A 57,186-nucleotide genomic window follows, 5' to 3' on the forward strand; every position below is an offset into this window, starting at 1 on the left:
AGCGTGTCGCTGAGGTCGAGCGACAGGCCGGTCAACGCGGTACTGCCGGTGCGGAACGAGAATTCGGAACGCAGCGGATCCTTCTTCAGCGCCTTGCTGTACGTCCCCTCAACCTGCAGTTCGGCGGTGCCGAAGTGGAAGTTGCCGCCAAGCTCGCCGGTAAAGGTGGAGTCATCTTCGTTGCGCAGACGCAGGAAGCGCGTGCCGCGCGCGCTGAAGGTGCCGCCATTGGCGATGTTGGCGTTGGCGTTCGTGGCGTTGGTCAAAGCGGTGTTATAGGCTGCGATCTGCGCCGGGGTGGCGGTCGCCGAAGGCGGTGTCGGCGGTGCAACGACGGGAATTTCGATGCGCGACTGGTCGCGGGTTTCATGGTCCTTGAAGGTCGAATAGAGCGTGCGCAGGTACAGGCTGACATCCGAGTTTGGCCGCCAGTCGAAATTGCCGACCAGGCCATAGCGCTCGCGCGTCAGGTTATAGTCGCGTAGGCGGAAGTCGTCGGGCAAGGCCTTGCTTGAACCCGGATAATCGCTGCGCCAGTTGGACGAGCCTTGCAGATTTTCGGATTCGATCGGGCGCTTCGAATAATTGCCCGACAATACCACGCCGAAGGTCTTGTCCGCGCCGAAACGCGAGCCGACGGTCAGATCGCCTTCATAAGGGCTGCGACCGTTGAGGTTGCTATAGCCATTGGCGATGCGCGCATTGGCGAAGGCCCCCTTGCGATCGAAAGCGGTAAGCGTGTCGATGTCGACCTGACCGGCAATGGCGTTGGCATCGCGATCGGCAGTGAGCGATTTCACCACCGTGACCGAGCCGATCAACGAGGAGGGAATATCGTCGAGCTTGACCTGGCGGCCCTCCGGTTCTGGGGCGGGTGCGGTCTGGCCGTTGATGGTGACGTTGGCGAGGTTGGGGTTGGCACCCCGGATGATGACATAGCGGCCTTCGCCCTGGTCGTTGGCGACCGAAATGCCGGGTAGGCGGCGCACCGCTTCGGCGACATTCTGGTCGGGCAGCTTGCCGACGTCGTTGGCGTTGAGCGTATCCTGGATGAAGTTGGACGTCCGCTTCGCCTGGAGCGCACGGCGTTCGGCCGCGCGCTGGCCGGTCACGACGATGTCCCCACCGCTTTCATTGCCTGGCGGAACATCGAGCTTGAAGTCGACGATCTGCGGGGTATCGCTCGACGTCGCGCTGCGGGTCGTGGTGGGATAGCCGACATAGGTGAAGGTCAGCTGGACGGGGCCGGCGGGAAGATCATGGATCACGAACATGCCGTCATTGTCCGATACGGCGGTGCGGCCGCCGACCGAGACCGAAGCGCCCGGCAGCGACGCGCCGGTTGCCGGGTCAACGACGCGACCCGCGACATCCGCGGCAAAGGCGGGCATGGCGGTGGAGCCGAGCAATGCGGCACACAAGCCTGCCTTGGACGCAACAGAGCGCGCCCGGACACGTCCGAACATGATGATTTCCCCCATCGAAAGGCACGTTGGGGTTCCCCAACTTTGCCGTTTGCGCGGCGCTACGCCGCTTTCATGACGAGTTCGTGACGAGCGGAGCGATATGAACAAATTGAGTATGTCCCGTTGTGTCGTTTCCATGCGGGAACAAAAATGCTCGCACGGGCGTCGTGCCGCTAAGGCAACAACTAAGGAAAACGTCGAACATGCGTCGGACACATGCTCTCAGCGGATTGGGCTCGATCGCTCTTATGCTTGCGCCCGTCGCGGCGCAGGCAGCCGGACCGCAGGATGACAGCGTCGGCAAGGCGGTTACCCAGCCGCTGCGCGACGTGCGGATTGCGGACAAGAAGATCCCGCCGATCCTGCAATTGGCGGCATCGGCCCCCTATTCCTCGCAGAATACGCGCTCCTGCGCCGCGATTGCGGGCGAGGTGCGGCGGCTCAATGCCGCCTTGGGGACCGATGTGGATGTGCCGGGCCAACCCAAGGGCGAAGGGTCCGCGCTCGCTGCGGTCGCCGCGCGAACTGCGGTTAATACGCTGATTCCGGGCCTGGGCATCGTGCGTGTCATCACCGGGGCGGACAAGCAGCAGCGTCGCGTCGAGGCGGCCGTCTATGCCGGATCGACACGCCGTGCCTATCTCAAGGGCATCGGGCTGGCGCGCGGGTGCAAGGTTCCTGCGGCACCGACCGCCGCAGCCGTGGCGGACCGGCCGGAACTGCCCTGATTTGTCTGCGGACTGACTGAGCCGCGCAAAAAAAGGGCCGGGGTGCGAACCCCGGCCCTTTTCTCTTGGTCCAGCCTGGGCCGGGAGGTTTGGATCGGCCCCGGCAAAGCCATGGCCTTTCGTCGGGCGGGTTCGACGGCATTGCCGCCGACCCTCCGCCCGTCCTCGGGGCGAGACCGTGGCCAGCATGGCCACGGCCCGCCCTTCGGATCAGAAATCCATGCCGCCCATGCCGCCCATGCCGCCGCCGCCGCCCATCGGCATGGCGGGCTTGTCTTCCGGCAGTTCGCTGATCGCCGCTTCGGTGGTGATCAACAGGCCAGCAACCGACGCCGCGTCCTGAAGTGCCGTGCGAACGACCTTGGTCGGGTCGATCACGCCGCTCTCGACGAGGTTTTCATACTTGTCGGTCTGCGCGTTGAAGCCCTGGGTCGGATCGTTGCCCTCGAGCAGCTTGCCCGAGATCACCGCACCGTCATGGCCCGCATTCGCCGCAATCTGGCGAACCGGCGCGTAGAGCGCCTTGCGGACGATATCGATGCCGCGGGTCTGGTCGTCGTTGAAGCCCTTCATGCCCTCAAGTGCCTTGGTGGCATAGAGGAGCGCCGTGCCGCCGCCGGGGACGATGCCCTCTTCGACAGCTGCGCGGGTTGCGTGGAGAGCGTCGTCGACGCGGTCCTTGCGCTCCTTGACCTCGACTTCGGTCGAACCGCCGACCTTGATGACCGCAACGCCACCAGCCAGCTTGGCCAGACGCTCCTGCAGCTTTTCCTTGTCGTAATCCGACGTCGTGTGCTCGATCTGCTGACGGATCGCATCGGTGCGGCCCTTGATCGCGTCATGGTCGCCAGCACCATCGACGATGGTGGTGTTGTCCTTGTCGATCGTGACGCGCTTGGCGGTGCCGAGCATACCGATCGTGACGCTCTCGAGCTTGATGCCGAGGTCTTCCGAAATCATCTCGCCCTTGGTCAGGATCGCGATGTCTTCGAGCATCGCCTTGCGACGATCCCCGAAGCCCGGTGCCTTGACCGCTGCGACCTTCAGGCCGCCGCGCAGCTTGTTGACGACGAGCGTGGCCAGAGCCTCGCCCTCAATGTCCTCGGCGATGATGAGGAGCGGACGGCCCGACTGAACAACCGCTTCCAGGATCGGGAGCAGCGCCTGCAGGTTCGACAGCTTCTTCTCGTGGATCAGGATGTAGGGATCCGCGAGCTCGACGTTCATCTTTTCCGGGTTGGTGATGAAGTAAGGCGAGAGATAGCCACGGTCGAACTGCATACCTTCGACGACGTCGAGCTCGAATTCGAGACCCTTGGCTTCCTCGACGGTGATGACGCCTTCCTTGCCGACCTTTTCCATCGCTTCGGCGATCTTCTCGCCGACGACGGTGTCGCCGTTTGCCGAGATGATGCCGACCTGGGCGATTTCCTTGGTGCCGGCGACGGGCTTGGAGCGCGCCTGCAGGTCCTTGACGACTTCGATGACGGCGAGGTCGATGCCGCGCTTCAGGTCCATCGGGTTCATGCCGGCCGCAACCGACTTCATGCCTTCACGCACGATCGCCTGCGCCAGAACGGTCGCGGTGGTCGTGCCGTCGCCGGCGATGTCGTTGGTCTTCGAGGCCACTTCGCGCAGCATCTGCGCACCCATGTTCTCGAACTTGTCCTTGAGTTCGATTTCCTTGGCGACGGTGACGCCGTCCTTGGTGATGCGCGGCGCGCCATAGCTCTTGTCGATCACGACGTTGCGGCCCTTCGGCCCCAGCGTAACCTTCACCGCGTCGGCGAGGATGTCCACGCCGCGCAGAATGCGCTCGCGTGCGTCACGCGAAAATTTTACGTCCTTGGCTGCCATGATGGCTAATCCTTTGCTTGATTGCGTTCCTGCGGGAGCAGGAACCCAGAATTATGGAGGGCAGAGCGTTGGGCTCGGGGCTCCTGCCTGCGCAGGAGCTCAAGAGCTTCAGCCGACGATCCCGAGGATGTCGCTTTCCTTCATGATCAACAGGTCTTCGCCGTTGATCTTGACTTCGGTGCCCGACCACTTGCCGAACAGAATCTTGTCGCCAGCCTTGACTTCGAGCGGGTGGATTTCACCGGCTTCGTTGCGCGCGCCGGTGCCGACCGAGACGACTTCGCCTTCCTGCGGCTTTTCCTTGGCGGTTTCCGGAATGATGATCCCGCCTGCGGTCTTCTCTTCTGCCTCTACGCGGCGGACGAGGACGCGGTCATGCAATGGACGAAAGGTCATGCGTGAAGTCCCTTTATATTGAACGTCTGTTAGCACTCGCATGGAGTGAGTGCCAGCACGGCGCATATGATGTCGCGACCGAGCATCGTCAACCGGTCGCGACCGCGCTCCCGCCACAAAAATAATGCGTGTTGGTCGTGCAACACGCATTTACTCGACGGACGCCTTGCCCTAGCCAAGGGCGGTATTTCCGCCAATCAAGGAGCGGCCAAGTGAAACTCGTACGGGGCGCGTGGAAGATTCTCGTCGGCATCAAGGACGGTCTTGTGCTGATCGCGATGCTGCTGTTCTTTGGCTTGCTCTTCGGCGCGCTGGCCGCGCGGCCGGGCAAGGCGGCAATCGGAAACGGGGCCTTATTGCTCAAACTCGACGGCGCAATCGTCGAGCAGCCCGCCGAGGTCGATCCGTTTGCCAGCCTCGGTGGTGGCGGCACGCCGCATCAATTCCGCCTGCGCGATGTCGTGCGCAGCCTCGATGCGGCGGGCAAGGACAGCCGCGTCAAGGCGGTCGTGCTCGATCTCGACGCGTTCGGCGGGGGCTATCCCGCAGCGCTGAACGAAGTCGCCGATGCGATCCGGCGCGTGCGCGACGGCGGCAAGCCGGTGCTGGCTTATGCGACTGCCTATACCGACAGCGGCTACCGCCTCGCCGCCAATGCCAGCGAAGTGTGGATGAGCCCGATGGGCGGCACGCTGTTCATGGGGCCGGGCGGCAGCCAGCTTTATTATAAGGGCCTGATCGACAAGCTCGGCATCAACGCGCACGTCTACCGCGTCGGTAAATACAAGTCGTTCGTCGAGCCTTATACCCGTACCGACGCCTCGCCCGAGGCCAAGGAAGAAGTGGAGAAGCTCTATCAGGTGCTGTTCGCCAATTGGCAGGCGGCCGTGGCCAAGGCGCGCCCCAAGGCCAAGGTCACGCCGTTTCTGACGACGCCGGGCGCGGTCATCACCGCCGCCAAGGGCAACATCGCGCAGGCCAATCTCGAAGCGGGCATCGTCGACAAGCTCGGCAGCCATCTCGATTTCGGAAAGCGCGTTGCCGAGCTGGCGGGCGCGGATTCGGGCAAGGCACCGGGCACCTTCAAGACCATCAAATATGACGCCTATGTCGCAGCCAACCCGCTGCCGACGAACGGTGCCAAGATCGGCGTGTTGACGATTGCGGGTGACATTATCGATGGCAAATCGAAGAGCGGCAGCGTGGGCTCCGATACGGTGTCCAAGGCGTTGCTCGATGCCCTGGCCAAGAAGGATCTGAAGGCGCTGGTCGTGCGGGTCGATTCACCGGGCGGTTCGGCGCTTGCGTCCGAAGACATGCGGCGCGCGATCCTGGAAGCCAAGGCGCAGAAGCTGCCGGTCGTCATCTCGATGGGCTCGCTGGCGGCGTCGGGCGGCTATTGGGTGTCGACGGCGGGCGACGTGATCTTCGCCGAGCCGACCACCATCACCGGCTCGATCGGCATCTTCGGCATCATCCCGACTTTCGAGAACACGCTCAAAAAGATCGGCCTCACCACCGATGGCGTGCGCACCACGCCGCTGTCCGGGCAGCCGGACATTTACGGCGGCACCAATGCCGAGACCGACACGATCTTCCAGGCGGGGATCGAGAATGGCTATCAGGAGTTCATCACGCGCGTCGCCACTGCGCGCAAGCTGACCCCGGCGCGCGTCGACGAGATCGGGCAGGGCCGCGTCTGGGATGGCGGCACGGCGCATCAGATCGGGCTGGTCGATCGTTTCGGTGGCTTGCAGGACGCGATCGACGAAGCCGCCAAGCGCGCCGGGTTGAAGGCGACCGACGTTCATGCCGAATATCTGGAGAAAAAGCCGAGCGCTTTCATGCAATTGATCGCGCAAATCCTGGATTCGAACAAGGATGACGATGCGAGCGCGGGCGATGCCTTCACGCGGATGGCGACGGAGCGGCGCGCGGTGTTCGCGCGCGCGCTGGGCGATGTGAAGCGGATCGGCACGGGGGCGGCGATCCAGGCGCGCTGCCTCGAATGCGACGGGCTGGGCGGAACGCAGCCGCAGCCTGGCGATGCTACGCTGCTCACCCTCGTGCTTGCGCGGTTCGGCCTGTGAGCGTCGATCCCGCACCGCGCCCGATCGCGGTTCGCCCGGCGACGCCTGAAGATGCTGGCGTGATCGCCGAAATCTATCGGCCTTATGTGGAAGGCGGTACCGTCTCGTTCGAGTTGACCGCGCCTAATGCCGAGACGATGCGGCAGCGCATGGCGGCCTCGGGCGGGTTGTATCCGTGGCTGGTGGTGACCGAAGGCGAGGGCGGCCCTGTACGCGGCTACGCTTATGCCTCGGCCTTCCGCGACCGCCCGGCCTATCGCTACACGATCGAGACCTCGGTCTATCTGGAGACGGGGACGCAGGGGCGCGGCAATGGGCGGCATTTGTACGATGCGTTGATCGATACGCTGCGCGCGCAGGGATTTACCCAGGCGATCAGCGTGATTTCCTTGCCAAACGAGCATTCGATCCGGCTGCATGAATCGGTCGGCTTCCGCCGCGCCGGGGTGCTGCGCGAGGTCGGGTATAAGGAAGGCCGCTGGATCGATGTCGGCCTGTGGCAATGCGAACTCAACGACGCCACTTTGCCACCGATGGAACCCAAGCCGTTCAGCGCGACCGGCATGGTGTGGAATTGGTGACGGGGTAGCTTTCCCCGTCATGCCGGGCTTGTCCCGGCATCCACCGTGCCGCGCTTTCTACAGATGGTTGGGAAGGATCGACGGTGGACCCCGGCACGAGGCCGGGGTGACGGGAGGAGGCCTTTGCAGGGGGCTTTCGACGGGGGCCGCTTCACGCTAAGGCCGCATCAAATGACCGACGCTTCAGACACCACGCCCGCCCGCGACGCCCAACGAGATTGGCGCGACACCGTCTTCCTGCCGAAGACCGACTTTCCGATGAAAGCCGGCCTGCCCGCCAAGGAGCCGGGGATTCTCGCGCGGTGGCAGGCGATGAACCTCTACGAGAAAACGCGGGAAGCGCGTCGGGGCCGTGAGAAGTTCATCCTGCACGACGGCCCGCCTTATGCGAATGGCGACATGCATATCGGCCATGCGCTCAACCACATCCTGAAGGACACGGTGTGCCGCACGCAGACCCTGCTCGGCAAGGATGCGCCCTATGTGCCCGGCTGGGACTGCCACGGCCTGCCGATCGAGTGGAAGGTCGAGGAGCAGTATCGCGCCAAGAAGCGCAACAAGGACGAAGTTCCGGCAAAGGAATTCCGCGCCGAGTGCCGCGCTTATGCGCAGCATTGGGTCGACGTGCAGCGCGAGCAGTTGAAGCGGCTCGGCATCAATGGCGATTGGGACCATCCCTATCTGACGATGGATTTCCAGGCCGAGGCGACGATCGTCTCGGAGCTGCTCAAGTTCGCGGAAAGCGGCCAGCTCTATCGCGGTGCCAAGCCGGTGATGTGGTCGCCCGTTGAAAAGACCGCGCTCGCCGAGGCCGAGGTCGAATATGAGGACGTCGTGTCGACGCAGATCGACGTGGCGTTCGAGATTGTCGACGCGCCGAACGCGCCGGAACTGGTCGGTGCCCATGCGGTGATCTGGACCACGACGCCATGGACGATCCCGGTGAACCAGGCGCTGAGCTATGGGCCGGAGATCGAGTATCGATTGTTCCGCATTGGCGGATGGAAGCTCCTTGTTGCGGATGGTCTAGTCGAGACCTTCTACTCACGCCTTTCCAACCCACCAATCTATGACGACCACGGTCCCGAAGGCCGTCTGGGTACGATCATCAAAGGTTCGCAACTCGAAGGCGCCACCGCGCGGCATCCGATGCACGCGCTCGGCGGGTTCTTCGCCAAGCCCCGCCCGTTCCTGCCGGGCGAGTTCGTCACCACCGATGCCGGCACCGGGCTCGTCCATATGGCGCCGGACCACGGCGAGGATGATTTCCTGCTGTGCAAGCAGTACGGCATCGATCCGGTGTTCGCGGTCGATGGCGCGGGCATGTATCGCGCCGACTGGGCGTGGCTCGGCGGGCAGGGATCGGTGATCAACAAGAAGTTCGTCTCGGCCGAGGGGCCGATCTGTTCGGATCTGCGCGCCGTCGGCGCGTTGCTCGCGGCGAGCGATGATTTTGCGCATAGCTATCCGCATTCGTGGCGGTCGAAGGCGAAGGTCATTTTCCGCGCGACGCCGCAATGGTTCATTCCGATGGATCAGGAACTCCCCTCCCGCTTGCGGGAGGGGCTGGGGGAGGGCGGTGCCGCGAACGCTGCGCTCGCTGCTGAGTTCCCTCCCCCAACCCCTCCCGCAGGCGGGAGGGGAGCAGAAGGGGAGACTTTGCGCTCCACCGCGCTGCGCGCCATCGAAGCGACCACCTGGTATCCGCCCAAGGGCCAGAACCGCATCACCGCGATGGTCGCCGGGCGTCCGGATTGGGTGATCAGCCGTCAGCGCGCCTGGGGCGTGCCGATCACGCTGTTCGTCAACCGCACGACCGGCCAGTATCTGGTCGACCCGGAGGTCAACCGCCGCATCGTCGCAGCTGTGCGCGAACAGGGCGTCGATGCGTGGAGCGAAGAGGCGGCGCAGGATCTGCTCGGGGCCGACTACACGCTCGCCGATTATGAGCGCGTCACCGACATTCTCGACGTGTGGTTCGACAGCGGCTGCACCCATGCCTTTGTGCTGGAAAGCGGGCGCTGGCCCGATCTGCAATGGCCGGCCGATCTCTATCTCGAAGGCTCCGACCAGCATCGCGGCTGGTTCCAGTCCTCGCTGATGGAAGCGTGCGGCACGCGCGGGCGCGCGCCCTATGATGCGGTGCTGACGCACGGCTTCACCATGGATGCGAAGGGCATGAAAATGTCCAAGTCGCTCGGCAACACGATCAACCCGCTCGACCTGATGAAGGAATCGGGCGCGGATATCTTGCGGTTGTGGGCGCTGTCGGTCGATTTCACCGAGGACCACCGCATCGGCAAGGAAATCCTGAACGGGGTCTCCGACCAATATCGCAAGTTGCGCAACACCTTCCGCTATTTGCTGGGGGCGCTGGAAGGGTTTGACGAGGCCGAGCGCCTGCCGGTCGCGGACATGCCCGAGCTGGAGCGCTACATGCTCCATCTGCTCGCCGAGCTGGATGCCAAGCTGCGCGCGGCGGTCGAAGTGTATGACTTCAACAGCTATGTCCGGCTGCTGACCGAATTCGCGCAGGAAGATTTGTCGGCCTTCTACTTCGATATCCGCAAGGATTCGCTCTATTGCGACGGCGTCGATGATCCCAAGCGGCGCGGCTGCCGCACGGTGTTCGACACGCTGTTCCACGCGCTGGTGCGCTATGCCGCACCCGTGCTGTGCTTCACCGCCGAGGAAGTGTGGCAGGATCGCTTCCCGAGCGAGGACGGCTCGGTGCATTTGCTCGAATGGCCGGAGGTGCCTGCAGTGGCGGACGTCGACGCGGCGCATTGGGTTGCGGTCCGCGCTTTGCGCACGCAGGTGACCGAAGCGATCGAGCCGCTGCGGCGCGAGAAGATCGTGCGCTCCAGTCTGGAGGCCGAGGTAGTAGTGCCCGAGGCAATGCTGTCGCCCGCAGCACTGGCCGAGTTGTTCATCGTCGCGAAGGTGACGACGGGTGAGGCGATCACCGTTTCCCGCACCGATTTCCACAAATGCGGCCGCTGCTGGCGGCATTTGCCCGAGGTCGCGGTGGACCGCGATCTGTGTGACCGTTGCACGGGAGTCGTCGCATGAAGCTGCCTATCGCTGGTTTTGCCACCGCCGCCGCTCTGTTCGTGGTCGATCAGGCCGCGAAATATGGCATTACCGATGTGCTGAAGCTCAACTTTTTGAGCGATGCCTATTACGTCACCTCGTTCTTCAACCTGCGCTTCGTCGCCAATCAAGGCGTGTCGCTCGGGCTGTTGCACGCCGACACCGCTACGATGCGGTGGCTGCTGGTGGCGATGACCGGGGCGATTGCGCTCGGCGTGCTGGTGTGGTTGCTGCGGGAGAAGAACCGTGCCGACCAGATGGCGCTGGGCCTGGTGCTGGGGGGCGCTGCGGGCAATATCGTTGACCGCATCCGCTTGGGCTATGTCGTCGATTGGGCGGATTTCCATATTGGGGCGTGGCAGCCGTTTTTGGTCTTCAATGTCGCCGATGCCGCGATTACGATCGGCGTCGTGATCTTGCTCGCGCGCGCGCTTCTGGTACGGGATAAGCCGACCGGGGATTCGGGCAAAAATTCTGGGGCGGAACATGGCCCAACGGAGAACATCCATGCGTAAGTCGATTCTTCTCTCCGCGGCCAGCCTGGCGATCGTGGCGCTCGCCTCGGGCTGTGCCCATGGCCGTGGCGGCCGCGGCGGCCCTGATGAGTTCGCCGTGGCGCGTCAGGCACCGCTCGTGATTCCGCCCGATTTCTCGCTGACCCCGCCCAAGCCGGGTGCGGCGCGCGCCAACGATGTCAGCGCCAATGCGCAGGCGCTCGACGCGCTGTTCGGCGGCACGGCACAGCGTAGCCCGGGCGAGGCGGCCACCGTGGTCGCCGCCGGTGCCGATAGCGACGATCCCGGCATCCGTTCGTCGGTCGGCGATCCCGGCACGACCGTGGTCGACAAGGGCGCAACGACGCGCGACGTCGTGGCCGCCCCCGAAGGGGACGGGCAATCCGCCAAGGCCGCCACGCCGAAATAAGCGCCTGAACGGTACCAAAAAGGCCGCGTACCGGATGCCCGGTACGCGGCCTTTTTGTTGGTGCGCTGGAGCGTTTAGAAGCTTGCGGTCAGCGTGGCGACCACGCCGCTCTTGCTGACGTTCTTGGTCGCCGAGAGGAACTTGGCGTCGGTATCGACATAGGACACGCCGAGCGTCAGCACCTTGTAGGTTGCCGTGGCTCCCAATGCCCAGTCGGTATAGCCCTTCTTGCTGTTGGAATCGGTGGCGAGCCAGCTCGGACCGAAGCTATGGCCGACATGCGCGGTCAGGCCGAGCGGTGTCTTGGGGATCGCGACGGTGAAATCGTCGGCGAGATAGACGTTGTCGCGCGACTGGAGTTTGCCGCTCGCACCCTGATCGAGCGCCAGCGCCTTTTGCTTCGGGGCATAGTTGACCGTGGTCTTGGCGGTCACCGGCCCAAGCGTCGTCGAAATGTCGAAATACGGCTCGACAAAGTCGGAGCTGCTCTTGTCGCCCGCGAGCTTGGTCTTGGGATAGAAATAGTACAGGATCCCGCCATCCAGCTTGATGCCGCCGATCGTGTGGCTGTAGCCCGCGATCAGATCGATTTCCTGATGGCCGGTGCCGGCGACCGTTACATAATCGTCGATCGAGGAACCCCATACGGACGCATAGAAGCCCGATTTGTGGGTGATCGTGATCGATCCCTGAATCGCCGCATTGTTATCGGTCTGCGAAATACCGCGGAACCGATAATCGGTCACGACGGCTGCCGTCGCATTGATCGTGATCGGCGGCGGTGGGGCGGTTTCCTGCGCGAGCGCAGGGGTGGCGGAAGCGGCGAGCAAGAGCGCGCCGAGCGTGGTTGTGGAGAAGCGCATCGTTTCCCTTTCGAAAATGCGACTGTCCCCGCCTGCTTCTACCGGTGCGTGCGTCTGTCAGGAGCAGGAAATGCCCCCCGCGCCGCTAACCGGTAACCGGTAACGCAGAATAATTGACCGTTCATGCGGCACTGCACAACTCAATTTTGAGGTTTTACGACCGGTTCGGCACCGGTTGTTGTAACTCAGCAACAGTCGAGCAACGCTTCAGCAACAGGAGATGCTTCAGCGAGACGCTGAAAATCGCTCCAGGCCCGCTGCCAGATCGGCAATCAAGTCGACCGGATCCTCCAGTCCGATCTGCAGGCGAACGATCGGGCCAGCATAAGCGCGCTTGGTTACGCTGCGATACCGTTGCGGATCGACGGGCAGGGCCAAGCTTTCGAAACCGCCCCAACTATAGCCGATCCCGAAATGCTCCAGCCCGTCGATCAGCGCCGCGCGGGCGGCTTCATTGCCGCCGTTCAGCACGAACGAAAACAGCCCGGACGAGCCTTTAAAGTCGCGCAGGAAGGTTTCGTGGCCGGGGCAATCGGGGAGCGCCGGATGCAGCACGGCAGCGACCTCGGGCCGCTGCTTCAGCCAATGCGCGATTTCCAGCGCGCTCGCCTGATGCTGTTTCAGCCGCACCGCCATGGTGCGCAGGCCGCGCGACGCAAGCCACGAATCGTCGGGGCTGGCGATTTGGCCAAGTTGGAAGCTGGTGTCGCGTAACCGCCCGAAATGCCCCGGTGCCGCCGTGACCGAGCCGAGCATCACGTCGCTATGGCCGACGACGTATTTGGTGCAGGCAAGGATGGAGAGATCGATGCCGTGGGCGATTGCAGGAAAGAACAACGGCGTCGCCCAGGTATTGTCGAGCAAGGTCGTTACGCCCCGCGCCTTGGCTGCGGCGACGATTGTCGGCACGTCCTGCACCTCGAAGGTGAGGCTGCCTGGGCTTTCGAGCAGAATCGCGCGCGTATTCTCGGCGATCAAGTCGGCAATCCCACCACCGATCAGCGGATCGTAGAAGCGCGTTGAAATTCCCATCCGCTTGAGCAGGCCGGTGCCCATCGATCGGGTCGGGTCGTAGGCCGAATCGGGCAGCAGCAGCTCGTCCCCGGGCGAGAGCACCGACAACAAGGCCGCTGCGATCGCGGCGACCCCTGAGGGGTATAGGAACGTGCCCTCCGCGCCGGGTTCCAGTTCGTTCAGCGCGTCGGCGAGGCTCCACTGCGTCGGCGTGCCCTTGCGCCCGTAGAACAGCCGGTGGTGCGTATTGCTGGTGCCGGCGGCGCGGAGATCGGCAACGCTATCGTAGAGGATCGTCGAGGCGCGCCACACCGGCGTGTTGACGATCCCCTGCGTCCATTCCTTGCGCCGCCCCGCTGCTACGACACGGGTGGCATCGCCCTTCGGGCAGTCGCGATCGTCGTTCACGCCGCGCCGGTCGCCTTGGGTGTGGTGCGGTCTGCGCCCCATTCGGACCAGCTGCCGTCATAGACTGCAGCTTCGTTGCCGAGCAGATGCGCGCCGAACGCCAGCGCCGAGGCGGTGATGCCCGAGCCGCACGTGGTAACGAGCGGCTTGTCGAGATCAATCCCGGCCCCTTCGAACGCGGCCTTCAGTGCGTCGCCCGTCTTCCACGTGCCGTCTTCGTTGAAGATCTGGCCGACCGGCAGATTCTTCGAGCCCGGAATATGGCCGGGATGCGTCGCCGGGCGCGGATCGGCCTCTTCGCCGGTGAAACGTGCCGCCGAGCGCGCATCGAGCACTTGCTCCGCGCCGCTTTCCACATTGGCTTTCATCTGGTCGAGCGTGCGCACGCCCTTGTCATCGGCCCAGACGGTGAAGTGACGGTGGCGCAGCTGCTCCTTGCCCGACGCGGTTTCGCGACCTTCGGCCTGCCATTTGGCCAGACCGCCATCGAGGATGGCGACATCGTGCGCGCCGAAGGTCCGCAGCATGAACCAGGCGCGTGCTGCGGTGTGGTAAGGCGAGTTGTCGTAGAGGACGATGCGGCTGCCATCGCCGAGACCCAGCGACTGCATCCGGCTGGCGAATTTTTCGGCGCTCGGCAGCATAGAGGGCAGGTCGCTGGAGGTATCGGCGATTTCGGCCAGATCCATGAACACCGCGCCCGGAATGTGCGCCGCTTCATATTCGGCAGCGGCATCGCGATCACCGAAGCCGGCGAAATAGGTCGCATCGACAATGCGCAGATCGTTCGCGCCCAGCTCGTTTGCGAGCCATTCCGTCGTCACCAGCGAGTCCATGTATCGTCTCCTTGTTTTGTCCGTCCCTAGCCCGCTGCAGGCACGCCGTCGAGCCACCGGGATGACGCACGCGCCTTCTATCCCTATATCGGCCTCATGACTCCGAAACATCTTGGCCGGACCAGCGCGCTCCCGGCTTCTCCTGACGAAGCCGTGCTGGATTATGTTCCCAACCCGCGGCCGGGGCGCACGTATCTGGTGCGCTTTGCGGTGCCTGAATTCACGTCGCTTTGCCCGGTTACGGCCCAGCCCGATTTCGCGCACCTCGTCATCGATTATGCGCCTGCCGACACCATCGTCGAATCGAAATCGCTCAAGCTCTTCCTGGGCTCGTTTCGCAACCACCAGGCATTTCACGAGGATTGCACCGTCGGTATCGGCGAGCGCCTGTTCGGGGAAATGCGGCCGCTATGGCTGCGAATCGGTGGATATTGGTATCCGCGCGGCGGCATTCCCATCGATGTGTTTTGGCAATCGGGCGCGCCTCCTGAGGGTTTGTGGCTGCCGCCGCAGGAGGTTCAGGGGTATCGTGGGCGCGGCTGAGCGAGCGATTCGTTCATCTCACCGCAAGGTTGATTTCGATCAGCGCAATTCCCCGCGTTGCAATGCAACATCTGTGCAACCATATTGAAACTTGGCCGTTCGTTGGAGGTATTCAAAGGGCAAGCGCCCTGATTTTTTGAGGATTGCGAGCATGATGCAACAGGCGGATGGCGTGACCCCAATCGATCACCTGGCTTTGGTGGGCAATTTCCTGCCGCGGAAATGCGGCCTTGCGACTTATACTACGGATACCTTTACGGCGCTGAAGGGCCGCTTCCCCGATCTGCAGATCGATGTCTATGCGATGGACGACCATCCTGGGCGATACGACTATCCCCCCGAAGTAACCCGCAGCATCCCCGATCAGGACCGTATGGCCTATCTCGATGCCGCACGCGCGATCGAGGCGAGCGGGGCGCAGGCGCTGTGGTTGCAGCATGAATATGGGATCTTTGGCGGCCCGGCGGGCGAACATATCCTCGCGCTGCTCGATCGTGTGTCGATCCCGGTAATCGTCACGCTCCATACCATTCTCGAAAAGCCCGATGCCGACCAGCGTCGGGTCATGGAAGGCCTGCTACGCCGCGCAGCACGTGTGATCGTGATGGCCGAGCGCGGGCGCGAAATTCTCGAGCGGGTATACGGCGCCAGCGGGCGCAACGTGGTGATGATTCCCCATGGCGTCCCGGATCGTGACTTCGTCGATCCCGAATCGTTGAAGGGGCGCTTTGGCTGGGCGGGGCGAGAGGTGGTACTGACCTTTGGCCTGTTGGCACCGGGCAAGGGCATCGAAGTCATGATCGAGGCATTGCCTGCGATCGCCGAGCAGCATCCCAATGTGCTCTATGCGGTACTGGGGGCGACGCATCCCAATTTGGTCGCGCACGAAGGTGAAAAATATCGCGACGGGCTCAAGGCTTTGGCGGCGAAATTGGGCGTCGGCCGCAATATCGAGTTCATCGACGCCTTTCTCGAACATGACGAGCTGATCGATTACCTGCAGGCGGCAGATATTTACGCGACGCCGTATCTCAACCCGGCGCAGATCACCTCCGGCACGCTGAGCTATGCAGTCGGCGTCGGCAAGGCGGTGGTTTCGACGCCTTATGTCCATGCCACCGAAATTCTCGGCGATGGTCACGGTGTGCTGGTCGATTTTGGCGACTCTGCGGCCTTTGCACGCGAGATCAACGCCCTGCTTGGCAGCGACCGCAATCGCCTGAAGCTGTCGGAGCGTGCGTATGCGCGGGGCCGGACGATGATCTGGCCGCGTCTCGCCGAGGTCGCCATGCGCGAGATCGTGCAGATGGTGGCAGCCAAGCCGCAACGGTTGCAGAGCGTTGCATTGTCGCTCAGCCCGTTGGCCCCCGATTTTTCGGCGGTTGAGCGCATGAGCGATTCGACGGGCATGCTGCAGCACTCGATCTACTCCGTGCCCGATCGCCGCCATGGCTATTGCATTGACGACAACGCCCGCGCGCTCATGCTGGTCAGCCAAATGCCGACAATGGATGAAGGCGAGCGGGACAAATGGATGACGATTTACGCGTCGTTCCTGCAATATGCCTGGAATCCGGAGGCTCGACGTTTTCGGAATTTCATGAATTTCGACCGGACCTGGTGCGAGGATTTCGGGTCGGAAGATTCGAACGGTCGCACGCTGTGGGCGCTGGGCGTGACCGCGCGCGATGCGCAGCTGGCCAAGCATCGCCATTGGGCCGTGTCGATGTTCGACATGACGGCGTCGCTGTCGCTCGAACTTGGCTCGCCGCGCTCGCATGCCTTTGCCATGCTGGGCGCTGCGGCCATCCTCGATGCTTTCCCGGGCCATGCGCTGGCGCGCACCATCTTGGCGCGTTTTGGCGAGGAACTGTGCGGGCTGCTTGAAGAGGCGCGGCGTCCCGAATGGGAATGGTTCGAAATCGTGTTGGCGTATGACAACGCCCGCTTGCCCGAGGCATTGATCAGGGCAGGGCACTCGCTCGACCGCGAAGACATGGTCAAATGCGGTTTGAGTACGCTCGATTGGATCGTCGGCAAACAGACATCGCCAGAGGGGCGCTTCCGTGCGGTGGGCAGTGAGAGTTTCGGGCGGGTCTATGCCGAGCCGTTGCAGTTCGACCAGCAGCCGCTGGAGGCGCAAGCCACTATCGACGCTTGCAGTGCCGCTTTTGACGCGTCGGGGGACCATCGCTGGGTGGCCGAGGCACAACGGGCCTATCTTTGGTATCTCGGCCAGAACGATCTCGACCTGCCGCTTGCCACCGTGCAGGACGGCGGTTGCTTCGATGGCCTCATGCCGACCGGTTTGAACCGAAATCAGGGCGCGGAGTCGATTTTGGCGCTGCAATTGTCCGGTTGCACCATTTCTGGGCTGGCAAAGCGGGCGGAAAGCGTGGCAGGACCGCGGAGCGCCGTCGCGTAGCCTCGCTCGTGACGCCGCGAAGGCGTTACGCGAGGCTTTTATACCGTGATCGATTTGTTCCAACATGCCCTGCGGCTTCATGCCGACCCGTCGCGAGTCGTGGTGCGGCCGTTCCATCTCGCGTGGGGCGGGAATGGCGGCAACCGGACGGAGCGTATCGTCAGCGCGGTGATGGCGCTCGACTCTGCCGAGACGCGCGCGCAGCTCGAACTGGTGCTCAAGGATTTCGAGGCGCGCCACTGGCAGACGCGCCGCGTGTTCATGACGCGCTATGACGAGATCGAGGATATGCTCGGCATCGACGGCAGCGAGATTGGCGATGAGAAGCGCCAGTTGATCGGTGCCTATTTCTGCCACGAATATAGCTATGCTGCCGCCGCGTTGATGAACCCGAGCGCGGTGCCACATTTCGACCAGTCGGGCATGCCGGCCGGATCGCAGCGCATCCTGATGAGCCTGCGCGCGGTGGGGGAGGGGCACATCTCCTCGGTCGCCTTCCGCGAAGGTATCATCACCGACGACAATCAATTGAAGCTCGCGCCCGAGCCGCCCTTCGCCACCGCGACCGATGCGGTCGGGCTGGATGAGGAAACGCTGCCCGAGGGGCCGATCACGGTCTATCGCCACCGCGATTCGACGCTGTCGGGCACCGTCATCTTCCCGATTACCGCCGCGCAATCGAAGGGGCTCGAGGATTTGCGCCTCGTCCAGTTCCATCATGACAATGGCGATGTCGAATGGCTCGGCACCTACACCGCCTATAATGGCTCGACGATCCAGTCCGAATTGCTGCGCACGCGCGATTTCCGTGCGTTCGATCTGGTGCCGATGACGGGACCTGCCGCGCGCAACAAGGGCATGGCGTTGTTCCCGCGCAAGGTCGGCGGGCAATATATGATGATCGGGCGGCAGGACGGCGAGAATCTGTTCCTGCTCAAATCCGATACGCTGACGCATTGGGACGAGGGGCAGAAGCTGCTCGTGCCGGTGTTCCCGTGGGAACTGGTGCAGATCGGCAATTGCGGCCCGCCGATCGAGCTCGACGAAGGTTGGTTACTGCTGACCCACGGCGTCGGCGCGATGCGCAAATATGCGATCGGCGCGGTGCTGCTCGACAAACGCGATCCGTCCAAGGTCCTGGGGCGCACGCCTGAGCCGATCCTGGCGGCGGCGGACCAGGACCGCGAGGGCTATGTGCCCAACGTCGTCTACACCTGCGGCGCGATCCGGCACGGCGACACGCTGTTCGTGCCGTATGGCGTGGCGGACAGCTCGGTCGCGTTCGCGTTCATCAAGATCAGCACGCTGCTCGCGGCGATGTGAGCCGCTTTTCCCTCTCCCAATGGGAGAGGGAAGGGGCCCGCGCCAAAGGCGTGGGAAGGGTGAGGGCGAGGCGATACGGGAGCGATCACCCTCACCCTTCCGTCGCTTCGCTCCTCCCTCCCTCTCCCGTTGGGAGAGGGAAATTACCGCGAAACGGTGATGGTCCGACGGTACAGCACCGCCGCAATCCCCAGGAACAGCACGGTGCCGCCGATCAACGCCGCCGCCTCATGGCCTTTGCCGATCAGCGCGAGCGGCGCATCGCTGCCGCTGGCCCATACGATCAGCGCGAACAGCACGCCCCACAGGCTTTCGCCGACGATCAGGCCGGTTGCGGTCAGCGTGCCCATGCGCTCGGCCACTTCGGGGTTGGCGGTGGTGCGCGCCCAGCGGTCGTAGAACCAGCCGATCACCGAGCCCAGCACCGTCGGCAGGATCACCGACATCGGCAGATAGATGCCGAGCGCCACGCCGAGCGGGGGCAGGCGCAACAGCTTCAACCGCCCGAGCGCTTCGTCCAGCGCGATCAGCACGACGCCTGCCGCCACGCCATAGCCCAGCATCCGCCAATTGGCGTCACCCGACAGCACGCCCTTGGCCAGTGCCGAGATCAGCCCGGCTTGCGGCGCGGCGAGCGCATTCGGCCCGGCACCGGGCACGCCGACAAAGCCCATCCCGCTGTTGAGCACGTTCAGCACCGGCGGGATGATGAGCGAGCCGAACCCTACGCCGATCACCAAGGCGACCTGCTGCTTCCACGGCGTCGCGCCGACCAATTGGCCGGTCTTGAGGTCCTGCAGATTGTCGTTGGAAATGGTGGCGACCCCGAACACGATGCCGGTGACGATCAGCGCATAAGCGATCAGTGCGCGCGTGGTGTCGGCGCCCGGATGCTGGCCGAATAGGCCGACCAGCATCAGCGAAGATCCGATCACCGCGAGGATGCCGATGCCTGAGACGGGCGAATTGGACGCGCCGATCAGCCCCGCCATATAGCCGCACACCGCCGCGATCATCAGCCCGGCGACGAGCACGAACACCAGTGCGCCTGCGATCAGCAGCGCCGCCGAACCGACCAGCGCGCCGCCCGCGATCACGTCCCACAACAGCCAGGCGATTGGCAGCAGCGTGAGCAGCGCGACCCCTGCCACCCAGACGATCGGCAAATCCTGTTCTTCCAGCGCCAGCGTCTCGCCCTTGTCGCGCGCGGCGCTTGCCGCCAGCGCCGAGCGCACGCCGCCGATGACCGGGCCGGCGATCTTCACCAGCGTCCAGATCGCCGAAATGCCGATCAACCCCGCGCCGAAGAAGCGCACATCGCCCTTCCAGATCGTATTGACCCAGGCGGCCATGTCGCCGGGCATCGGATGCGCGGCAGTGAGCAGCGGCACCAGCACGAACCAGCCCATCACCAGCCCCAGCCCCATCGCCGCGCCGACCGAAATGCCGACGAGATGGCCGACGCCAAGCAAGACGAAGGACAGGCTGCCTGCTATGCCGGTTGCGCCCGCGCCGACGCGGAAGGTGGTGGCAGCGGTATCGGTGATGATCTTGGTCTGGGTGAAGATCGCGAACCCGGCCGACGCGATGCTGTTCCAGATCAGCACGAACAGCCCGGTGCGTGCCTCGGCGGCGCCCTCGCGCGAGCCTGCGCCGATTTGCAGTACTTCGGCGGCGGCGACGCCCTCTGGATAGGGCAGGTCGGTATCGACCACGAGCGCGCGGCGTAGCGGGACCGAAAACATCACGCCCAATATGCCGCCGGTCGCGGTGATCATCGCGGTCTGGACATACGGGAAGCCGTGCCACCAACCGATCATCACCAGCCCGGGCAGAACGAAGATGATCGCCGCCAGCGTGCCCGCAGCACTCGCCACCGTCTGCACAATGTTGTTTTCGAGGATCGTCGCGCCCTTGAACAGCCGCAGCACCGCCATCGAGATCACGGCGGCCGGGATCGAGGTGGCGAAGGTCAACCCGACTTTGAGCCCGAGATAGACGTTGGCGGCGGTGAACAGCAGCGTGATCAGGCCGCCAAGCAACACGCCCCGCAGGGTCAGTTCGGCGATCGGGGTGGGGTGGGGGGTGCGCATCCGGCTATCTGGCACAGCGCGGGGGCTCCGTAACAGGGGTTTTTGCAGCGGGACCATTCCAAGTCCGTGTCTTTATTGCGGCGCAGCAAAGGATACTATGGATAATCTAAGCATACTTACTATATGGGTGGCATGCAGGACTCGATTGGATTTTTGATCAGCGACGTCTCGCGCCTGATGCGGCGGCGGTTCGATGAACGTGCGCGACTGATCGGCGTGACGCGGACGCAATGGCGTGTGCTCAAGTTTCTTCAGCGCGGCGAAGGGATCAATCAGGGCGGTTTGGCCGATCTGCTCGAAGTGGAGCCGATTACGTTATGTCGGATGATTGACCGGCTCGAAGAGGCCGGTCTGGTCGAGCGCCGCCGCGATCCGGCCGATCGACGGGCGTGGCAGATTTTCCTGACCGAGCGCGCGCGTCCTCTGCTCGAGGAGCTTGCGCATTTGGCCGAAGCGATGCTCGGTAGTGCGCTGCAAGGTGTTTCTCCTGCCGAATATGACGCGGTGATGGCCACGCTCCGGCGGATCCACAGCAATCTTTCTTCTCCGGATAAAACCAGTGAGGTCGCAAATGGCTGACGCAGACCCCAAGATCGACCCCAAAGCGGCAACCGACACCGTCGTAATTTCGCCCCCGCCGGGCACGCTGACCGAAACGCCGGTGAAGCGTCGGACATGGCTGCGGCCCTTGCTGATGGTCAGCCTACCCTTGCTGATCATCGCGATCGCTGGCTATTTCTGGCTCACGGCCGGGCGCTTCGTCTCCACCGACAACGCCTATATTCAGCAGGACAAGGTGTCGGTCTCATCCGACGTTGGGGGACGCATCGTCCGTGTCGACGCGCGCGAGAACCAGCCGGTGAAAGCGGGCGATCTGCTGTTCCAGATCGATCCGGATCCGTATCGTATCGCGCTGGCGCAAGCCAATGCCGCGATTGCGACGGCACGGGTGCAAGTGAGCACGCTGGCGACCGACAGTGGCGGCGCGGCGGCGGATATTTCCAGCGCCAAGGCCGACATCGCGCTCGCCCAGGCGACCTATGACCGGCAAGCCGCGCTGATGAAGCAGGGCTTCACCACGCGCGCCAGCTTCGATGCGGCGGCGCAGCAAGTCGCGGCGGCGAAGGCGCGGCTGGCGACCGCCAATGCCAGTGCGGCCAAGGCGCGCACGCAAGTTGGCAGCGGCACCGATGGATCGGGCGTGCCGGCCGCAGTGCAGGCAGCAATGGTCCAGCGCGACAAGGCTGCGCTCGATCTGCGGCGTACCTCGGTCTACGCGCCGGTATCGGGTACGATCAGCCAGTCCGACCGGCTCCAGGTCGGGCAGATGATGATCGTCGGCTTGCCCGCCGTCAGTATCGTGTCGAACCATCCGGCGTGGGTCGAGGCCAATTTCAAGGAAACCGAGCTCAACAAGATGTGCGTCGGGCAACCCGCCGAGGTCGAGTTCGATGCCTATAATGGCCTGAAACTGAAGGGCCATGTTCAGTCGATCGGTGCCGGCACCGGCTCTGAATTCTCGGTGCTTCCGGCGCAGAATGCCACGGGCAATTGGGTCAAGGTGACGCAGCGCGTGCCGGTGCGCATCGCGATCGACCAGGCGAGCAAACGGCCGCTGATCGCTGGGCTCAGCGCCAACGTCACCGTGGATGTGCGCAGTGGCCACTGCTAATCCCGATGCGGGCGAGGCCGATCGGCTCGCCCGCATCCCCTCGACCGAGGAGGCGGTGCCGCTCGAGGAGCGCGCCGCGCTCCACACCAGCAATCGTCCACTGCTGACGATCGGCGTGATGGCGGCGACGATCATGCAGATCCTCGATTCGACCATCGCCAATGTGGCCCTGCCGCACATGCAGGCCTCGCTCAGCGCCACGTCCGACACGGTCACCTGGGTGCTGACCAGCTATATCGTCGCCTCGGCGGTCGCGATTCCGCTGACCGGCTGGCTCGCCGACCGGATCGGGTCGCGCAATCTTTTCCTCGGCGCGGTGGTCGGTTTCGTGATCGCTTCGATGCTGTGCGGTCTTGCCAGCAGCCTGCCCGAAATGGTGATCTTCCGCGTGCTGCAAGGTGTCGCGGCGGCGTTTATGAACCCGCTCAGCCAGACCGTGATGATGGATATCAACCCGCGTTCCAAACAGGCGGCGGCGATGTCGATCTGGGGCATGGGCATCATGGTCGGGCCGATTTTGGGGCCGGTGATCGGCGGTTGGCTGACCGACAATTACGACTGGCGCTGGTGCTTCTACGTCAACGTGCCGATCGGTATCGCTTGCTTCCTTATCCTGTGGGCGCTGTTGCCCTCGCGCGACATCACCAAGCGCGGGTTCGACATTTTCGGTTTCTCGATGCTGGCGGTGGCGATCAGCGCTTTCCAGTTGATGCTCGACCGGGGGCAGACGCAGGACTGGTTCAGCTCGTGGGAAGTGTGGACCGAGGGCATGGTCGCGCTGGCGAGCGCATGGATGTTCTTCGTCCAGTTGTTCACCGCCAGAAATCCGATGTTCGATCGGGCTCTGTTCCTCAATCGCAATCTGTTGACGGGCGTCGGCTTCATGCTGGTGCTCGGCGTACTGATGACAGCGACGCTCGCCTTGCTCCCCCCGATGCTGCAGCAGCTTTACGGCTATCCGGTGTTGACCGCAGGTATCCTGCTCATGCCACGCGGGATCGGCATTGTCGGTTCGATGTATATCGCCGGGCAGTTGATGAAGCGCCAGGTCGATCCGCGGATGATGGTCGGCACCGGACTGCTCATTGCTGCCTGGTCGCTTTATGACATGACGGGCTGGACGCTCGAAATGGGGCAGCAACCCTTCATCGTCACCGGCTTCGTGCAGGGGATTGGACTTGGGCTGGTGTTCATCCCGCTCAATATCACCGCCTTCGGGACGCTCGATCCCCGTTATCGTACCGAGGCGTCGAGCTTGATGAATCTGTCGCGCAACATTGGCGGTTCGGCGGGCATTTCGGTGGTGACTGCGTTGCTTGCCCGCAACATCCAGACCGCGCATTCCGAGATCGGTCAGCATATCCCCGATCCCGGCCTGGTGGCCAACGATCCGGTGGTGAGTTCGATCACGGGCGGAGCTACCGATACGGTGCTGGCGATGGCCGACGCGATCGTCAACAAGCAGGCAGCGATGGTCGCCTATCTCGACGACTTCAAGCTGATGATGATCCTGACGCTGGGCTCGATCCCCTTGGTGTTCCTGCTGCAACGCCCGGCGGCCCCCAAGGTCGGGGACGAACCTGTCCATGTGGCGATGGATTGAGCAGAGAATCCGTTGCGGGGGCGAGCCTTTTCGCGTCGTGATGCGTTGGCGGGGCGATGAAGACACTTTGGTTCATTACAAATCCCAAATCGGGCACGGCCACCCCGGCCAAAGCGGAGGCGCTGGCGACGGTGTTCGCCGATCGCGGACTGGTGCTGGCCGGGCGCACCGCCTTTCCCGATGACGCCTTGCCGACACCGGAGGCGCTGGACTCGGCGGGCGTCGATACCGCGGTACTGTTCGCTGGCGACGGCACCATCAACGCCGCCGTGTGCGCGCTGGCCGAGTGGCACGGCACCATCCTGATTCTGCCGGGCGGCACCATGAACATGCTGGCGAAGCATCTTCACGGCTCCACCGATTCGGCAGCGATTGTCGCGGCCGCGGTCGAGCACGGGCGCAGGACGAGCCTGCCCTATGTCGACGTCGCCGGGCACCGCGCCTTCGTCGGCTTGATCCTGGGCCCGGCGGCCACCTGGGTACGGGCGCGCGAGATGGTGCGCGCCGGGCGGCTGCGTGGGCTCGGCCGGGCGATGAAGCACGCGTGGCAGCGAACCTTTGGTCGGGGCATCCGGCTGGAAGGCGTGCCCGCTTTAAAGCATGGCGCGCAAGCTGTGTTCGTCCGGCCGGAAGCCGATCATCTCGACATCGCCGCCATCGATGCGCGCGATTTCCGGGCGATTGCGCGGCTGGGGTGGGAATGGGTGACGGGCGATTGGGTTGCCGCCGCCGAGGTCACGCAATGCCATGTCGGGCAGTTTCGCACGCGCGGCGACAAGCCCGCGCTGGCGCTGGTTGACGGCGAGCCGATCATGCTCGAAGCCGGTAGTATGGTGCGGGTGGGCATGATGCGTGAAATCTTCCTTACGACCAGGGCGGCCGCGTGACGCGGTTGTTTCACGTCAGCGATGTCCATTTCGGGCGCGAGGATGCAGCCGCAGTCGCGTGGTTCGATGCGCTGGTAAAGGCCGAAAAGCCCGATGCCGTGGTGATGACCGGCGACCTGACCATGCGCGCGCGACGGCGTGAGTTCGCGGCGGGGCTCGCCTGGTTGCAAGGGCTTGGCGTGCCGGTAACGGTCGAAGTCGGCAATCATGATTTGCCCTATTTCAATCCGATCGACCGCTTCTTCCGACCCTATCGGCGAATGACGGCGGTGGAGCGCATGGTCGAGCAACCGCTCGATCTGCCGGGCATCGCGATTATCCCGTTGGTAACGACGGCGCGGGCGCAGTGGCGGCTCAACTGGTCCAAGGGCAAGGTCAGTCGCGCGGCGCTGGAGCGGGCGCTATCGCTGATCGCGGCGGTGCCGGAGGGGCGTTTGATCTTTATCGCGTGCCATCACCCTTTGGCAGAGCCCGAAACGCGGATGTCGGCGCGCACGCATAATGGCGCGCAGGCGCTGGTTGCGCTGGCGCGGGCGGGTGCCGATGCGGTATTGACCGGCCATGTCCACGACCCGTTCGATATCGCGCATGAGATTGAAGGACGGACCGTTCGGATGATCGGGGCGGGCACCCTGTCCGAGCGCGTCCGCATCACGCCCCCCTCGTTCAACGAGATCCGCATCGGCGATGGAGGGTTTGACGTCGTGCAACGCACGATGGACCTGGCCCCGGCAACCCCTTTGCTACGCGAACGCGCGGAATAGGCCTGCCAGGAGCAAAAGGGCGGCTTCGTGGAACGAAAAAGGGCGGCCCGTTGCCGGACCGCCCCTTCGCGACTGGGTATGAAAAGGACTTAGCGCTTCGAGAACTGGAAGCTGCGGCGTGCCTTGGCGCGGCCGTACTTCTTGCGCTCGACCGTGCGGCTGTCGCGGGTCAGGAAGCCTGCTGCCTTGACGGGGGCGCGCAGGATCGGCTCGAACTTGGTCAGCGCCTGGCTGATGCCATGCTTGACCGCGCCGGCCTGGCCCGAAAGGCCGCCGCCCTTGACGGTGCAGACGACGTCATAGGCACCTTCGCGCTCGGTCACGCCGAACGGCTGGTTGATGACGAGGCGCAGCGTCGGACGGGCGAAATACACGTCCTGGTCACGACCGTTGATGGTGATCTTGCCCGAACCGGGCTTGATCCACACGCGGGCGACGGCGTCCTTGCGGCGGCCGGTTGCATAAGCGCGGCCCTGCTTGTCGAGGATCTGCTCGCGCAGCGGCATCGTCGGAGCAGCGGGCTCGGCAATGTGGCCGGCCATATACTCTTCGGCCTTGCGGTCCGAGGCAGCCGATTCCGCCGGAATGGCGGGGGCAGGGGTGTTGGTCAGGCCGGCGAGATCGGCGAGGGACTGGCGGTTGTCGGACATTAGTTGCCCACCTTGTTCTTGCGGTTCATGCTGCCGATGTCGAGGACTTCGGGGTTCTGGGCCTCATGCGGGTGCTCGGTGCCGGCGAAGACGCGCAGGTTGCGCAGCTGCTGACGGCCAAGCGGGCCGCGCGGGATCATCCGCTCGATCGCCTTTTCAATCACGCGCTCGGGGAAACGACCTTCGAGCACCTTGCCCGCGGTGATGCCCTTGATGCCGCCGGCATAACCGGTGTGCTTGTAATAGACCTTGTCCTTCAGCTTGTTGCCGGTGAACTTGACCTTGTCCGCGTTGATGATGATGACATTGTCACCGCAATCGACGTGCGGGGTGAAGCTCGGCTTGTGCTTGCCGCGCAGGATATTGGCGACGATCGAGGCCATGCGGCCGACGACCAGACCATCGGCATCGATGATCAGCCACTTTTTTTCCACCTCATGCGGCAACGCCGGCTTGGTGGTCTTCATCAGCGCCTTCATGGGGCTTGTGACCTTTATGTATGAACGGGTGTAAAACGACAGGTGCCGCCCCGAAGGACGGCACCGATGCACGGCCTATTGCGGCGAATAGGGGTGAAAGTCAAGCAAAGTGCGGCTTTGCTGACGGGTATCGGAATACCGCTTCAATCTCATGCTGGCGGGGTGACGGTTATGACGGTGGCGGTGCGCGTGCGGTGAAGGCTGCGACCGTCCGACGCGATCACGTCGCTGGCTTCGGTGCTTTCGACGAGCAGGCCTGAGGTGGAGTCGAACCTCCGCGTCGAGTGGGTCGTGACCGATGGCGCGGCCACCGGCCCCGCCGCAAATTTTCCTGGGCTATCGGCGAGCGACGATGCGTCGACGTTGCCGGTCGCCTCGGTTTCGATGGTGACTTGACCATTTGCGGCATGCCGCACGGTTTCGGTGCCGGACAGGGCCATCCCCGGTGCCAGGGGTGGGCGACTGGGCAGCGTCACCGCGACTTTGCCTGGCAGGCGGTCGGTCAAGTGCCCGGCGAGCAGCGGCGACACGATCGACGTCAGCATTGCGACCTTCCGCTCGGGCGGCATGGCGCGCAGCGGTGCGGCGAGCGCGGTCGACATGCCGGGACGGCGGGTGCCGATCGCCATCCGCTCGATTGCCATAGCGATCTGCGCGATGGCGGCGTCGGCATCCTCGACACCCTCGATCGATCCATCGGGGCCGAGCGCGAAGCGCAGTGGGCGGTTGAGCAGACTTTCCGTTGCGGTCGCAAACATTTGAGCAACGCCTGCGGCATTTTGGTGATCGACCATCACCAGCGTGACGATCGCGGTGAATCCGCGGTCGGTCTGGTGAAACACGACCGTTCGCTTTGACTGAAACCGCCGCTCAACGCCGTCTGCGGAGCGCGTTTCGATCGAGTCGTAGCGGTAGGGGCGATCCTGGATGGGATGGAACGTTGCCTGTGCCGCACTTGCAATGAGCGCAACCGGGAGCAATCCCAGCCAGCGGGTCACGCGAAACGACGGCCCACGGCATGGGCGGCGGCCGTCGCCGCGATCAAGGTGAGTGCAGCATTGGCCTGGTGTGCGACCGCGACGACGATCTCGACGCCGCTTAGCAACGTGGCAATTCCAAGCACGATCTGACATGCGACCAAGCCGATCAATATCGCGGCGGTGCGGGGTGCCCCCGCCCGCATCGTCCCAAGCGCGAGCGTGACGAGTCCTGCCGCCGCCACGAAGGCGAACCAGCGGTGGATAAACTGCACCACCACCGGATTGTCCACGGCATTGCGCCATAACGGATCGGTCAGCGGCGTGGCGGCGGGGAAGATTTCATCGCCCATCAAGGGCCAACTGGAAAAGGCATAGCCCGCGTCGAGCCCGGCGGTGAACGCCCCGAACAGGATTTGCCCGAACAGCAGGCCAAGAGCGAGGACCGCGACGGGCCGCAAACGCGCCGGTCGTGCGCGGCCATTGAGCGCCAAAGCGCGCAGATCGAGCGCGGTCCATACCGTTCCGGCGAGCAAGGTGAGCGCGGTGACGAGATGGACCGCCAGGCGGACATGGCTGACGTCGGTGCGCTTGACGAGGCCGGACGACACCATCCACCAGCCGATCGCCCCCTGGAAACAGACCAGCGCCACCAGCGCGAACAAGCGCGGCACATAACCGCGCGGCACGCGGCCGCGGATCCAGAACCACAGGAGCGGCAGCAAATAGGCGGCTCCGACCACGCGCCCGAGCAAGCGATGCAGATATTCCCAGAAGAAGATCGCCTGGAAACCCGCCATCGACATGCCGCGATTGAGCTGCTGATATTCCGGGATTTTCTTGTAGTTATCGAATTCCGCCTGCCACTGCACGGCATTGAGCGGCGGAATCACCCCGCTGATCGGCTTCCACTGGGTAATCGAAAGGCCGGATTCGGTGAGGCGGGTAATGCCCCCGATCACCACCATCGCGACAACGAGCGCGGCAACGCCAAACAACCAGTTGGACAAGGTGCGCGGGCGGAGCTGTTGCGGGAGCGAGGACGCTTGAAGCATGGGTCTGCCTTACGCGTCCGTCATCCGCGCGTCGATTGCGGAATAGCGCTCCGTCAAAAAATCCCCGACAAAAATCCTTGCGATGATATGTTGTAACTTTGGGCGTGGCGTGCCACATGGCACAGCAGAATGACGACTCTGACCCTATCTCCCACCGTACGGTGGATCGAACAGCGTTTCGACAATATGGCGATCGGCCTGTCCGGGCTGTGCGTGGTGCATTGCATCGCGAGTTCGGTGTTTATCGCGCTGGCTTCGACGGCGGGCGGGTTGCTGCTCAACCCGTTGTTTCATGAGGTTGGCCTGACGATTGCGATTGGTTTCGGCGTGCTGGCGCTGGGCCGCGGCATCTTCACGCACGGTTATATGATCCCGGCGGTGGTCGGTTCGGCCGGGCTCGGCACGATGGCGGGGGCAATTTCGCTGCCGCATGACGGATCGGGCATGGAGACGGTGTGGACGCTGATCGGCGTCGCCATTCTCGCGCTCGGCCATGATCTGAACCGGCGCGCGGCCAACTGACCGCTTGAGTCGCGCCGTTGCGGCTTGGGTCGACAACGCTTATCTGACCCGCATGGCAACGCATCACCATACCGAACCGCAGGGCGCGGATCTTGCCGTCGCGGCGCAGGCGACGCTCGAGCGCTCGGGCGAGCAATGGACCGCGATGCGCGCCAACATCTTTCGGGCGCTGGCCGGATTCGACAAGCCGGCCTCTGCCTATGACATTGCCGAGGCCGTTTCCAAGGCCGAAGGGCGGCGGATCGCGGCCAATAGCGTGTACCGCATCCTGGATTTATTCGTCGGCAAGAACCTGGCGCGGCGGGTGGAAAGCTCCAACGCTTATATCGCCAATGCCCATCCCGGCTGCCTGCACGACTGCATCTTCCTGGTATGCGACACCTGCGGGCAGACGGTGCATCTGGACGATGACCGGATCACCAATGGCGTGCGCTCGGCGGCCGAGGCTGCCGGGTTTTCGCCGGTTCGCCCGGTGATCGAAGTGCGCGGAAAATGCGCGGATTGCGACTAGGCGCGTTCCGGCGGGTTTGGGCAAAACGGCGTGTGTCCGATATCGTCAGACCAGATCCTTGCCCATCCTAAGCCCCGGCACGGGGGGATCGGTATCCGCCATTGTGGGCACGCGCTCGATCTGGTGATAGCCGCACGCCCGGTACAGCGGTTCCCCGCCCAGCGTCGCCATCATTTCCAGACGGCGAAACCCCGCGGCACGGGCGGCTTCCTCGCATAGCGTCAGCACCATCCGGCCAATGCCGCGGCGGATGAAATCGGGGTCGGTATACATGGCGCGAATCCGCGCCGGCTCGGTCGCCGGGTCGAGCAAGCGGGCATCGCGGCGGATCGCGCTGGCATCGCCGCCATAGAGCGTCGCACGATAACTCCAGCCGCCGCACCCCGCGATCGTGTCGCCTTCGGTGACGACGAAATAGGTGCGGTCTGCGATCAACTGCGTGTCCAACCCCATGCTGACCCGGCTTGCCGCGACTTGCGCCGGGGTCAGAAATGCCGACTGCAGCGCGTCGATCGCACGATCCATGACCGTACGGATTGCCGGGATGTCGGCCTCGGTGGCAAGGCGATGGGTCAATTGCGGCATGGTTAGACTGTGATGCGCAGATGCACCGCTCGTCAAGAATTTGCCGAGCGCGATCCAGGCAATCGACAGGCACGGGCCACGGCGCTAAGTTGGGGGGATGGTTGACGCTCTCCAAACGCCGTTGCTCGATACGGTTCATTATCCTGCCGATCTCCGGGCGCTTGCGCCCACCCAGCTCCGCCAGCTCGCCGACGAGCTCCGGCAGGAGACGATTGCGGCGGTCGGCGTCACCGGGGGGCACCTCGGTTCCGGGCTCGGCGTGGTCGAGCTGACGGTTGCGATCCACTATGTGTTCGACACGCCCAACGACCGACTCGTGTGGGATGTCGGCCACCAATGCTACCCGCACAAGATCCTGACCGGGCGGCGCGACCGCATCCGCACGCTGCGCATGGGCGGTGGCCTCAGCGGCTTCACCAAGCGCAGCGAGAGCGAATACGATCCGTTTGGCGCGGCGCACAGCTCGACCTCGATCTCGGCCTCGCTCGGCTTTGCGGTCGCCAACAAGATTGCGGGCAAGCCCGGCAAGGGCATTGCGGTCATCGGCGACGGCGCGATGTCGGCGGGCATGGCCTATGAGGCGATGAACAATGCCGCCCAGGCGGGCAACCGGCTGGTCGTCATCCTCAACGACAATGACATGTCAATCGCGCCGCCGGTCGGCGGGCTGTCGGCCTATCTCAGCCGGATCGTGTCGAGCCGCGAGTTTCTGGGCCTGCGCGATCTGGCGCGCAAAGTCGCCAAGCGGCTGCCCAAGCCGATCGCCACCGGCATGCGCAAGACCGAGGAGTTCGCGCGCGGCATGGCGATGGGCGGCACGCTGTTCGAGGAACTGGGCTTTTATTATGTCGGCCCGATCGACGGCCACAATCTCGACCAGCTCATCCCCGTGCTCGAAAATGTCCGCGATGCCGAGGAAGGGCCGATCCTCGTCCATGTCGTGACCAAGAAGGGCAAGGGCTATGCGCCTGCCGAAGCCGCAGCCGACAAATATCACGGCGTCCAGAAGTTCGACGTCATCACCGGCGCGCAGGCCAAGGCCCCGCCGGGACCGCCGCAATATCAGAATGTGTTCGGCGCGCAGCTGAGCAAGGAAGCCGAGAGCGATCCGCTGATCTGCGCGATCACGGCGGCGATGCCCTCGGGCACCGGGCTCGACGGTTTCTCCAAGGCGCATCCGGAACGCTTCTTCGACGTCGGCATTGCCGAGCAGCACGCCGTCACCTTCGCCGCCGGCCTCGCCGCGCAGGGAATGCGGCCGTTCTGCGCGATCTATTCGACCTTCCTGCAGCGCGCCTATGACCAGGTCGTCCACGACGTCTGCATCCAGAACCTGCCGGTGCGCTTCGCGATCGATCGCGCCGGGCTGGTCGGGGCCGATGGCGCGACGCATGCCGGGTCGTTCGACGTGACCTATATGGCGTCGCTGCCCAATATGGTGGTGATGGCCCCGGCCGACGAAGCCGAACTGGTGCACATGACGCACACTGCCGTGCTGCACGACAGCGGGCCGATCGCGTTGCGCTATCCGCGCGGCAACGGCACTGGCGTGGCGCTGCCCGAGGTGGCCGAGCGGCTCGAGATCGGCAAGGGCCGCATCGTCCGCCAGGGGCATAAGGTGGCGATCCTGTCGCTCGGCACGCGGCTGGGCGAGGCATTGCGCGCGGCCGAGGCGCTGGAGGCGCGGGGCCTGTCGACCACCGTCGCCGATTTGCGCTTCGCCAAGCCGCTCGACGAGGACTTGATCCGCAAGCTGCTGACCACGCATGAAGTGGCGGTGACGATCGAGGAAGCCTCGGTCGGCGGGCTCGGCGCGCATGTGCTGACGTTCGCAAGCGACTCCGGCCTGATCGACGCGGGCCTCAAGCTGCGCACCATGCGCTTGCCCGACCTGTTCCAGGATCAGGACAAGCCCGAGGTGCAATATGCCCAGGCAGGGCTCGACGCCGATGCGATCGTCGATACGGTGCTGAAGGCGCTGCGTCACAATTCGAACGCAGTAGTGGAGGGCGCGCGGGCCTGAGGGGGAAGGGGCTCGCCCCCTCCCCTCGATACTTGGCGCTGGTCATAAGCGGCGACCCTCGTCCCATCGAAACCCCCGCCGTTCTCGAAAGACCCGCGCATGTGCTTTTCGGCCACCGCCAGCTTTACCGCCGCCGGGGTGCTGGCCACGGTCGGCGTGGCGACATTGCGCCATGTGCGTGAGCCGCGCGCGCTGCTATTCGCTTGTGTCCCGCTGCTGTTTTCCGCGCACCAGTTTTCCGAAGGCATGGTGTGGCTCGCGCTTGAGGGGCGGCTGGGCCCCTATGCACTCGATCATGCGGTGTTCCTGTTCACGCTCTACGCAATCGGCATCCTGCCGCTGCTGATGCCAGTCGCGGTGCTGCTGATGGAGCCTCCGGGATGGCGGCGCATTGCGATTTTGGGGACGGTTGCGGTCGGCGCGGTGGTGTTCGCTTGGGACATGTCGGGTCTTGTCGTCGCGCCGACCTGCGCCGTCATCGAGCAGCATTCGATCCGGTACACCAACCCGATCACCAGCCAATTGTGGGTGTCGCTGCTTTACATCTTGGCGACGTGTGGGGCGCTGCTGCTGTCCACCCACCGCGTGGTGCGGACCTATGGTGCGCTCAACGTGATCGGGCTGACGATCGTGCATCTGGTGAAGGGGTATGCCTTCGCCTCGGTGTGGTGCTTTTACGCCGCGGTGCTGAGCGTGGTGCTGTACCGCCAGTTCAACCGGCAGGACATCGATATCAAAACGCCCAACGGCACGACACCGGGTTTGCGGCCGTTCCTTCTGTCGTGGCTGCGCGGCTGAGGGGAGCGGTCGCGCCCCACCGTCCCTGTCGCGGGGCCTATATCTTGGTATAGTCGGCACGAATGGGGTCACCGCTATTGCGGTTGCGCGTTATGGTGGCTTCGCCCAGTCGAGAAAGGGGACGCAATGAGCACGCCCGATACACGCGCCCCGCAGATGTTTCCCGTGCTCAATGCCGCGCAGATCGCGACGGCGCGGCGCTTTGCCAGCGGCCCCGAACGCCACTTCGCGCCGGGCGAGCAAGTCTATGCGATCGGCGAACAGGATGCTCCGGCATGGCTGGTGCTGGAGGGATCGATCGACGTCGTCCGGCGCGATGGCTTGAACCATGAAGCGCCGGTTACGACTCATAATGCGGGGCAGTTTACCGGCGAGGTCAATCAACTGGCCGGGCGTGGCTCGATTGCTGCGGGTCACGCCGGGCCGAACGGCTGTGTGGCGCTGCCTTTCGATCCGGCGCATCTGCGCGCGTTGATGGTCGGGTCGGCCGATGTGGGCGAGATCGTCATGCGCGCGCTCATTCTCCGTCGCGTCGCGCTGATCGAGCAAGGCGGGGCGGGGACGATCCTGATCGGCGTGCCGAACAGCGCGGACGTCATCCGCCTCCAGGGCTTCCTGACGCGCAGCGGCTACCCCAATAAAGTGCTCGACGCGGCCGCCGATGCCGAGGGGAAGGCGCTGATCGAACGCATCGGAGTTTTGCCCGAAGACCTCCCGCTCGTGGTTTGCCCGAGCGGAGAGGTGTTGCGCAATCCGAGCAACCTGCAAGTGGCCACGTGCGTCGGCATGACACCCAAGCTCGATCCCGCGAAGATTTATGACGTGGCGATCGTCGGTGCCGGTCCGGCGGGATTGGCAGCGGCTGTCTACGCCGCATCGGAAGGCCTGTCGGTCATCGTTCTCGACGAACGTGCAATGGGCGGCCAGGCTGGCGCATCGTCGCGCATCGAGAATTATCTTGGCTTCCCCACGGGTATTTCGGGGCAAGCCTTGGCTGGTCGTGCCTTCAATCAGGCAGTGAAATTCGGCGCGGAAATCGCGGTGCCGCTGGGGGTGAAGGCGCTCGATTGCACCGCCGAGCGGATCGCGCTCGACCTGGTCGGCGGGCAGCAATTGCTGGCACGCGCAATCGTCGTCGCGTCGGGCGCGCGGTATCGACGGCCGGCAATCGCCAACCTCGCCGAGTTCGAGGGGCGGGGTATTTCCTATTGGGCCTCCCCGATCGAGGCCCGGCTTTGTGCAGGCGAAGAGGTCGCGCTGGTCGGCGGTGGCAATTCAGCCGGGCAGGCGATCGTATTTCTGGCACCCCAGGTGCGACATCTGCATCTTATTGTGCGGCGCAGCCTTTCCGAAACCATGTCGCAATATTTGATCGACCGGATCGCCGCGTTGCCGAACGTGCAGATCCATGTCGGCAGCGAGGTCGTCGCGCTGGAGGGCGATCCTGCGACCGGGCTTGAGTCGGCGGAGTTCCGAAATTTAGCCGACGGGACATCCCGTCGCCTGGCGTTGCACCACTTGTTCCTCTTCATTGGTGCCGACCCAAATACCGACTGGCTGAAAGACTGCGTCGACACCGACGACAAGGGCTTCATTGTAACGGGCGGCGGTGCCCGGTCGCTGGAAACCAGCCTGCCCGGTGTGTTTGCCATTGGCGACGTCCGCGCCGGCTCGACCAAACGCGTGGCTGCGGCGGTTGGCGAGGGGGCCGCCGTCGTCGCGCAGATTCACGCCCTTCTCGCCGAACGATCGACCACGGAGACCGTATGACATCCTGCCGTCACAGCATCACGATCAACGAAGTCACGCCCAGCGCGCGGGGGTGTGAGGAATGCCTGAAGATCGGAAGCGTCTGGCTCCACTTGCGCTTGTGCCGTTCGTGCGGACATGTCGGGTGTTGCGATCAGTCGCCGCATCGACACGCACGCGCACATTTCAATGCGACCCAGCACCCCATCATCGAAGGCTATGATCCGCCCGAGGGCTGGGGGTGGTGTTACGTCGACCAGGAGGAAATCGATTTGCCCGACCAAACGCCGCAACGGGGCCCGATTCCGCGTTATTATTGAGCGACCGAGTGAGCATGGGCAATCGCCTCGCTGGCGTCGGAACAGCGCGGTTGCGCCTCGCGCGTTTCCATTGCCCGGCGGGTTCTGCGTATTAGTCCCAATGCCGATCTCTGGCGGTGAGCGGTATCGTGGCCCCGGTATCGATACCTACGGAGGCTGGCATGAAGACCATATTGCTGCTGCTGCACGACGATGGTGGCCAGGAGGCGCGCTTGCAGGCTGCGCTGGACCTGACACGCACCTTGGAAGGGCATCTGGTATGCCTGGACGTGACGATCATGCCGACCATGGTGGTTTCCGATGCGCTGGGCGATGCGGGTTTTGGCATGTTGCTGCAGGAGGAAAGGCAGCGCGAGAGCGCCAACCGCGAGAAACTGGAGGCCCGACTCGTTCATGAGGATGTGAGCTGGGACTGGCGCGATGCAACCGGCGAAGTGGCCCCGTGCCTGCGCGATGAAACCGCGCTTGCCGATCTCATTGTCGTCAATCGCCAGTTGGAGGCTTGCCCGGTGCCCGACATGCGGGCGCTGGCGGGCGACCTGGTGGTAAAGACCCACATCCCGGTGCTGGCCGTGCCGGAGGATTTGAGTCGGCTCGATCTCGACCGGGCGCTGATCGCCTGGGATGGCTCTACCGCGTCGGCGGCAGCACTGCGGGCGGCGGTGGCGCTCCTGCGCCATGCCGAACGCGTGACGATCATCGCGATCGGCGACGAGTCCGACCGACTCCCCGCCGAAGCGGCTGCGGCCTATCTCTCTCGCTATGGCATTCACGCAGAGGTCGAACATGTCGCGCTGGACGGGGCAAAGGTCGGCGATGTGCTGTTTGAACGGGTGTCGAGCGGGCACTTCGGCTATGTGGTGATGGGCGGGTTCGGCCATCACCGTGTTGCCGAGGCCCTGTTTGGTGGAGTTACCAGGATGATGCTGACGAAAAGCCCCGTGCCGATTTTCCTGGCGCACTGAACGATCTTGGGGATGTTCTTGTTCGTCCGCTTCGCTGCGGCCCTTTCGGTCGCGGCGAGCGTCCCGGTTGCCAGCGCGACACTCCAACAACCGGTGCCGCCCGCTGCGGCGCAGGCACCGCGCTGGTCGGCCGGCGATCTTGCCGCGCTCGTCCAGGAAATCGGGCGGTCGACGCAGGAAGGGTTGAGTCCCGAGCGCTACGGCGCGACGGCGTTGCAACGCGCGATCGACCAGCGCGCGCCAGATTTGGAGGCGGAGGCCAGCCGCGCCGCACTGCTCCTCGCGCATGATTATGCGGAAGGTGCGGCATCCGCCGATGCACGCAAGGGCTGGGAGATCGCACGCGATCCGATCGACCTGGACCTGTGGCTGCGCGAGGCGCTCGCGCGGCACGATGTGGCCGGGGCGTTGCAAGCGCTGCTGCCGCGGTCGTCGGGCTATGCCGCATTGCGCGCCGCGCTGCCGGCTTGCGACACCCCGGCGCATTGCACGACATTGAAGGTCAACCTCGAACGCTGGCGCTGGTTGCCGCGCGCGCTGGGTGCCCACTACCTTTGGGCCAATCCGGCAGCGTATCGACTCGATCTGATCGAGGGGGACCGCGTCATCCAGAGCCACCGCATTATCGTTGGCAAGCCGACCACGCCGACCCCCGTGTTTGCCACGTTGGTGACCGGGGTGACCGCCAATCCGTGGTGGAATGTGCCGAGCAGCATCGTGTCGGAAAGCGTGGGTGCGATGGTGCGCAATCGTCCGGCTCAGGCCGCACGGCTTGGCTATGTCGCCACGCGCGGCGCGGGTGGTCGATTGCAAGTGCGGCAGCGACCGGGGCCGCTCAACGCGCTTGGCCAAGTCAAGATCGAGATGCCCAACGCTTATAGCATCTTCCTGCACGACACGCCGTCAAAGGGGCTGTTCGAGCAGGAGCGGCGGGCATTCTCGCACGGATGTATGCGGACCGAACACCCTGACGTGCTGGCGCGCACGCTGCTCGCACCGGAGACCGCGCGGAGCTTCGACCAATATCTGGCGCAGGGCACCAATCATACGTTTGCGCTCGATCGCCCGGTGCCCGTCTACATCGTCTATTTCACCGCAGTGGCCGATCCGGCGGCAACAAGTGGCGTGGCGTATCTTGACGACGTTTACGGCCGCGATGCCGGGCTGGCGAAAGCAGCCTGAGTCTTTCACTCCAGGGCAACGATCCACGTACTCTTCCCGATAGAGCGGATCGGCGTCGCTGTTACCCTCCAGCCGATGAAGACCTCACCGCCTATTCCAGCGCCCGCGCCGGGCGAGCAGACAGAGACACTGGCGTTTCTCTCGTCGGGTGCCGCCTTTGGTCTCGCAAGTCCGCCCCGCCGGATCGACACCCATGCTGCGATCGTGTTTCTGTGCCCTGATCGCGCGTGGAAGCTGAAGCGCGCCGTGCGCTTGCCCTATCTCGATTTCTCGACACCGGCTCTGCGCGAACGCGCACTGGCGGCGGAACTGGCACTCAACCGCCGCACCGCTCCGATGCTGTATCGTGCGCTCCATCCTGTCCGGCGCGGCAAAACGGGGCAGTTGTCGATCGGCGGGGCGGGCGAGACGGTCGACTGGCTGCTCGAAATGACGCGGTTTCCCGACGGCGCATTGCTCGACGAGATGGCGGCGACGGCAGAGATCGACGATGCGCTGCTGCTGCGGCTGGCGGATCGCGTTCAACGCTTCCACGCCACGGAACCGATCGTCCGGACCGCGACAGCGGCAGAAGGCTTTCGCACCGTCGTCGAAGCGGCGCTGGATCGCCTGGGCGAGTTTTCGACGATCCTTGATGAAGCGCAGGTCGCCCGGCTGGGCGACGATCTGCGGAGACGGGTGGAGGAACTCGCGCCGCTGCTCGATGCGCGCGCAGTGGCGGGGCGGGTGCGGCATGTCCATGGCGATTTGCACCTCGCCAATATCGCGGTGCTCGATGGTGAGCCGACGTTATTCGACTGTCTCGAATTTGATGCCGAACTCGCCACCACCGACGTCCTTTACGATCTCGCCTTTCTGTTGATGGATTTGTGGCACCGCGGGCTGCGGCGCGCGGCGAACATCGTGTTCAACCGCTACGTCGACCTTTCGCCGGAGGATGAAGGGGGCGTTGCACTGCTGCCCGTTTTCCTGGCGACGCGCGCGGTTATTCGCGCGCATGTCGCCGCGACTCGCAGCACGCAGGCCGGCCGGGATAGCGCGCAGGACCGTGACGCGCGTGGCTATCTTGCCTTGGCGACGGAGTTGATCGCGCCGGTGCCGCCTTCGCTGGTCGCGATCGGAGGATTGTCGGGGACTGGAAAGTCGAGTGTCGCACGCGGTCTAGGTGGAGAGATCGGTCGCGCACCGGGCGCCCGTATCCTGCGCACCGACGTGCTGCGAAAGCGCAGTGCGGGCGTCATGCCTGAAATGGGGTTGCCGCCCGCTTATTATGGGCCCGATACGACGGAGCAGGTCTATCGTCTGCTCGATCGGCTGGCCGCTGCGGCGTTGGCGCAGGGGAGTGCGGTCATCGTCGATGCAACCTTTGCCTCGCGCGATCAGCGCAATGCGATCGAGATCGTGGGGAGACGCGGTCGCGTGGCTTTTACCGGTATCTGGCTGGAGACCGATCTCCACCACCGTCTGGCGCGGGTCGTGGGGAGGCTGCATGATGCCTCGGACGCAAATGCGGCGGTCGTTCGCGGGCAAGCGGCGAAGGCCGTTGGACCGCTCGGCGACTGGCACCGTGTTGCGGCAGATGGCGCGCTCGATGACGTCTTGCGCGCCGTGCGCGCGTTGGTGCGCAGCGCCTGATGACAGATGCCGCGGCCTATACCTGCTTGTTGGCTGTCCGGCGGCGCGGATGGCCGACTGCGACGCCGCCGGACAGCCGTGCGACCCACGGGTAGCGTTGGGCAACCTCCTCGGTATAGCCGAGGTTGAACACGGTCGGGCTTTTCGTGGGTCGGTCGGCACGCGTATAGAGCGTCCCGAACAGGCGATCCCACAGGAAATTGGTGATGCCGAAATTGCCATCCTCATCGTGGAAATGATGTTCGACGTGACGTACCTTCATCGTCGCCAGCCATTTGATCCGCGGCTTGTACGCAAGATGCTGGATGCAGTGGAAAAATTCGTAGAAGCAGGTGCAGAGCAGTCCGGTTGCGAACCCCGCTGCCGCGCCGCCGATCCCGCCGATCAGATAGCCGGGCAGGGCGGCAACCACGAGCAGCGTCGGCAGCGTGGTGTAGAGCGCGCCAAACAGCACCTCGAGATGATTGGGGTCGACATGATGGTCGTAGTGGATCCGCTTCCAGGTGGAGGCCAGAAACGGCACCTTGAACATCCAGTGGCAATGCAGCACCCAGCGGTGCAGCACGTACCAGATCAGCGGATAGGCAAACAGGATCAGTGCGACCGTCGCGACCGTCGGCAATGGTGCGGCGGGGTGCCACACGAACAGGCCGATCGAAAGCGCGGTCAGCGCCAGATAGGCGACGATGGTGTAATGCTGGAAATAGGCGACCACCAATTCGCGGAAGGTCATCCGGTCCAGATAATGCGACCGTGTCCAGAAGGTGCCGTTTTGGCCCGTGCGTGCGGTGTTCACTCGATGTCTGCCCGATCGTTCCGATTGGGGGCGAGCGATAGCGGTGGGGCAGGCGGCGGCGTTTGACCGCCATCAAATCGGCGATGGCCGCCGCCTCTAGGTAAAAATCCCAATATTCTAATGGGGTGGGGTGGCCGATCTGTGCGCCGTCGCGGGCCGACGCTTCCGGCGATCAGAGGATATTCCATGCCATTCGCAACGACCAATCCGTTTACGGGTGAAACCCTCAAGACCTTCCCGACTGCAACCGACGCCCAGGTGGTCGAAGCGATTGGCGCGGCGCACCAGGCGTTTCGGTCCTGGCGCGAGACGAGTTTTGCCGAACGCGCGCGGATCATGACCAATGCGGCGGCGATCCTGCGGCGCGACAGTGCGTCGCTGGCCGCGATCCTGACGCTGGAAATGGGCAAATTGCTGAGCGAGGCGAAGGCTGAGGTCGAATTGTCCGCCGCGATTTTCGACTATTATGCCCGCCATGCCGAAGCCTTGTTGCAGCCCGAGCGGCTCCCCGTTGCCGACCCGGCCGAGGGCGAGGCGATGCTGGTGTACGAGCCGCTGGGCGTGTTGCTGTGCGTCGAGCCGTGGAATTTCCCTTACTATCAGATCGCGCGCATCATCGCGCCGCAGCTTTCGGCGGGCAACACGATGCTGCTGAAACACGCCTCCAACGTGCCGCAGAGCGCCGCCGCTTTCGAAGCGTTGATGCTCGAGGCCGGGCTGCCCAAGGGCGCGTTCATCAACCTGTATGTCGACCATAAGCAAATCGAGCTGATCCTGAACGACCCGCGCGTGCAGGGCGTGGCGCTGACCGGCTCGGAAGCCGCTGGCGCAAGCGTGGCGGCCGCAGCGGGCAAGGCGCTGAAAAAGTCCACAATGGAACTGGGCGGTGCCGATGCCTTCGTCGTGCTGGCCGACGCCGATCTGGAAAAGACCACAAAATGGGCGGTGTTCGGTCGCCACTGGAATGGCGGGCAAGTGTGCGTGTCGTCCAAGCGCATGATTATCGTCGATCCGGTCTATGATGCCTTTCTGGAGGGCTACACCAAGGGTGTCGCCGCGTTGCGCATGGGCGATCCATTCGACCCCGAAACCACGCTTGCCCCCCTGTCGTCGCAGAGTGCCGCAGATGACCTGAAGGCGATGATCCGCAAGGCGGTCGAACATGGGGCCACCGCTACGGAAGTCGGGCCGGAAGCGCCCAATCACGGTGCGTTCGTGCGACCGACGATCCTGACCGACATCGGTGAGGACAATCCGGCGCGCTATTGGGAGTTCTTCGGTCCGGTCTCGATGCTGTTCCGGGCGAAGGACGAGGCGGATGCGATCCGCATCGCCAACGATTCGCCGTTCGGCCTCGGTGGCTCGGTGTTCACCAGTGACCCGGCGCATGGCGCGGAGGTCGCCAAGAAGATCTCGACCGGCATGGTGTTCGTCAACCATCCGACGATGGTCAAGGCCGACCTGCCCTTCGGTGGCGTCCGCCGCTCGGGTTATGGGCGCGAGCTGCTCGACCTCGGTCTCAAGGAATTCGTCAATCACAAGCTGATCGACGTCGTCGATATCGACGCCCCGTTCTGACGCCCCCCTTAGAGTTCCCCCGAAAAGGAAGCAGATCATGCAAAAGACCATGAAAGCCGCCGTTGTCCGCGAGTTCGGCAAGCCGCTGGTGATCGAGGAGGTCACGGTGCCGATGCCGGGGCCGGGCCAGATCCTCGTCAAGATCGCGGCGACCGGTGTGTGTCACACCGATCTTCATGCCGCCGAGGGCGACTGGCCGGTCAAGCCCAACCCGCCCTTCATTCCCGGGCATGAGGGCGTCGGCCACGTCGTCGCGGTTGGCAGCGGCGTCACCCATGTCAAGGAAGGCGACCGCGTCGGCGTGCCATGGCTGTACAGCGCGTGCGGGCATTGCGTGCATTGCCTGGGCGGCTGGGAAACGCTGTGCGAGACGCAGCAGAATACCGGCTATTCGGTCAATGGCAGCTTTGCCGAATATGTGCTGGCCGACCCCAATTATGTCGGCCATCTCCCCGACAATATCGGGTTCGTCGATATCTCGCCCGTGCTGTGCGCCGGGGTGACGGTTTATAAGGGCCTTAAGGTCACCGATACCAAGCCGGGCGACTGGGTGGCGATTTCGGGCATTGGCGGGCTCGGCCATATGGCGGTGCAATATGCCAAGGCGATGGGGTTGAACGTCGTCGCGGTCGACGTTGACGATGCCAAGCTGAAGCTGGCCGAGGAACTCGGCGCGAGCCTGACGGTCAATGCGCGCGACGCCGATCCGGCGGCGTTCATCAAGAAGGAGATCGGCGGCGCGCAGGGCGTGCTGGTCACCGCCGTCAGCCCGATCGCGTTCAAACAGGCGATGGGCATGGTGCGGCGCGGCGGCACGGTGTCGCTCAACGGCTTGCCGCCGGGCGAATTCCCGATGTCGATCTTCGATACGGTGCTCAATGGCATCACCGTACGCGGGTCGATCGTGGGGACGCGGCTCGATCTCCAGGAATCGCTCGATTTCGCCGCAGCGGGCAAGGTGCGGGCAACGGTGACGACCGACACGCTGGAGAACATCAACGATGTGTTCGGCCGGATGCACCGCGGCGAGATCGAGGGCCGCGTGGTGATCGATTTCGAAAATCCTCCGGTCGCGGCGAATGCGACGGCTGCGGCCGCCCTGGTGTCAGCGGCCTGACACGCGGTTCAGTCGATGGATCATGGACGAGGCCGGGCCTATGCCCGGCCTCGTTTGATTCGTGCGGCTGCGCGGCCACCACCGATGCCGCCGAACCGCGTGACTCTACGTACATCCGCCGTTCAGAATCCGCAGTAGCGGTTTGACGAAGGTCAAGGGCCGCGTCGGCTGACGTGGCCATTGGCAAGCTGTAGTGGCTGCGGAGGCGCGAATGGACGGAATCGTGATGAGGGCGGTGGCCTGGCTCTTGGTGGCCTTCGCGGCGGTGGGAATGTCCGCCTGCGCGATCGACCAGGGCTTTGCCATCCAGATGGGAATCGTCGCGCTGGCGGCATTTATCGCTGCGTTCTACGCGATGCGTCGCGTTGGCAATCCCGCGATTGCTGCGGACGGGTCCTTGCCCGCCCCGCGCGATCGCTATGATGACGAGGTCATCCGCTGGGGCGTGATCGCCACGGTGTTCTGGGCGATCGTCGGCCTGCTGGTCGGCGTGGTCATCGCCTCGCAGCTCGCCTTCCCGCTGCTCAACCTCCATTCGGAATATACCACCTTCGGGCGTTTGCGGCCGCTGCACACATCGGCGGTGATCTTCGCCTTTGGTGGCAACGCGCTGATCGCGACGAGTTATTATGTCGTCCAGCGCACCTGCCGCGCGCGCCTGGCCTTCCCCTGGCTCGCACGCTTCGTGTTCTGGGGCTACCAGCTGTTCATCGTGCTTGCGGCGACGGGCTATCTGCTCGGCATCACCGAGGGCCGCGAATATGCCGAGCCCGAATGGTATGTCGACATCTGGCTGACGATCGTCTGGGTCTCCTACCTCGCGGTCTATGTCGGCACGATCGTGCGCCGCTCCGAACCGCATATCTATGTCGCCAACTGGTTCTATCTCGGCTTCATCATCACCGTCGCGATGCTCCACCTCGTCAACAATGTGACGATGCCGGTGTCGTTCTTCGGCTCCAAATCCTATTCGGCCTTTGCCGGCGTGCAGGACGCGCTGACGCAGTGGTGGTACGGCCATAACGCGGTCGGCTTCTTCCTGACGGCCGGCTTCCTCGGCATGATGTACTATTTCGTGCCCAAGCAAGCCGAGCGGCCGATCTACAGCTACCGGCTGTCGATCATCCACTTCTGGTCGCTGATCTTCCTCTACATCTGGGCCGGGCCGCACCACCTGCACTATACCGCGCTGCCCGACTGGGCGCAGACGTTGGGCGAAGTGTTCTCGGTGATGCTGTGGATGCCGAGCTGGGGCGGCATGATCAACGGCCTGATGACGCTCAACGGCGCATGGGACAAGATCCGCACCGATCCGATCATCCGCATGATGGTGTTCGCGCTCGCCTTCTACGGCATGGCCACCTTCGAAGGGCCGATGATGTCGATCAAGGAGGTCAATTCGCTCAGCCACTATACCGACTGGACGATCGGCCATGTCCATTCCGCCGCGCTTGGCTGGAACGGGATGATCACCTTCGGTGCGCTGTATTACATGACGCCGCGTTTGTGGGGCCGCACCCGGCTCTATTCGCTGCGGATGGTGAACTGGCACTTCTGGTGCGCCACGCTCGGCATCGTGCTCTACGCCTCGTCGATGTGGGTGGCGGGCATCATGCAGGGGCTGATGTGGCGCGAATATGGAAGCGACGGCTATCTCGTCTATTCCTTCGCCGAAGTCGTCCAGGCGATGCACCCTTATTATCTGATCCGCACGACGGGTGGGCTGCTTTACCTCACCGGTGCGCTGATCATGGCCTGGAACATCTGGATGACGATTGCGGGCAAGCTCCGCGACGAAGCCCCGATGTCGTCCCCGGCCTTCGATCCGGCGCGCGACCGTCCGCTCCAGCACGTCCCAGCAGAATAAGGGCGCGACCATGGCAAATCTTCTCAACCGCCACAAAGTGATCGAGCGCAACGTCACGTTGCTCGCCGTGTTCGCTTTCCTCACCGTCGCCATCGGCGGCATCGTCGAGATCGCTCCCCTGTTCTGGATCGACTCGACGGTGACCAAGGTGGAGGGCGTGCGGCCCTATACCCCGCTCGAACTCGCCGGGCGCGACATCTACATCCGCGAGGGATGTTATGGCTGCCACAGCCAGATGATCCGCCCGTTCCGCGACGAGACCGAACGCTACGGCCATTACAGCCTGGCCGCCGAGAGCATGTACGATCACCCGTTCCAATGGGGATCGAAGCGCACCGGGCCGGATCTGGCGCGGGTCGGCGGCCGCTATTCGGATGAATGGCACGTCCAGCATCTGAAGGACCCGCGCGCGGTGGTGCCGGAATCGATCATGCCGCCTTATGCCTTCCTCGCGGATCGCGATCTCGATGTCAGCCACATTGGCGATCACCTGGTCGCGTTGCGCCGGGTCGGGGTGCCGTACACCAATGAGGAAATCGCCAAAGCGGCCGACGACGTCACCACGCAGGCGACGGGCGAAGGCGACACGGCGGGTCTCGTCAAGCGCTATCCCAAGGCGCAAGCGCGCGATTTCGACGGCAAGCCCGGACGCGTGACCGAGATGGATGCGCTGGTCGCCTATTTGCAGGGCCTTGGCACACAGGTCGATTTCAAGTCGGCCGCGCCGCGGGAGCAAGCGCGATGACAACCTACGATCTGCTGCGGGAATTCGCCGACAGTTGGGGGCTGATCCTGATGGGGGTCGCGTTCCTGACCTTCACCGGCTGGACCTTCCTGCGTTCGGTCGCCGCCGAGCATGAACGGGCGGCAAACAGCATCTTCGAACAAGAGGACGAAGTGGATGGCTGACGAAAAGCGCATCGACGAGCCCACCGGCACCAGCTTTGTCGGGCATGAATGGGACGGGATCGAGGAACTCGACACCCCGATGCCACGCTGGTGGCTATACACCTTCTACGCCTGCATTGCCTTCGCGGCGGTGATGGTCGTGCTCTATCCGGCGATCCCGATGTTGCACAGCGCGACGACCGGGGTGCTCGGCTGGTCGAGCCATGGCGATCTCGCCAAGGAAATGGCGGCGGATCATGCGCGTCGCGCGCCGGTGATGCGCGCGCTGGCGCAAACGCCGATCGAAAAAATCCCGGACGATCCCAAATTGCTGCGCGCGGCGCAGGAGGGCGGGCATTCGGCGTTCAAGGTTTATTGCACGCAGTGCCACGGCGCGGGGGCCGCCGGGGCCAAGGGCTATCCCAACCTGAATGACGATGATTGGCTATGGGGTGGTGATTTGAAGACCATCCAGCAAACGCTGCTGCACGGTGTCCGCCAACCCGGCGACGAGGAAACCCGCATGTCGCAAATGCCGGCCTTCGGCCGCGACGGAATCCTCAAGCCTGACGAAGTGCAGGACGTGGTCTCCTATGTCCGTGTGCTGTCGAAGCAGGAGCGGGCGACCGCATCGTCGAAGCGGGGTGGGGCATTGTTTTCCGCCAATTGCGTGGTGTGTCATGGGGATGCGGGCAAGGGAACCCGTGCGATGGGCGCGCCCAATCTGACTGACGGCATCTGGCTCTACGGCGGGGACCGCGACACGATCACCGAGACGGTGACCAACGCCCGTTACGGCATCATGCCGGCCTGGGGCGCGCGGCTTGATCCGGTGACGATCAAGATGCTGGCAATCTATGTCCACTCGCTGGGCGGCGGCGAAAAGACGCCGGTGGATCCCGCTCCGGAGCCTGCGGCGGCACCGGCGGTCGCGGCCCGCTGATGGTCCATCCGCGGGACTTGACCGGTGACGGCCAACAGTTTTTCGAGGCGCGCCGCAAGGTGTTCCCGAAGGCCGTGGACGGTCCGTTCCGGCGCTTGAAATGGGCAATCATGCTGATCGCGCTGGCGATCTACTACGTCACGCCGTGGTTGCGCTGGAACCGCGGCCCCTATGCGCCGGATCAGGCCGTGTTGGTCGATCTGGCGCATCGGCGCTTCTACATGTTCTCGATCGAGATCTGGCCGCACGAATTCTATTATGTCGCGGGCTTGCTGATCATGGCCGGGATCGGGCTGTTCCTGGTAACCTCGGCGGTGGGGCGGGCGTGGTGCGGGTACGCGTGCCCGCAAACCGTGTGGACCGACCTGTTCGTGCATGTCGAGCGCGCGATTGACGGGGACCGCAACGCGCAAATCAAGCTGCAGCGCGCGCCCTGGGGGCCGGCCAAGGTCGCGCGGCGGATTGCCAAGCACACGATCTGGCTGGTGATCGGTGCGCTGACGGGCGGTGCGTGGATTTTCTATTTTGCCGACGCGCCGACGCTTGGCCAGGCCTTCGTGCAGGGAAGCGCGCCCTTCGTTGCCTATGCCACCGTGGGGGTATTGACCGCCACCACCTATATCTTCGGTGGCCTGATGCGGGAGCAGGTGTGCATCTACATGTGCCCGTGGCCGCGCATCCAGAGCGCGATGCTCGATGAGAAATCGCTGACGGTGACGTACAAGGCGTGGCGGGGCGAGCCGCGCTCCCACGGGCTGAAACGCGCCGAGCCGCTGGCACAGATGGACTCGGCGACGCCGTCGCTGGTCGCGCTGCTCGAACATCCCGAACTGGCGGACCGGGTCGGGGATTGTATCGACTGCAACGCTTGCGTCGCGGTGTGCCCGACTGGAATTGATATTCGCGAAGGGGCGCAGATCGGCTGCATTACCTGCGGACTATGCATCGACGCGTGCGACGGCATGATGGCCAAGGTCGGACGGCCTCCACGGCTGATCGGCTATACCACCGACCTCGACGCCCGGCGGGCTCGGGCGGGGGAGGCGGCGGTGCCCGCGCTCAAGCGCTTGTTCCGGCCGCGCACGCTTGTCTATTTCGGTGCCTGGGCGGGGATCGGCCTGGCGATGCTGTTCGCGCTGGGCAATCGTGAGCGGATCGGCATTGGCGTGCTGCAGACGCGCAATCCGCAATGGGTACGCTTGTCGGACGGCAGCATTCGCAATGGCTATACCGTCAAGGTCCGCAACATGGAGGAGCGGCCACGCTCCGTCGAAATCGCGATCGATGGTGTTCCGGGCGCGGTGCTGTGGACCGAGGCGTCTGGCCGCGGTGGTGCCGCGCGAAGCGTGCACGTCAACGTCGCGCCCGATCAGGTCGCGCAAGTGCCGGTGTTCGTTACCGCGCCCGGTGCGGGTCCGGCGCGTTCCGACCTTGGCTTCACCGTCCGCGCGCTGGATGCTGAAGGTGGAACCGCGCGCGACAGCAGCTTTTTCGAACGTCCGGAGCAAACGCCATGACCCGTCCCTTCACTGGTTGGCACATGACCGGTATTGTCGTCGCGATGTTCGGCCTTGTCATTGCGGTCAACGTGCTGATGGCGAGCTATGCCATCGGCACCTTTGGCGGAACGGTGGTCGACAACAGCTATGTCGCCAGCCAGCGCTTTAACGACTGGCTGGCCGAAGCGCGGGCGCAGCGCGCGCTCAAGTGGAATGTCGATGCTACGGTCGATGGTGACCGCGTGGTGATCGTCACCGCGCTCGCGCCGCATGGCCCGCTCTCCGATGCTGTGGTCACGGTGCGCGCAACGCATCCGCTTGGCCGGATGCCCGAGCGGGATTTGGCCTTCCGCTCGGTCGGCAACGGTCGGTTCGTGTCGACGACGGCGCTCCCGGCGGGGCGCTGGCTGTTGCGCGTCGATGTCCGCCGCGGTGCCGACGATGCGCGCTTCGACGACGAGATTCCGGCATGAGTGCCGCAGCGCCGCTCGAAACATCGATCTTCACGGTCGACGGGCTGCGCTGCGCGGGCTGTATCGCCAAGCTAGAAAAGGGCCTGCCGGAGATTTCGGGCGTCGCGTCGGCCCGGGTCAATTTCACCAGCAAGCGCGTCCGGATCGAGCACGCCGCCAACGTTGCCGACGACGATCTGCAGGCCGCGATCGGGCGGCTGGGTTTTTCGGCGCAACCCTTTGTCGGGGAAAGCGAAGCCTCGGCCAATCGCGAAAGCCGCATGTTGATGACCGCGCTGGCGGTCGCCGGGTTCGCGGCGATGAATGTCATGCTGCTGTCGGTGTCGATCTGGTCGGGCGCGGATGGCGCGACGCGGACGCTGTTCCACTGGCTCTCGGCGGCGATCGCGCTGCCGGCGGTCGCTTATGCGGGGCGGCCCTTTTTCAAAAGCGCATGGGGTGCGCTGCGGCATGGGCGCACGAACATGGACGTGCCGATTTCGATCGGCGTCGTCCTGACGCTGTCGATGAGCCTGTACGAAACCGTCATCGGCGGCGCGCACGCCTATTTCGACGGCGTGACGATGCTGCTATTTTTCCTGCTCGCCGGGCGCTTTCTCGACAGTGCGATGCGCGTGCGGGCAGCGGACGGGGTGGCGGCGCTGATGCGACGCGTGCCAAGCGAAGTGCTGGTACGGCGGCCCGATGGCAGCACCGAACAGCGCCTTGCCGCCGAACTCGCGCCGGGCATGCGGCTGCTGATCGCGGCGGGCGAACGGATCGGGGCCGATGGCGTGGTCGAGGCCGGGCGCAGCAGTGTCGACCGCTCGCTGGTGACGGGCGAGAGCGTCCCGGAGGTGGTCGCCGTTGGCGACACTGTGTTGGCGGGGACGATCAACCTCAGCGGCCCGTTGACCGTGCGCGTGACGGCGGCGGGCGAGGCGACGATCGTCGCCGATATCGCGCGGCTGATGGAGACCGCGACGCAGGGCAAGTCGCGCTACGTGCGCATCGCCGATCGCGCGTCGCAATTATATGCGCCGGCGGTGCATACGCTGGCGGCACTGAGCCTGGTCGGCTGGCTGATCGCGGGGGCGGGCCTGCACCAGGCGCTGACGATCGCGGTCGCTGTGCTGATCATCACCTGCCCGTGTGCGCTGGGGCTGGCAGTGCCGATTGCCCAAGTCGTGGCAGCGGGCGCGCTGATGCGTGCCGGGGTTCTGCTCAAGGACGGATCGGCGTTGGAGCGGCTGGCGGCCGCCGATACCGTGCTACTCGACAAGACCGGCACCGTTACGCTCGGCCACGTCGTGCCACTGGGCGGGATGCCCACCTGCGAGCAAGAACGCGGCGTATTGCTGGCGCTCGCCGAGGCGAGCCGGCACCCGCTGGCGGTGGCGCTGAGCGATGCGCTCGCACGCGATAGCGTGGTCGCCGCCGCCGTAACCGATCTGGTCGAGCATCCGGGGCTGGGCGTGGAGGCACGGCTCGGAGACGCGGTCGTGCGATTGGGGCGACTCGACTGGGTGGGGTCGCTCGTGAATAGTGCAGCCATGGCGACCGCATTTCGCATCGGCACTGGCCCGGCCCACGTGATGACGTTCGGGGATGCCTTGCGGCCCGATGCGCTCGCCGCGATCGATCGTCTCCGCGCAGAAGGGTTCGCGCCCCGCTTATTGTCGGGCGATTCGGCGGCGGTGGTCGAGACGATCGGCGATACGCTCGGTATTCACAGTAGCGCGCGGATGGACCCTGCCGACAAATGCCGCATCGTCGATGATTTTGCGGCCCGCGGGCGCAAGGTGCTGATGGTCGGCGACGGACTGAACGATGGTCCGGCGATGAAGCGTGCGTTCGTCAGCATGGCCCCGTCTTCGGGCACGGACGTCAGCCAGCTTGTCGCCGATCTGGTCTTCTTTGGCGAAAAATTGATGCCGGTGCCGATCGCCGTCGCCGCCGCGCGCCGGACGATGCGGGTCGTGCGGCAGAATTTCGCGCTGGCGATTGGTTATAATGTGCTGGCGGTGCCGCTGGCGATCGCCGGGCAAGTGACACCGTTGATCGCCGCGCTCGCCATGTCGGGATCGTCGCTGATCGTGGTCGCCAATGCGCTGCGTTTGCGCGGGGTCGCGCGATGACCGGGCTGGTGGTTCTGATTCCGGTGGCGCTGGCGTTGGGGCTGGCGGGGCTGGCGGCGTTCTTCTGGGCGGCGCGCTCGGGGCAGTTCGAGGATCTCGACGGGGCCGCGCTGCGCATCCTAATCGACGAGGAGGATCAGCCCGTGCTTGCCAAGGCTGTCGATCCGGTACCTCCCCATGCTTGATCGGGGTCAAACACCGGGCGCGGTGAATCGGCGTACAGAGACGCTCATGCCCTGTTTCACCCCTTGCCATTCTACGCGGTCTTCGCGGGGCGGTGCGGCCTTGGCGTTGGTCGCGTTGCTGGGGCTGGCGAATGCCACGGTGGCGCAGGCGGGGGGGCCGGGCGATAGCATCACCGCGGCGATCTGCGGCGGGCATGGCACCGTGACGATTCCGCTCGGACGTTCGGGCGAGCCACCCGGCCAGCGGCGCGACTGTCCGACCGGCTGCCACGCGATGTGCAGCCGCAGGACGGCGGCCGATCTGATCGACGACGGCGAGGGTGACTGAGCACGGCATCGGGACAATTACGTACAGGCGTGGGGCGCTGTTCCTGTGATAGCAGGGACATGGGGACGCTCACCAACAGATGCGCGGAATGCGACGTTCGCGACATGGGCCTTTGCGGCGCGGCGGATATCGACGAACTGTCATCATTGAGCGCGATCGGCCGACGGCGCGCGGTCGCGGCGGGGCAGGTGCTCACCTGGGCGGGCGACGACAATGTGGTATGCGCGAACGTCGTGTCGGGCATCCTCAAGGTCACCGCCTCCACCTCTGATGGTCGCGAACAGATTGTCGGCCTTGTGTTTGGCGGCGATTTTGTCGGGCAGCTTTTCGAAGAAACGTCGTCGCTGACGGTCACCGCACTCGTCGATAGCGATCTGTGCGTCTATCCGCGCGAGCGCTTCGAGCGTGTGGTGGCCGAGGTGTCGGCGATCGAACGAACCTTGTTGCGCCGCACGGTCGCGTCGCTGAACGAGGCGCGCGAGCGAATGCTGACGCTGGGCAAGCGTGGCGCGCAGGAGCGCGTTGCCGGTTTTCTGCTCGATCTGGTGGATCGGACCGGGGTGCGGTCCGCCGACGGATCGCTCAGCATCGATGTGCCGGTCAGCCGGGGCGATATGGCGGATTTCCTCGGGCTGACCATCGAAACCGTCAGTCGTCAATTGACGCGACTGAAGGTGCTGGGTGCAGTCACGCTCGCGCGGGGTGGGCGAGCGATCGTCGTCAGCGACCGTGCCGCGCTGGAGGCGCTTGCCAATCCCGATTGAGCGTGCGGTGAGACGTTGATCGCGATGAAAGGGCCGCCTTTGTGGATTTTAGGCGCGGCGGTGGATAGGCTTGCGTTTTCCCCTCTGGCCTTGCGGGACCATGACGCTGCCCAAACCCGGTCCTTCTCCCGAATTGCGCGAGGCCCGGCGGTTGCTCGGCGTCGATCCGGTCGCTGCGGTGGAATATGCGCGGCGGGCCGTGGCGGTGGAACCGCAATCGTTTGAAACGCGCTTTCTGCTTGGCGCGGCGTTGCGGCGGAGCGGGGAAATCTCTGCGGCTTGCGCGGTGCTGGCACCGCTGGCGACGGTGCGGCCCGCTGCGTGGGGCTTGCACTACGAATATGGAACGGCCTTGGCGGCGCTCGGCCGGTCCGATCTCGCCATCGCCGCGCTGGAACGCGCGACCAGCGCCAATCCGCAATCGTCGCTCGCCTGGCATGCGCTGGGGGACCAGCTCGCGCTGCGCAACCGCGCCGACGCTGCGGTCGCAGCGCAGATGCGCGTGGTGCCGGGCTATGTCGGCGATGCCGCGCTCGCCGATGTCGCGAGTGCGCTCTTCGCGCGCGAGGACCCGCGCGCTCGCGCGGCGCTGTGGACGCGCTTCGGGCTGGACCTGAACGATGTCGCGGCTGTCCGTCTGTTAGCCGATATCGGCATGCGCCTGGGGCATTTCGCGGCGGTCGAGCCGTTGCTGGCCGCGGCGGTGGCGACCGCGCCCGCTTTCGCGCCCGCGCGGTTCAGCCTCGCCCTCACGCTGCATCGGCTCGAACGCGGAGCGGAGGCCCTCACCGCGATCGAGCCGGTGGTGGAGGCGTATCCGGGCAGCGCGATGGTGGTCGGTTTGCAAGCGGCGATCCACATGCAGCTCGGCAATGTCGCGCAGGCAATCGATGCGTATGAAGGCGTGGTGCGGACGACGCCCGAGGATAGCGAGATGTGGCATGCTTATGGCCACGCCCTGCGCGCGATCGGGCGACAAAGCGATGCTGTCGCCGCCTATCGTCGCGCCATCGCCATTGCGCCCGGCTCCGGTGAGGCATGGTGGAGCCTCGCCAATCTCAAGACGGTGCGCTTCGACGCCGAAGATATCGCGCGGATGCAGGCGCTGCCGAAAGCGGCCAGCGCCAATCCCGGCGACCGCGCCTATCTGGATTTCGCGTTGGGCAAGGCGCTGGAGGATGAGCGCCGCTATGCAGAGGCGTTCGACCATTATGCACGCGGCAATGCGGCGCGAAAGCGACTGGAGCCGCACGATGCCGCGGCGCATCGTCGCTTCGTTACGCAATCGATCGCCGCGTTCGACACTTCGCTGTTCGTGCGAGCGGCGGGCGCTGGGTGCGATGCGATCGGCCCGATCTTCGTCGTTGGCATGCCGCGATCGGGCTCGACGCTGGTCGAACAGATCCTCGCCAGCCATAGTCAGGTCGAGGGCGCGTCGGAGCTGCCGACGCTGACCGCGCTGGCGCGGGACTTGGCGACCGCCAATCCGGGCTATCCTTCTTCGATCTCGCAAGTGCCGCTTGAGACGTTCGCCGAGCTTGGACGCGCCTATCTAAAGCAGACCGAGGTGTATCGCAGCGGTGACCGACCATTGTTCGTCGATAAATTTCCCGGCAATTTCCTGCACGGCGGCCTGATTCATCTGATGCTGCCGAACGCGCGCATCATCGATGTCCGGCGGGATCCGGTGGCGTGTTGCTTTTCCATTTTCAAGCAGGCGTTCGCGCGCGGGCAGGCGTATAGTTATGATCTGGAAGATTTGGCCCATTACTATCGCGATTATGTGGCGCTGATGGCGCATTTCGATACGGTCTTACCGGGCAGGGTGCACCGCATTGTCTATGAAGATCTGGTGGACGATGCCGAGAGCGAAATCCGCCGTCTGCTCGGTTATTGCGGGCTTGCTTTCGAGCCGCACTGTCTGCGCTTTTTCGAGACCGGACGGAATGTGCGCACGCCCAGTTCGGAACAGGTGCGCCGCCCGATCTTCCGCGACGCGCTGGACCAGTGGCGTGGCTTCGAGCCGTGGCTTGGCCCGTTGATCGAAACGCTCGGCCCCCTTGCCAGACCCGTCACCGATCGGCCATAATCGCAATTTGGAATGCCCCTATCTGATTATTATCCTTCTCGCTTTTCGGGAATCGGGTGAGCTTCTTCAATCGGGGATCAGATCCAAATTCTCCGCAAGCAAAAGGCATGAAGCCTGATGCGGCAGCGCGAGGATCTGACGGGGCGTTTACGACAAGGGGGGACTATGACGAAGTTTCATGCTCAATCCGGCCCGTTGGGCCGTCGCACGCCTTTGCTTGCTACTTTGCTGGCATCTGCGGGAGGCTTGGCGCTGCTGGCACCGCAAGCGGCTTTTGCTGCGGCAGACCGTGCTGCCCCCCTTCCCGATACGGGCGCGGCGGCAGCTTCGTCTGCACAAACGCCCCCCAAGGACGGCGAGCTGACCGACATCGTCGTCACCGCAACGCGCTCGGGCGCGGAATCGCTGCAGAAGGTGCCGATCGCGGTGTCGGTGGTGAATGTCGATCAGGTCACCAAATCGGGGCAGGGCAATCTGTCCGATCTCGCCAAATTCACCCCCTCACTCGTCATCACCGAAGGTGCGCCGGGCTTCAACAAGTTCAACCTGCGTGGGCTTGCGACGGGCGGCTATGTCACGTCGGACACGTCGGATCGTCCGCTGGTCGCGGTCTATCTCGACGACACGCCGATCTCGGTGCAGGGGCAGACGCCTGACCTGAAGGTCTATGATCTCGACCGCGTCGAAGTGCTGCGTGGGCCGCAGGGCACGCTGTTCGGTGCGGGTTCGATGGCGGGCACGGTGCGCTTCGTGACGGCGAAGCCCGATGCCAGGAGCTTCTTCGGCACCGCCGAAGCGAGCGGCTCGACCACCGAGCATGGTGCCGGCAGCTACAATGTTCGCGGCATGGTCAACATTCCGCTGATCAAGGATCAGCTTGCGGTGCGCGGCAACATCTTCGTCGGCAACGATGGCGGCTTCATCGACAATATCGGCCAGCACAAGGTCGACAACGCCAATAGCAACCGCTCCACCCAGGGCAGGGTCGCGGTACGCTGGACGCCGACCGACGCATTGGTCGTCGATGGAAGCTTCACCTATGAGGACAGCCGCGCCAAGGGGCTCAACACCGGGCTCAATGGCCTTGCGCCCTACACCTATGAGAGCAATGGCGCGGAGGGGACGCGCGACCTGTTCAAGCTCTACACCGGCGGTTTCGATTATGATGCGGGCTTTGCCAATCTGATCGTCACCGGAGCGTATACCGACCGCAAGATCGGTTTCAACGCGAGCCCGGATCCGCAGATCGGCTATTATTTCGCCAGTTATTACGCGCCCTATACCGGGGCCGGCAAATACCCGCTGTATAACCCGCCAGCCAGCTACAACCACGCCGTCACCAGCCTGATCCCGGCTGAAAACTATACGATCAACCAGAAGCTCAACGATTTCATGGCCGAAGCGCGGCTGGTGTCGAAGAACGATGGCCCGATCAAATGGACGGTCGGCGCTTATTACGAAAAGCAGAACCGGCATCTCGTTCAGGACATTCCGGTCGCCGGGTTCGATACGCTGTCCTACCAGAACGCCGCGTTTGGCCCGTTCGCAACGCCGAGCGGCCTGTATGATTCGAAAACCGTCGATGGCGCATTCAACTCGAACGACATTTTCTCAGGCCTGCAGGACGTCCACGAGCATCAGTTCGCGGCATATGCCGATGGCACCTGGCACGTCACGGATCGGCTCGATCTGACCGCTGGCCTGCGCTACTTCAATTTCAAGGAAAACTATTATCTGTACGAAGGCGGCGCGTTCGGCGTGCTGCTCGGCAAGGATGCGCAGGGGCGGACGACGGGCATCACCCAGTCGATCACGTCCACGCTCAAATCGAACGGGGTCAACCCGCGCGCCAACATCTCCTACAAGCTCAATGACAATGTGCTGGTCTATGCCGAAGCGGCCAAGGGCTTCCGCTATGGCGGTGCCAATCAGCCGGTGCCGCTCGGCACGGCGGGACTGGCCGGGCGCTGCACGACGCAGCTCAATGCCTATGGCTATACCGCCGCGCCGGGGACGTTCGGGCCCGATAAATTGTGGAACTATACGATCGGCGAAAAGGCCAAGCTGGCGGGCGGCCGCGTAACGCTCAACGCCAGCGCTTATTATATCGACTGGTCCGACGTGCAGACGCGGTTGCGGCTCAACTGCTCGTATTTCTTCACCGACAATAAGGGCAAGATCGCCAGCAAGGGCGTCGAGCTGGAGGCGGCGGTCAAGGCGACGCGCAACATCACGCTCAACGGCAGCTTCTCGTTCAACGATTCGAATGCGCGCGGCGATATTCCGACGGTCGGCGCGTTTGACGGCGACCGCACGCCCTATTCGCCGCAAGTGACCGCGTCGGCAGGGGCGTTCTACGATACCGATCTCGGCAGCGGGTCGCTGCATCTGCAGGCAACGTACAAATACATCTCGTCGCAGCAGACGACGTTCAACAATTTCTCGACCACGCTCGATCCCACCACCAAGAAGCTGATCGTCGACAAAGCCAGCAATGGCGGCCTCAGCCAGACCTTCGCGGTGATCCCCGAAAGCCATAATGCGAGCGCGTCGGTCACCTATGACATCGGCCAATTCGAATTCGGCGTTTTCGGCAACAATCTGTTCGACGGCGTCAAGGTGATCGATATCCAGCGCGCGACTTACTATGCGATCTATCAGGCGGGATCGCGCGTGACCTATGCGCGCCCGCGCACGATTGGCGTGCGGGCGAAGGTGAAATTCTGACCGGAACGGGGAGGGCGGCAAACCGCTCTCCCCATCGCCTTCAGTCGCGGAACACGATCGTCCGCGCGCCATTGGCCAGCACGCGTCCGCTCAGATGGAGACCAACCGCGCGCGACAGAACGCGGCGCTCGATGTCGCGGCCCTTGCGCACCAGATCCTCCGCCGTGTCGGCGTGGCTGATCCGTTCGACATCCTGTTCGATGATTGGCCCTTCGTCGAGATCGCCGGTCACATAGTGCGCGGTCGCCCCGATTACCTTCACCCCGCGCGCATGGGCCTGATGATAGGGCTTGGCCCCTTTGAATCCGGGCAGGAAGCTGTGGTGGATGTTGATGCAGCGGCTGGCGAATTTGGCTGCGAGATCGTCCGACAGGATTTGCATATAGCGCGCCAGCACCACCAGATCGGTGTTCGCGGCCTGATGGATCGCCCAGATCTTGGCTTCCTGTTCGGCCTTGGTCGCGGGGGTGATCGGCAAATGGTGGAACGGAATGCCCGCCAGATCGAGTGCGGAAAAGGTGTCGGCCGGATGGTTGGAGACGATTCCGACCACGTCCATGTCGAGCTCGCCGATGCGGCGGCGGTAGAGCAAGTCGACCAGGCAATGGTCGAACTTCGACACCAGGATCAGCACCCTTTGTCGGGCATCGGCCGGGCGGAGCGTGAGCGTCATGCCATAGCCTTTGGCAAGCGCGTCGAACCCGCTGTGCAACGCCGCCGCATCGCCGTCGCCGGGGATGGAAAAGGCGGTGCGCATGAAAAAGCTGGCCGAATCTGCGTCGTTATACTGGCTGGAAT

Annotated in this window: 51 protein-coding genes (2 of these 51 cut by a window edge); 37 read left to right on the forward strand and 14 right to left on the reverse strand. The window is 64.3% G+C overall.

Going from position 1 to position 57,186, the window contains the following annotated elements; genetic code table 11:
- Window positions 1-1,466, reverse strand: the 5' portion of a protein-coding gene (locus tag ACP7BY_RS11300; protein ID WP_033963757.1) for a TonB-dependent receptor. The gene continues 1,402 nt to the left of window position 1, outside the view; 1,466 of the gene's 2,868 nt are visible here — the first part of the coding sequence; it begins with the start codon at window positions 1,464-1,466; the stop codon falls past the left edge of the window.
- Window positions 1,467-1,669: 203 nt separating this feature from the next.
- Here ACP7BY_RS11300 and ACP7BY_RS11305 point away from each other — a divergent pair, with 203 nt between their 5' ends.
- Window positions 1,670-2,194: a hypothetical protein gene (locus ACP7BY_RS11305; RefSeq protein WP_052192110.1), complete on the forward strand. Its 525-nt coding sequence runs from the start codon at window positions 1,670-1,672 to the stop codon at window positions 2,192-2,194.
- A 210-nt stretch (window positions 2,195-2,404) separates the two neighbouring features.
- Here the strand turns inward: ACP7BY_RS11305 and groL are convergent, their stop codons facing one another.
- Together groL and groES are read right to left on the reverse strand one after the other, a co-directional pair.
- Entirely contained in the window at window positions 2,405-4,051 is a 1,647-nt protein-coding gene (gene groL / locus ACP7BY_RS11310; protein WP_126848327.1) for a chaperonin GroEL, read from the reverse strand.
- Between the two features lie 108 nt (window positions 4,052-4,159).
- Window positions 4,160-4,447: a co-chaperone GroES gene (gene groES / locus ACP7BY_RS11315; protein WP_010404457.1), complete on the reverse strand. Its 288-nt coding sequence runs from the start codon at window positions 4,445-4,447 to the stop codon at window positions 4,160-4,162.
- 212 nt (window positions 4,448-4,659) lie between these two features.
- Between groES and sppA the strand changes: the two genes are divergently transcribed.
- The 5 genes from sppA to ACP7BY_RS11340 all read left to right on the forward strand — a co-directional run bounded on the left by sppA (window position 4,660) and on the right by ACP7BY_RS11340 (window position 11,135).
- Complete coding sequence (sppA, locus tag ACP7BY_RS11320; RefSeq protein ID WP_033963695.1) at window positions 4,660-6,537, forward strand: signal peptide peptidase SppA; 1,878 nt, start codon at window positions 4,660-4,662, stop codon at window positions 6,535-6,537.
- Entirely contained in the window at window positions 6,534-7,118 is a 585-nt protein-coding gene (locus ACP7BY_RS11325; protein WP_033963696.1) for a GNAT family N-acetyltransferase, read from the forward strand. Before sppA ends, ACP7BY_RS11325 begins: the two co-directional genes overlap by 4 nt.
- Before the next feature lie 171 nt (window positions 7,119-7,289).
- On the forward strand, window positions 7,290-10,190 hold the full coding sequence (gene ileS / locus ACP7BY_RS11330; protein WP_137903011.1) for an isoleucine--tRNA ligase: 2,901 nt from the start codon (window positions 7,290-7,292) through the stop codon (window positions 10,188-10,190).
- A complete protein-coding gene (gene lspA, locus ACP7BY_RS11335; RefSeq protein WP_126848331.1) occupies window positions 10,187-10,726 on the forward strand; it encodes a signal peptidase II in 540 nt (179 codons plus the stop codon). The genes ileS and lspA overlap by 4 nt, the downstream gene beginning before the upstream one ends.
- Window positions 10,719-11,135 (forward strand): DUF3035 domain-containing protein, encoded by a 417-nt coding sequence (locus ACP7BY_RS11340; RefSeq protein ID WP_126848333.1) that lies wholly within the window; start codon window positions 10,719-10,721, stop codon window positions 11,133-11,135. Before lspA ends, ACP7BY_RS11340 begins: the two co-directional genes overlap by 8 nt.
- Before the next feature lie 74 nt (window positions 11,136-11,209).
- Here ACP7BY_RS11340 and ACP7BY_RS11345 read toward each other — a convergent pair whose 3' ends face one another.
- The 3 genes from ACP7BY_RS11345 to sseA form a co-directional block, all read right to left on the reverse strand.
- Complete coding sequence (locus ACP7BY_RS11345; RefSeq protein ID WP_137903010.1) at window positions 11,210-11,998, reverse strand: TorF family putative porin; 789 nt, start codon at window positions 11,996-11,998, stop codon at window positions 11,210-11,212.
- A gap of 225 nt (window positions 11,999-12,223) precedes the next feature.
- On the reverse strand, window positions 12,224-13,462 hold the full coding sequence (gene metC / locus ACP7BY_RS11350) for a cystathionine beta-lyase (RefSeq protein WP_052192112.1): 1,239 nt from the start codon (window positions 13,460-13,462) through the stop codon (window positions 12,224-12,226).
- Window positions 13,417-14,256, reverse strand: coding sequence for a 3-mercaptopyruvate sulfurtransferase (gene sseA, locus ACP7BY_RS11355; RefSeq protein WP_033963698.1), 840 nt, complete (start codon window positions 14,254-14,256; stop codon window positions 13,417-13,419). The genes metC and sseA overlap by 46 nt, the downstream gene beginning before the upstream one ends.
- A gap of 96 nt (window positions 14,257-14,352) precedes the next feature.
- Between sseA and queF the strand changes: the two genes are divergently transcribed.
- From queF to ACP7BY_RS11370, 3 genes are all read left to right on the forward strand, one after another.
- Window positions 14,353-14,799 carry a preQ(1) synthase gene (gene queF / locus ACP7BY_RS11360; protein WP_033963700.1) on the forward strand — a complete coding sequence of 149 codons (447 nt, stop codon included), beginning with the start codon at window positions 14,353-14,355 and terminating at the stop codon, window positions 14,797-14,799.
- Window positions 14,800-14,950: 151 nt separating this feature from the next.
- The gene (locus ACP7BY_RS11365) at window positions 14,951-17,224 is read left to right on the forward strand and encodes a glycosyltransferase family 4 protein (RefSeq protein WP_033963701.1); all 2,274 of its coding nucleotides are present in this window, start codon (window positions 14,951-14,953) and stop codon (window positions 17,222-17,224) included.
- 45 nt (window positions 17,225-17,269) lie between these two features.
- Window positions 17,270-18,547: a glycoside hydrolase family 130 protein gene (locus ACP7BY_RS11370; RefSeq protein WP_137903009.1), complete on the forward strand. Its 1,278-nt coding sequence runs from the start codon at window positions 17,270-17,272 to the stop codon at window positions 18,545-18,547.
- A 143-nt stretch (window positions 18,548-18,690) separates the two neighbouring features.
- Here the strand turns inward: ACP7BY_RS11370 and ACP7BY_RS11375 are convergent, their stop codons facing one another.
- Complete coding sequence (locus ACP7BY_RS11375) at window positions 18,691-20,640, reverse strand: OPT family oligopeptide transporter (RefSeq protein WP_137903008.1); 1,950 nt, start codon at window positions 20,638-20,640, stop codon at window positions 18,691-18,693.
- 132 nt (window positions 20,641-20,772) lie between these two features.
- On the opposite strand from ACP7BY_RS11375, the gene ACP7BY_RS11380 reads away from it, so the two are divergent.
- The 5 genes from ACP7BY_RS11380 to ACP7BY_RS11400 are packed head-to-tail and all read left to right on the forward strand — an operon-like array spanning window position 20,773 to window position 25,566.
- A complete protein-coding gene (locus tag ACP7BY_RS11380) occupies window positions 20,773-21,219 on the forward strand; it encodes a MarR family winged helix-turn-helix transcriptional regulator (protein WP_033963761.1) in 447 nt (148 codons plus the stop codon).
- Window positions 21,212-22,312: an HlyD family secretion protein gene (locus ACP7BY_RS11385; protein WP_033963702.1), complete on the forward strand. Its 1,101-nt coding sequence runs from the start codon at window positions 21,212-21,214 to the stop codon at window positions 22,310-22,312. Before ACP7BY_RS11380 ends, ACP7BY_RS11385 begins: the two co-directional genes overlap by 8 nt.
- Entirely contained in the window at window positions 22,290-23,915 is a 1,626-nt protein-coding gene (locus tag ACP7BY_RS11390; RefSeq protein ID WP_231564918.1) for a DHA2 family efflux MFS transporter permease subunit, read from the forward strand. Before ACP7BY_RS11385 ends, ACP7BY_RS11390 begins: the two co-directional genes overlap by 23 nt.
- A 56-nt stretch (window positions 23,916-23,971) precedes the next feature.
- A complete protein-coding gene (locus tag ACP7BY_RS11395) occupies window positions 23,972-24,802 on the forward strand; it encodes a diacylglycerol/lipid kinase family protein (protein WP_033963704.1) in 831 nt (276 codons plus the stop codon).
- A complete protein-coding gene (locus ACP7BY_RS11400) occupies window positions 24,799-25,566 on the forward strand; it encodes a metallophosphoesterase family protein (protein ID WP_137903007.1) in 768 nt (255 codons plus the stop codon). Before ACP7BY_RS11395 ends, ACP7BY_RS11400 begins: the two co-directional genes overlap by 4 nt.
- A gap of 89 nt (window positions 25,567-25,655) precedes the next feature.
- Here ACP7BY_RS11400 and rpsI read toward each other — a convergent pair whose 3' ends face one another.
- From rpsI to ACP7BY_RS11420, 4 genes are all read right to left on the reverse strand, one after another.
- Entirely contained in the window at window positions 25,656-26,216 is a 561-nt protein-coding gene (gene rpsI / locus ACP7BY_RS11405) for a 30S ribosomal protein S9 (RefSeq protein ID WP_052192115.1), read from the reverse strand.
- Window positions 26,216-26,695: a 50S ribosomal protein L13 gene (gene rplM / locus ACP7BY_RS11410; RefSeq protein WP_052192118.1), complete on the reverse strand. Its 480-nt coding sequence runs from the start codon at window positions 26,693-26,695 to the stop codon at window positions 26,216-26,218. The genes rpsI and rplM overlap by 1 nt, the downstream gene beginning before the upstream one ends.
- Before the next feature lie 149 nt (window positions 26,696-26,844).
- Window positions 26,845-27,693, reverse strand: a complete 849-nt coding sequence (locus tag ACP7BY_RS11415; protein ID WP_033963705.1) for a hypothetical protein — start codon at window positions 27,691-27,693, stop codon at window positions 26,845-26,847.
- A complete protein-coding gene (locus tag ACP7BY_RS11420; RefSeq protein WP_171010559.1) occupies window positions 27,690-28,727 on the reverse strand; it encodes a COX15/CtaA family protein in 1,038 nt (345 codons plus the stop codon). The genes ACP7BY_RS11415 and ACP7BY_RS11420 overlap by 4 nt, the downstream gene beginning before the upstream one ends.
- Window positions 28,728-28,856: 129 nt before the next feature.
- Here ACP7BY_RS11420 and ACP7BY_RS11425 point away from each other — a divergent pair, with 129 nt between their 5' ends.
- Both ACP7BY_RS11425 and ACP7BY_RS11430 read left to right on the forward strand, forming a co-directional pair.
- Window positions 28,857-29,249: a MerC domain-containing protein gene (locus ACP7BY_RS11425; RefSeq protein WP_052192120.1), complete on the forward strand. Its 393-nt coding sequence runs from the start codon at window positions 28,857-28,859 to the stop codon at window positions 29,247-29,249.
- Window positions 29,250-29,301: 52 nt separating this feature from the next.
- On the forward strand, window positions 29,302-29,760 hold the full coding sequence (locus ACP7BY_RS11430; protein WP_033963766.1) for a Fur family transcriptional regulator: 459 nt from the start codon (window positions 29,302-29,304) through the stop codon (window positions 29,758-29,760).
- A gap of 45 nt (window positions 29,761-29,805) precedes the next feature.
- Here ACP7BY_RS11430 and ACP7BY_RS11435 read toward each other — a convergent pair whose 3' ends face one another.
- Window positions 29,806-30,345 carry a GNAT family N-acetyltransferase gene (locus ACP7BY_RS11435; protein ID WP_033963708.1) on the reverse strand — a complete coding sequence of 180 codons (540 nt, stop codon included), beginning with the start codon at window positions 30,343-30,345 and terminating at the stop codon, window positions 29,806-29,808.
- A 97-nt stretch (window positions 30,346-30,442) separates the two neighbouring features.
- Between ACP7BY_RS11435 and dxs the strand changes: the two genes are divergently transcribed.
- The 7 genes from dxs (at window position 30,443) to ACP7BY_RS11470 (ending at window position 39,017) form a co-directional block, all read left to right on the forward strand.
- Window positions 30,443-32,368 (forward strand): 1-deoxy-D-xylulose-5-phosphate synthase, encoded by a 1,926-nt coding sequence (gene dxs / locus ACP7BY_RS11440; RefSeq protein WP_033963710.1) that lies wholly within the window; start codon window positions 30,443-30,445, stop codon window positions 32,366-32,368.
- A gap of 99 nt (window positions 32,369-32,467) precedes the next feature.
- Window positions 32,468-33,166, forward strand: a complete 699-nt coding sequence (locus ACP7BY_RS11445) for a DUF6629 family protein (protein WP_033963711.1) — start codon at window positions 32,468-32,470, stop codon at window positions 33,164-33,166.
- Between the two features lie 126 nt (window positions 33,167-33,292).
- On the forward strand, window positions 33,293-34,936 hold the full coding sequence (locus tag ACP7BY_RS11450) for an FAD-dependent oxidoreductase (protein ID WP_033963713.1): 1,644 nt from the start codon (window positions 33,293-33,295) through the stop codon (window positions 34,934-34,936).
- Window positions 34,933-35,235 (forward strand): UBP-type zinc finger domain-containing protein, encoded by a 303-nt coding sequence (locus tag ACP7BY_RS11455; RefSeq protein ID WP_126848369.1) that lies wholly within the window; start codon window positions 34,933-34,935, stop codon window positions 35,233-35,235. Before ACP7BY_RS11450 ends, ACP7BY_RS11455 begins: the two co-directional genes overlap by 4 nt.
- 161 nt (window positions 35,236-35,396) lie before the next feature.
- Window positions 35,397-36,200 (forward strand): universal stress protein, encoded by an 804-nt coding sequence (locus ACP7BY_RS11460; RefSeq protein WP_033963715.1) that lies wholly within the window; start codon window positions 35,397-35,399, stop codon window positions 36,198-36,200.
- A 12-nt stretch (window positions 36,201-36,212) separates the two neighbouring features.
- Window positions 36,213-37,382, forward strand: coding sequence for a L,D-transpeptidase family protein (locus tag ACP7BY_RS11465; RefSeq protein ID WP_052192122.1), 1,170 nt, complete (start codon window positions 36,213-36,215; stop codon window positions 37,380-37,382).
- A gap of 75 nt (window positions 37,383-37,457) precedes the next feature.
- Window positions 37,458-39,017, forward strand: a complete 1,560-nt coding sequence (locus tag ACP7BY_RS11470; RefSeq protein WP_052192125.1) for an AAA family ATPase — start codon at window positions 37,458-37,460, stop codon at window positions 39,015-39,017.
- Between the two features lie 16 nt (window positions 39,018-39,033).
- Here the strand turns inward: ACP7BY_RS11470 and ACP7BY_RS11475 are convergent, their stop codons facing one another.
- Window positions 39,034-39,813 (reverse strand): sterol desaturase family protein, encoded by a 780-nt coding sequence (locus ACP7BY_RS11475; protein WP_137903006.1) that lies wholly within the window; start codon window positions 39,811-39,813, stop codon window positions 39,034-39,036.
- 186 nt (window positions 39,814-39,999) lie between these two features.
- Between ACP7BY_RS11475 and ACP7BY_RS11480 the strand changes: the two genes are divergently transcribed.
- The 14 genes from ACP7BY_RS11480 (at window position 40,000) to ACP7BY_RS11545 (ending at window position 56,388) form a co-directional block, all read left to right on the forward strand.
- The gene (locus ACP7BY_RS11480; RefSeq protein ID WP_033963716.1) at window positions 40,000-41,391 is read left to right on the forward strand and encodes an NAD-dependent succinate-semialdehyde dehydrogenase; all 1,392 of its coding nucleotides are present in this window, start codon (window positions 40,000-40,002) and stop codon (window positions 41,389-41,391) included.
- A 37-nt stretch (window positions 41,392-41,428) separates the two neighbouring features.
- Complete coding sequence (gene adhP / locus ACP7BY_RS11485; RefSeq protein WP_137903005.1) at window positions 41,429-42,508, forward strand: alcohol dehydrogenase AdhP; 1,080 nt, start codon at window positions 41,429-41,431, stop codon at window positions 42,506-42,508.
- A gap of 211 nt (window positions 42,509-42,719) precedes the next feature.
- Window positions 42,720-44,375, forward strand: coding sequence for a cytochrome-c oxidase, cbb3-type subunit I (gene ccoN / locus ACP7BY_RS11490; RefSeq protein WP_137903004.1), 1,656 nt, complete (start codon window positions 42,720-42,722; stop codon window positions 44,373-44,375).
- A gap of 10 nt (window positions 44,376-44,385) precedes the next feature.
- Window positions 44,386-45,120, forward strand: a complete 735-nt coding sequence (gene ccoO, locus ACP7BY_RS11495; protein ID WP_033963717.1) for a cytochrome-c oxidase, cbb3-type subunit II — start codon at window positions 44,386-44,388, stop codon at window positions 45,118-45,120.
- Window positions 45,117-45,284, forward strand: a complete 168-nt coding sequence (locus tag ACP7BY_RS11500; RefSeq protein ID WP_033963718.1) for a CcoQ/FixQ family Cbb3-type cytochrome c oxidase assembly chaperone — start codon at window positions 45,117-45,119, stop codon at window positions 45,282-45,284. The genes ccoO and ACP7BY_RS11500 overlap by 4 nt, the downstream gene beginning before the upstream one ends.
- Window positions 45,277-46,206: a cytochrome-c oxidase, cbb3-type subunit III gene (gene ccoP / locus ACP7BY_RS11505; RefSeq protein ID WP_126847748.1), complete on the forward strand. Its 930-nt coding sequence runs from the start codon at window positions 45,277-45,279 to the stop codon at window positions 46,204-46,206. Before ACP7BY_RS11500 ends, ccoP begins: the two co-directional genes overlap by 8 nt.
- Complete coding sequence (ccoG, locus tag ACP7BY_RS11510; protein WP_137903003.1) at window positions 46,206-47,723, forward strand: cytochrome c oxidase accessory protein CcoG; 1,518 nt, start codon at window positions 46,206-46,208, stop codon at window positions 47,721-47,723. The genes ccoP and ccoG overlap by 1 nt, the downstream gene beginning before the upstream one ends.
- Complete coding sequence (locus ACP7BY_RS11515) at window positions 47,720-48,178, forward strand: FixH family protein (protein ID WP_033963720.1); 459 nt, start codon at window positions 47,720-47,722, stop codon at window positions 48,176-48,178. Before ccoG ends, ACP7BY_RS11515 begins: the two co-directional genes overlap by 4 nt.
- A complete protein-coding gene (locus ACP7BY_RS11520; protein WP_033963722.1) occupies window positions 48,175-50,295 on the forward strand; it encodes a heavy metal translocating P-type ATPase in 2,121 nt (706 codons plus the stop codon). The genes ACP7BY_RS11515 and ACP7BY_RS11520 overlap by 4 nt, the downstream gene beginning before the upstream one ends.
- Window positions 50,292-50,480: a cbb3-type cytochrome oxidase assembly protein CcoS gene (gene ccoS, locus ACP7BY_RS11525; protein ID WP_033963725.1), complete on the forward strand. Its 189-nt coding sequence runs from the start codon at window positions 50,292-50,294 to the stop codon at window positions 50,478-50,480. The genes ACP7BY_RS11520 and ccoS overlap by 4 nt, the downstream gene beginning before the upstream one ends.
- Window positions 50,481-50,526: 46 nt before the next feature.
- Window positions 50,527-50,808, forward strand: coding sequence for a hypothetical protein (locus ACP7BY_RS11530; RefSeq protein ID WP_426288144.1), 282 nt, complete (start codon window positions 50,527-50,529; stop codon window positions 50,806-50,808).
- Window positions 50,809-50,867: 59 nt separating this feature from the next.
- On the forward strand, window positions 50,868-51,572 hold the full coding sequence (locus tag ACP7BY_RS11535; protein ID WP_033963729.1) for a Crp/Fnr family transcriptional regulator: 705 nt from the start codon (window positions 50,868-50,870) through the stop codon (window positions 51,570-51,572).
- Window positions 51,573-51,672: 100 nt separating this feature from the next.
- Complete coding sequence (locus ACP7BY_RS11540) at window positions 51,673-53,661, forward strand: tetratricopeptide repeat-containing sulfotransferase family protein (RefSeq protein WP_137903002.1); 1,989 nt, start codon at window positions 51,673-51,675, stop codon at window positions 53,659-53,661.
- A gap of 165 nt (window positions 53,662-53,826) precedes the next feature.
- Window positions 53,827-56,388, forward strand: coding sequence for a TonB-dependent receptor (locus tag ACP7BY_RS11545; RefSeq protein ID WP_249340873.1), 2,562 nt, complete (start codon window positions 53,827-53,829; stop codon window positions 56,386-56,388).
- A 40-nt stretch (window positions 56,389-56,428) separates the two neighbouring features.
- On the opposite strand, the gene purU is transcribed toward ACP7BY_RS11545, so the two are convergent.
- Window positions 56,429-57,186: the 3' portion of a formyltetrahydrofolate deformylase gene (gene purU, locus ACP7BY_RS11550; RefSeq protein ID WP_137903021.1), read on the reverse strand. 103 nt of this gene lie beyond the right edge of the window; the window shows 758 of its 861 coding nt (coding positions 104-861); the start codon falls outside the window, past its right edge — the gene reads right to left on this strand; its stop codon occupies window positions 56,429-56,431.

The sequence above is a fragment of the Sphingomonas sp. PSPC2-2 genome (assembly GCF_049897725.1).
In the GTDB taxonomy this organism is placed as follows: Bacteria; Pseudomonadota; Alphaproteobacteria; order Sphingomonadales; family Sphingomonadaceae; genus Sphingomonas.

Excerpts from the sequence above, each read along its gene's own strand:
- ACP7BY_RS11305 (WP_052192110.1), top strand. The coding sequence starts at position 1,670 with ATGCGTCGGACACATGCTCTCAGCGGATTGGGCTCGATCGCTCTTATG.
- groL (WP_126848327.1), bottom strand. The coding sequence starts at position 4,051 with ATGGCAGCCAAGGACGTAAAATTTTCGCGTGACGCACGCGAGCGCATT.
- groES (WP_010404457.1), bottom strand. The coding sequence starts at position 4,447 with ATGACCTTTCGTCCATTGCATGACCGCGTCCTCGTCCGCCGCGTAGAG.
- ileS (WP_137903011.1), top strand. The coding sequence starts at position 7,290 with ATGACCGACGCTTCAGACACCACGCCCGCCCGCGACGCCCAACGAGAT.
- lspA (WP_126848331.1), top strand. The coding sequence starts at position 10,187 with ATGAAGCTGCCTATCGCTGGTTTTGCCACCGCCGCCGCTCTGTTCGTG.
- ACP7BY_RS11340 (WP_126848333.1), top strand. The coding sequence starts at position 10,719 with ATGCGTAAGTCGATTCTTCTCTCCGCGGCCAGCCTGGCGATCGTGGCG.
- ACP7BY_RS11345 (WP_137903010.1), bottom strand. The coding sequence starts at position 11,998 with ATGCGCTTCTCCACAACCACGCTCGGCGCGCTCTTGCTCGCCGCTTCC.
- metC (WP_052192112.1), bottom strand. The coding sequence starts at position 13,462 with ATGGGGCGCAGACCGCACCACACCCAAGGCGACCGGCGCGGCGTGAAC.
- sseA (WP_033963698.1), bottom strand. The coding sequence starts at position 14,256 with ATGGACTCGCTGGTGACGACGGAATGGCTCGCAAACGAGCTGGGCGCG.
- queF (WP_033963700.1), top strand. The coding sequence starts at position 14,353 with ATGACTCCGAAACATCTTGGCCGGACCAGCGCGCTCCCGGCTTCTCCT.
- ACP7BY_RS11365 (WP_033963701.1), top strand. The coding sequence starts at position 14,951 with ATGATGCAACAGGCGGATGGCGTGACCCCAATCGATCACCTGGCTTTG.
- ACP7BY_RS11375 (WP_137903008.1), bottom strand. The coding sequence starts at position 20,640 with ATGCGCACCCCCCACCCCACCCCGATCGCCGAACTGACCCTGCGGGGC.
- ACP7BY_RS11380 (WP_033963761.1), top strand. The coding sequence starts at position 20,773 with ATGCAGGACTCGATTGGATTTTTGATCAGCGACGTCTCGCGCCTGATG.
- ACP7BY_RS11385 (WP_033963702.1), top strand. The coding sequence starts at position 21,212 with ATGGCTGACGCAGACCCCAAGATCGACCCCAAAGCGGCAACCGACACC.
- ACP7BY_RS11390 (WP_231564918.1), top strand. The coding sequence starts at position 22,290 with ATGTGCGCAGTGGCCACTGCTAATCCCGATGCGGGCGAGGCCGATCGG.
- ACP7BY_RS11395 (WP_033963704.1), top strand. The coding sequence starts at position 23,972 with ATGAAGACACTTTGGTTCATTACAAATCCCAAATCGGGCACGGCCACC.
- rpsI (WP_052192115.1), bottom strand. The coding sequence starts at position 26,216 with ATGTCCGACAACCGCCAGTCCCTCGCCGATCTCGCCGGCCTGACCAAC.
- rplM (WP_052192118.1), bottom strand. The coding sequence starts at position 26,695 with ATGAAGGCGCTGATGAAGACCACCAAGCCGGCGTTGCCGCATGAGGTG.
- ACP7BY_RS11420 (WP_171010559.1), bottom strand. The coding sequence starts at position 28,727 with ATGCTTCAAGCGTCCTCGCTCCCGCAACAGCTCCGCCCGCGCACCTTG.
- ACP7BY_RS11425 (WP_052192120.1), top strand. The coding sequence starts at position 28,857 with ATGACGACTCTGACCCTATCTCCCACCGTACGGTGGATCGAACAGCGT.
- ACP7BY_RS11430 (WP_033963766.1), top strand. The coding sequence starts at position 29,302 with ATGGCAACGCATCACCATACCGAACCGCAGGGCGCGGATCTTGCCGTC.
- ACP7BY_RS11435 (WP_033963708.1), bottom strand. The coding sequence starts at position 30,345 with ATGCCGCAATTGACCCATCGCCTTGCCACCGAGGCCGACATCCCGGCA.
- dxs (WP_033963710.1), top strand. The coding sequence starts at position 30,443 with ATGGTTGACGCTCTCCAAACGCCGTTGCTCGATACGGTTCATTATCCT.
- ACP7BY_RS11445 (WP_033963711.1), top strand. The coding sequence starts at position 32,468 with ATGTGCTTTTCGGCCACCGCCAGCTTTACCGCCGCCGGGGTGCTGGCC.
- ACP7BY_RS11450 (WP_033963713.1), top strand. The coding sequence starts at position 33,293 with ATGAGCACGCCCGATACACGCGCCCCGCAGATGTTTCCCGTGCTCAAT.
- ACP7BY_RS11455 (WP_126848369.1), top strand. The coding sequence starts at position 34,933 with ATGACATCCTGCCGTCACAGCATCACGATCAACGAAGTCACGCCCAGC.
- ACP7BY_RS11460 (WP_033963715.1), top strand. The coding sequence starts at position 35,397 with ATGAAGACCATATTGCTGCTGCTGCACGACGATGGTGGCCAGGAGGCG.
- ACP7BY_RS11465 (WP_052192122.1), top strand. The coding sequence starts at position 36,213 with ATGTTCTTGTTCGTCCGCTTCGCTGCGGCCCTTTCGGTCGCGGCGAGC.
- ACP7BY_RS11470 (WP_052192125.1), top strand. The coding sequence starts at position 37,458 with ATGAAGACCTCACCGCCTATTCCAGCGCCCGCGCCGGGCGAGCAGACA.
- ACP7BY_RS11480 (WP_033963716.1), top strand. The coding sequence starts at position 40,000 with ATGCCATTCGCAACGACCAATCCGTTTACGGGTGAAACCCTCAAGACC.
- adhP (WP_137903005.1), top strand. The coding sequence starts at position 41,429 with ATGCAAAAGACCATGAAAGCCGCCGTTGTCCGCGAGTTCGGCAAGCCG.
- ccoN (WP_137903004.1), top strand. The coding sequence starts at position 42,720 with ATGGACGGAATCGTGATGAGGGCGGTGGCCTGGCTCTTGGTGGCCTTC.
- ccoO (WP_033963717.1), top strand. The coding sequence starts at position 44,386 with ATGGCAAATCTTCTCAACCGCCACAAAGTGATCGAGCGCAACGTCACG.
- ACP7BY_RS11500 (WP_033963718.1), top strand. The coding sequence starts at position 45,117 with ATGACAACCTACGATCTGCTGCGGGAATTCGCCGACAGTTGGGGGCTG.
- ccoP (WP_126847748.1), top strand. The coding sequence starts at position 45,277 with ATGGCTGACGAAAAGCGCATCGACGAGCCCACCGGCACCAGCTTTGTC.
- ccoG (WP_137903003.1), top strand. The coding sequence starts at position 46,206 with ATGGTCCATCCGCGGGACTTGACCGGTGACGGCCAACAGTTTTTCGAG.
- ACP7BY_RS11515 (WP_033963720.1), top strand. The coding sequence starts at position 47,720 with ATGACCCGTCCCTTCACTGGTTGGCACATGACCGGTATTGTCGTCGCG.
- ACP7BY_RS11520 (WP_033963722.1), top strand. The coding sequence starts at position 48,175 with ATGAGTGCCGCAGCGCCGCTCGAAACATCGATCTTCACGGTCGACGGG.
- ccoS (WP_033963725.1), top strand. The coding sequence starts at position 50,292 with ATGACCGGGCTGGTGGTTCTGATTCCGGTGGCGCTGGCGTTGGGGCTG.
- ACP7BY_RS11530 (WP_426288144.1), top strand. The coding sequence starts at position 50,527 with ATGCCCTGTTTCACCCCTTGCCATTCTACGCGGTCTTCGCGGGGCGGT.
- ACP7BY_RS11535 (WP_033963729.1), top strand. The coding sequence starts at position 50,868 with ATGGGGACGCTCACCAACAGATGCGCGGAATGCGACGTTCGCGACATG.
- ACP7BY_RS11540 (WP_137903002.1), top strand. The coding sequence starts at position 51,673 with ATGACGCTGCCCAAACCCGGTCCTTCTCCCGAATTGCGCGAGGCCCGG.
- ACP7BY_RS11545 (WP_249340873.1), top strand. The coding sequence starts at position 53,827 with ATGACGAAGTTTCATGCTCAATCCGGCCCGTTGGGCCGTCGCACGCCT.